Annotated in this window: 53 protein-coding genes (2 of these 53 only partly in view); 28 read left to right on the top strand and 25 right to left on the bottom strand. The window is 71.4% G+C overall.

Annotation, left to right across the window (positions count from 1 at the left end; translation table 11 throughout):
• Positions 1-567 carry the 5' portion of a hypothetical protein gene (locus ABT112_RS05375; protein WP_351505790.1) on the bottom strand. 189 nt of this gene lie to the left of the window's left edge, so the window shows 567 of its 756 coding nt (coding positions 1-567); it begins with the start codon at positions 565-567; its stop codon lies off the left edge, out of view.
• 256 nt (positions 568-823) lie between these two features.
• Between ABT112_RS05375 and ggt the strand changes: the two genes are divergently transcribed.
• Positions 824-2701, top strand: coding sequence for a gamma-glutamyltransferase (gene ggt / locus ABT112_RS05370; protein ID WP_502975244.1), 1878 nt, complete (start codon positions 824-826; stop codon positions 2699-2701).
• A 149-nt stretch (positions 2702-2850) separates the two neighbouring features.
• Here the strand turns inward: ggt and ABT112_RS05365 are convergent, their stop codons facing one another.
• From ABT112_RS05365 to ABT112_RS05345, 5 genes are all read right to left on the bottom strand, one after another.
• Entirely contained in the window at positions 2851-3537 is a 687-nt protein-coding gene (locus tag ABT112_RS05365; RefSeq protein WP_351505788.1) for a hypothetical protein, read from the bottom strand.
• Positions 3538-3715: 178 nt separating this feature from the next.
• Entirely contained in the window at positions 3716-4612 is an 897-nt protein-coding gene (locus tag ABT112_RS05360; protein WP_351505785.1) for an aldo/keto reductase, read from the bottom strand.
• Complete coding sequence (locus tag ABT112_RS05355; RefSeq protein ID WP_351505783.1) at positions 4609-5793, bottom strand: cupin domain-containing protein; 1185 nt, start codon at positions 5791-5793, stop codon at positions 4609-4611. The genes ABT112_RS05360 and ABT112_RS05355 overlap by 4 nt, the downstream gene beginning before the upstream one ends.
• Before the next feature lie 14 nt (positions 5794-5807).
• Complete coding sequence (locus ABT112_RS05350; protein WP_351505780.1) at positions 5808-5951, bottom strand: hypothetical protein; 144 nt, start codon at positions 5949-5951, stop codon at positions 5808-5810.
• Between the two features lie 133 nt (positions 5952-6084).
• Positions 6085-6618 (bottom strand): ATP-binding protein, encoded by a 534-nt coding sequence (locus ABT112_RS05345; RefSeq protein WP_351505779.1) that lies wholly within the window; start codon positions 6616-6618, stop codon positions 6085-6087.
• Positions 6619-6796: 178 nt separating this feature from the next.
• On the opposite strand from ABT112_RS05345, the gene ABT112_RS05340 reads away from it, so the two are divergent.
• On the top strand, positions 6797-7963 hold the full coding sequence (locus ABT112_RS05340) for an NsdA family TPR-like regulatory protein (RefSeq protein WP_351505777.1): 1167 nt from the start codon (positions 6797-6799) through the stop codon (positions 7961-7963).
• An 18-nt stretch (positions 7964-7981) separates the two neighbouring features.
• Entirely contained in the window at positions 7982-8710 is a 729-nt protein-coding gene (locus tag ABT112_RS05335) for a 5-formyltetrahydrofolate cyclo-ligase (RefSeq protein WP_351505775.1), read from the top strand.
• A gap of 24 nt (positions 8711-8734) precedes the next feature.
• Here ABT112_RS05335 and map read toward each other — a convergent pair whose 3' ends face one another.
• Complete coding sequence (map, locus tag ABT112_RS05330) at positions 8735-9502, bottom strand: type I methionyl aminopeptidase (protein WP_351505773.1); 768 nt, start codon at positions 9500-9502, stop codon at positions 8735-8737.
• Between the two features lie 49 nt (positions 9503-9551).
• Here map and ABT112_RS05325 point away from each other — a divergent pair, with 49 nt between their 5' ends.
• The 7 genes from ABT112_RS05325 (at position 9552) to ABT112_RS05295 (ending at position 17036) form a co-directional block, all read left to right on the top strand.
• Positions 9552-9809 carry a helix-turn-helix domain-containing protein gene (locus ABT112_RS05325; protein ID WP_351505770.1) on the top strand — a complete coding sequence of 86 codons (258 nt, stop codon included), beginning with the start codon at positions 9552-9554 and terminating at the stop codon, positions 9807-9809.
• Between the two features lie 28 nt (positions 9810-9837).
• Complete coding sequence (locus ABT112_RS05320) at positions 9838-10218, top strand: PPOX class F420-dependent oxidoreductase (RefSeq protein WP_351505768.1); 381 nt, start codon at positions 9838-9840, stop codon at positions 10216-10218.
• Between the two features lie 286 nt (positions 10219-10504).
• Entirely contained in the window at positions 10505-11944 is a 1440-nt protein-coding gene (locus ABT112_RS05315; RefSeq protein WP_351505765.1) for a hypothetical protein, read from the top strand.
• A 203-nt stretch (positions 11945-12147) separates the two neighbouring features.
• Entirely contained in the window at positions 12148-12990 is an 843-nt protein-coding gene (locus ABT112_RS05310) for a nitrilase-related carbon-nitrogen hydrolase (protein ID WP_351505763.1), read from the top strand.
• 56 nt (positions 12991-13046) lie between these two features.
• Positions 13047-14324: an aspartate aminotransferase family protein gene (locus tag ABT112_RS05305; protein WP_351505866.1), complete on the top strand. Its 1278-nt coding sequence runs from the start codon at positions 13047-13049 to the stop codon at positions 14322-14324.
• Positions 14325-14469: 145 nt separating this feature from the next.
• Complete coding sequence (gene hydA, locus ABT112_RS05300; protein ID WP_351505760.1) at positions 14470-15870, top strand: dihydropyrimidinase; 1401 nt, start codon at positions 14470-14472, stop codon at positions 15868-15870.
• Positions 15871-16034: 164 nt separating this feature from the next.
• Positions 16035-17036, top strand: coding sequence for a TIGR03842 family LLM class F420-dependent oxidoreductase (locus ABT112_RS05295; RefSeq protein ID WP_351505758.1), 1002 nt, complete (start codon positions 16035-16037; stop codon positions 17034-17036).
• A 130-nt stretch (positions 17037-17166) separates the two neighbouring features.
• Here ABT112_RS05295 and ABT112_RS05290 read toward each other — a convergent pair whose 3' ends face one another.
• Positions 17167-17376 carry a DUF397 domain-containing protein gene (locus ABT112_RS05290; RefSeq protein WP_351505756.1) on the bottom strand — a complete coding sequence of 70 codons (210 nt, stop codon included), beginning with the start codon at positions 17374-17376 and terminating at the stop codon, positions 17167-17169.
• The gene (locus tag ABT112_RS05285; RefSeq protein ID WP_351505754.1) at positions 17373-18215 is read right to left on the bottom strand and encodes a DUF5753 domain-containing protein; all 843 of its coding nucleotides are present in this window, start codon (positions 18213-18215) and stop codon (positions 17373-17375) included. Before ABT112_RS05285 ends, ABT112_RS05290 begins: the two co-directional genes overlap by 4 nt.
• 176 nt (positions 18216-18391) lie before the next feature.
• Here ABT112_RS05285 and ABT112_RS05280 point away from each other — a divergent pair, with 176 nt between their 5' ends.
• The 8 genes from ABT112_RS05280 (at position 18392) to ABT112_RS05245 (ending at position 24511) form a co-directional block, all read left to right on the top strand.
• Positions 18392-18643, top strand: a complete 252-nt coding sequence (locus ABT112_RS05280; protein ID WP_351505751.1) for a hypothetical protein — start codon at positions 18392-18394, stop codon at positions 18641-18643.
• Positions 18640-18897 carry a hypothetical protein gene (locus ABT112_RS05275; protein ID WP_351505749.1) on the top strand — a complete coding sequence of 86 codons (258 nt, stop codon included), beginning with the start codon at positions 18640-18642 and terminating at the stop codon, positions 18895-18897. Before ABT112_RS05280 ends, ABT112_RS05275 begins: the two co-directional genes overlap by 4 nt.
• 467 nt (positions 18898-19364) lie before the next feature.
• Positions 19365-20540: a methyltransferase domain-containing protein gene (locus tag ABT112_RS05270; protein WP_351505746.1), complete on the top strand. Its 1176-nt coding sequence runs from the start codon at positions 19365-19367 to the stop codon at positions 20538-20540.
• A gap of 195 nt (positions 20541-20735) precedes the next feature.
• Positions 20736-21116, top strand: coding sequence for a hypothetical protein (locus ABT112_RS05265; RefSeq protein WP_351505744.1), 381 nt, complete (start codon positions 20736-20738; stop codon positions 21114-21116).
• Positions 21117-21474: 358 nt separating this feature from the next.
• Positions 21475-23037 (top strand): DUF8616 domain-containing protein, encoded by a 1563-nt coding sequence (locus tag ABT112_RS05260; protein ID WP_351505742.1) that lies wholly within the window; start codon positions 21475-21477, stop codon positions 23035-23037.
• A gap of 2 nt (positions 23038-23039) precedes the next feature.
• The gene (locus tag ABT112_RS05255) at positions 23040-23420 is read left to right on the top strand and encodes a hypothetical protein (protein WP_351505740.1); all 381 of its coding nucleotides are present in this window, start codon (positions 23040-23042) and stop codon (positions 23418-23420) included.
• A gap of 52 nt (positions 23421-23472) precedes the next feature.
• A complete protein-coding gene (locus tag ABT112_RS05250) occupies positions 23473-24129 on the top strand; it encodes a hypothetical protein (RefSeq protein ID WP_351505738.1) in 657 nt (218 codons plus the stop codon).
• A gap of 46 nt (positions 24130-24175) precedes the next feature.
• Positions 24176-24511, top strand: coding sequence for a hypothetical protein (locus ABT112_RS05245; protein ID WP_351505735.1), 336 nt, complete (start codon positions 24176-24178; stop codon positions 24509-24511).
• A 55-nt stretch (positions 24512-24566) separates the two neighbouring features.
• Here the strand turns inward: ABT112_RS05245 and ABT112_RS05240 are convergent, their stop codons facing one another.
• Positions 24567-25775 (bottom strand): ADP-ribosylglycohydrolase family protein, encoded by a 1209-nt coding sequence (locus tag ABT112_RS05240; RefSeq protein WP_351505733.1) that lies wholly within the window; start codon positions 25773-25775, stop codon positions 24567-24569.
• A gap of 617 nt (positions 25776-26392) precedes the next feature.
• On the opposite strand from ABT112_RS05240, the gene ABT112_RS05235 reads away from it, so the two are divergent.
• Complete coding sequence (locus ABT112_RS05235; RefSeq protein WP_351505731.1) at positions 26393-27241, top strand: inositol monophosphatase family protein; 849 nt, start codon at positions 26393-26395, stop codon at positions 27239-27241.
• A 129-nt stretch (positions 27242-27370) separates the two neighbouring features.
• A complete protein-coding gene (locus ABT112_RS05230) occupies positions 27371-28792 on the top strand; it encodes a phytoene desaturase family protein (protein ID WP_351505729.1) in 1422 nt (473 codons plus the stop codon).
• 183 nt (positions 28793-28975) lie between these two features.
• Here ABT112_RS05230 and ABT112_RS05225 read toward each other — a convergent pair whose 3' ends face one another.
• Both ABT112_RS05225 and ABT112_RS05220 read right to left on the bottom strand, forming a co-directional pair.
• Positions 28976-29602 (bottom strand): Clp protease N-terminal domain-containing protein, encoded by a 627-nt coding sequence (locus ABT112_RS05225; protein WP_351505726.1) that lies wholly within the window; start codon positions 29600-29602, stop codon positions 28976-28978.
• A 2-nt stretch (positions 29603-29604) separates the two neighbouring features.
• Positions 29605-29838: a hypothetical protein gene (locus ABT112_RS05220; RefSeq protein WP_351505724.1), complete on the bottom strand. Its 234-nt coding sequence runs from the start codon at positions 29836-29838 to the stop codon at positions 29605-29607.
• Positions 29839-29973: 135 nt separating this feature from the next.
• On the opposite strand from ABT112_RS05220, the gene ABT112_RS05215 reads away from it, so the two are divergent.
• Together ABT112_RS05215 and ABT112_RS05210 are read left to right on the top strand one after the other, a co-directional pair.
• Positions 29974-31590 carry an AlkA N-terminal domain-containing protein gene (locus tag ABT112_RS05215; protein WP_351505721.1) on the top strand — a complete coding sequence of 539 codons (1617 nt, stop codon included), beginning with the start codon at positions 29974-29976 and terminating at the stop codon, positions 31588-31590.
• A gap of 90 nt (positions 31591-31680) precedes the next feature.
• A complete protein-coding gene (locus ABT112_RS05210; RefSeq protein WP_351505719.1) occupies positions 31681-32253 on the top strand; it encodes a methylated-DNA--[protein]-cysteine S-methyltransferase in 573 nt (190 codons plus the stop codon).
• Positions 32254-32351: 98 nt separating this feature from the next.
• Here the strand turns inward: ABT112_RS05210 and ABT112_RS05205 are convergent, their stop codons facing one another.
• Positions 32352-33095: an SIR2 family NAD-dependent protein deacylase gene (locus ABT112_RS05205; protein ID WP_351505716.1), complete on the bottom strand. Its 744-nt coding sequence runs from the start codon at positions 33093-33095 to the stop codon at positions 32352-32354.
• Between the two features lie 275 nt (positions 33096-33370).
• A complete protein-coding gene (locus ABT112_RS05200; RefSeq protein ID WP_351505713.1) occupies positions 33371-33877 on the bottom strand; it encodes an NUDIX domain-containing protein in 507 nt (168 codons plus the stop codon).
• 142 nt (positions 33878-34019) lie between these two features.
• On the opposite strand from ABT112_RS05200, the gene ABT112_RS05195 reads away from it, so the two are divergent.
• The gene (locus ABT112_RS05195) at positions 34020-35192 is read left to right on the top strand and encodes a glycerate kinase (protein WP_351505711.1); all 1173 of its coding nucleotides are present in this window, start codon (positions 34020-34022) and stop codon (positions 35190-35192) included.
• A gap of 793 nt (positions 35193-35985) precedes the next feature.
• Here the strand turns inward: ABT112_RS05195 and pssA are convergent.
• The 9 genes from pssA to ABT112_RS05150 form a co-directional block, all read right to left on the bottom strand.
• Complete coding sequence (pssA, locus tag ABT112_RS05190; RefSeq protein ID WP_351505708.1) at positions 35986-36837, bottom strand: CDP-diacylglycerol--serine O-phosphatidyltransferase; 852 nt, start codon at positions 36835-36837, stop codon at positions 35986-35988.
• Positions 36824-37471 carry a phosphatidylserine decarboxylase gene (locus ABT112_RS05185; RefSeq protein ID WP_351505706.1) on the bottom strand — a complete coding sequence of 216 codons (648 nt, stop codon included), beginning with the start codon at positions 37469-37471 and terminating at the stop codon, positions 36824-36826. Before ABT112_RS05185 ends, pssA begins: the two co-directional genes overlap by 14 nt.
• Positions 37472-37639: 168 nt before the next feature.
• Positions 37640-38845: an acyl-CoA dehydrogenase family protein gene (locus ABT112_RS05180; protein WP_351505704.1), complete on the bottom strand. Its 1206-nt coding sequence runs from the start codon at positions 38843-38845 to the stop codon at positions 37640-37642.
• Positions 38845-39372 carry a MaoC family dehydratase gene (locus ABT112_RS05175; protein WP_351505702.1) on the bottom strand — a complete coding sequence of 176 codons (528 nt, stop codon included), beginning with the start codon at positions 39370-39372 and terminating at the stop codon, positions 38845-38847. The genes ABT112_RS05180 and ABT112_RS05175 overlap by 1 nt, the downstream gene beginning before the upstream one ends.
• A 5-nt stretch (positions 39373-39377) precedes the next feature.
• Positions 39378-40388 carry an HpcH/HpaI aldolase/citrate lyase family protein gene (locus tag ABT112_RS05170; protein WP_351505699.1) on the bottom strand — a complete coding sequence of 337 codons (1011 nt, stop codon included), beginning with the start codon at positions 40386-40388 and terminating at the stop codon, positions 39378-39380.
• On the bottom strand, positions 40385-42454 hold the full coding sequence (locus tag ABT112_RS05165; RefSeq protein WP_351505697.1) for an ethylmalonyl-CoA mutase: 2070 nt from the start codon (positions 42452-42454) through the stop codon (positions 40385-40387). Before ABT112_RS05165 ends, ABT112_RS05170 begins: the two co-directional genes overlap by 4 nt.
• 10 nt (positions 42455-42464) lie before the next feature.
• Complete coding sequence (ccrA, locus tag ABT112_RS05160) at positions 42465-43802, bottom strand: crotonyl-CoA carboxylase/reductase (RefSeq protein ID WP_351505695.1); 1338 nt, start codon at positions 43800-43802, stop codon at positions 42465-42467.
• A 540-nt stretch (positions 43803-44342) separates the two neighbouring features.
• The gene (locus ABT112_RS05155) at positions 44343-45167 is read right to left on the bottom strand and encodes a TetR family transcriptional regulator (RefSeq protein ID WP_351505692.1); all 825 of its coding nucleotides are present in this window, start codon (positions 45165-45167) and stop codon (positions 44343-44345) included.
• Between the two features lie 85 nt (positions 45168-45252).
• Positions 45253-47070: a 3-hydroxyacyl-CoA dehydrogenase family protein gene (locus ABT112_RS05150; protein WP_351505691.1), complete on the bottom strand. Its 1818-nt coding sequence runs from the start codon at positions 47068-47070 to the stop codon at positions 45253-45255.
• Positions 47071-47441: 371 nt separating this feature from the next.
• Between ABT112_RS05150 and ABT112_RS05145 the strand changes: the two genes are divergently transcribed.
• Complete coding sequence (locus ABT112_RS05145) at positions 47442-48119, top strand: HEAT repeat domain-containing protein (protein WP_351505689.1); 678 nt, start codon at positions 47442-47444, stop codon at positions 48117-48119.
• Between the two features lie 210 nt (positions 48120-48329).
• Here the strand turns inward: ABT112_RS05145 and ABT112_RS05140 are convergent, their stop codons facing one another.
• Entirely contained in the window at positions 48330-48890 is a 561-nt protein-coding gene (locus ABT112_RS05140) for a GNAT family N-acetyltransferase (protein ID WP_351505687.1), read from the bottom strand.
• A 54-nt stretch (positions 48891-48944) separates the two neighbouring features.
• The gene (locus tag ABT112_RS05135) at positions 48945-49988 is read right to left on the bottom strand and encodes an Rv2578c family radical SAM protein (RefSeq protein ID WP_351505685.1); all 1044 of its coding nucleotides are present in this window, start codon (positions 49986-49988) and stop codon (positions 48945-48947) included.
• Between the two features lie 270 nt (positions 49989-50258).
• Here ABT112_RS05135 and ABT112_RS05130 point away from each other — a divergent pair, with 270 nt between their 5' ends.
• The 4 genes from ABT112_RS05130 to ABT112_RS05115 form a co-directional block, all read left to right on the top strand.
• The gene (locus ABT112_RS05130) at positions 50259-50702 is read left to right on the top strand and encodes an SRPBCC family protein (RefSeq protein ID WP_351505683.1); all 444 of its coding nucleotides are present in this window, start codon (positions 50259-50261) and stop codon (positions 50700-50702) included.
• 281 nt (positions 50703-50983) lie between these two features.
• The gene (locus ABT112_RS05125) at positions 50984-53407 is read left to right on the top strand and encodes an MFS transporter (protein ID WP_351505681.1); all 2424 of its coding nucleotides are present in this window, start codon (positions 50984-50986) and stop codon (positions 53405-53407) included.
• A gap of 289 nt (positions 53408-53696) precedes the next feature.
• Entirely contained in the window at positions 53697-54530 is an 834-nt protein-coding gene (locus tag ABT112_RS05120; protein ID WP_351505679.1) for a M55 family metallopeptidase, read from the top strand.
• Positions 54523-56045: the 5' portion of a M20/M25/M40 family metallo-hydrolase gene (locus ABT112_RS05115; protein WP_351505677.1), read on the top strand. Its footprint extends 10 nt past the window's final position; only the first 1523 of its 1533 coding nucleotides appear in the window; its start codon is at positions 54523-54525; the stop codon falls past the right edge of the window. The genes ABT112_RS05120 and ABT112_RS05115 overlap by 8 nt, the downstream gene beginning before the upstream one ends.

Below are 56045 nucleotides of genomic sequence, written 5' to 3'. Positions count from 1 at the left end.
GAGATAGCGGGCGGCGGCATGGTTGGCGTTGGAGTGCTGACCGCAGGCGAGGAAGAGCGGACGCCGGTCCTCTCCGGCGGCCACCCGCGCCAGCAGCACATGCTCGACCGCTCCGGAGACGAGGCGGTACTGCTCGTTCCCGATGGTGAACGCGCCGCGCTCCGGGCCCGGCGCGTCGTCGGTGTTCACCCGCACTCCCGGCAGCAGCGTCCGCAGGTGCGCGGCCATCCGCTGGTTCGACACCGGGCCGCCGATGCAGAATTCGGTGCGCTCCCCGAAGCCCTCCTGCACGGCGTCGTGCGCGACCACCTGCATGTGGGCGCCGCACTCCTTGATGAGGGCGGAGAGTTCCAGCAGGGCGAAGACGTCGCGCCGGGCGACACTCCAGTCCCCGCCCGCCTTGCGGTTCACCACCAGCAGGCATTCCGCGTGGTCCGGAAGCCCGAAGAACCGCTGCTTGCGGCGGAGCGTGCGCCGCCACAGGTAGGTACGGGTGCACCAGCCGATCGCCGCGGCGACGCCGGTGGCTATGACTCCGAGGACGATATTGCGCAGGTCGTCGTTCATGGCGGGGGATCGTAGCGGGGCGGGGGAGCGGTGTCGGGTGTCGGCTTCGAGGGGTCGGCTTCGGGGAGCCGCGGACCACACCCGGTCGCGGATCGGCGACTGCCGCGCACGGTGCGCCGGACGGCCCGTCGGCCCGACGGCTCGCCGTGCCGACGACTCCCGCGCGCGGGCCCCGGTTTCCTGTCCCGGAACGGGCTTCCGGCCTCCCCCCGGCGAAGTTAGGCTGCCGGACACCGTTGCCCCGTGGAGGTTATGGATGCTGCGTCGCTCCCGTCGTACCGGCCCCACCGCGCGCCCCGCACCGGCCGCCGTACGGACCGTGTCCCTGCTCGCCGCCGCCGCGGCCGTCCTCTCCGTCACCGCCGCCGCTCCGCCGGGGCCGCCGGACACCGCCCCCGGGGGCTCCGGGCACCGGGCCGGGCCTGCCGCGGCCCCGCCCAAGTCGCCCGTCGCGGTGGGCCACGGAGGCGCCGTCTCCAGCGTCGACCCGGATGCCTCGGCGGCCGGAATCGAGGTGCTGAGGAAGGGCGGAAACGCGGTCGACGCCGCCGTGGCGACCGCAGCCGCGCTGGGCGTCACCGAGCCCTACTCGGCCGGGGTCGGCGGCGGCGGGTTCTTCGTCCACTACGACGCGAAGCGCCGCACGGTGCAGACCATCGACGGCCGCGAAACCGCCCCCCGCAGCGCGGGGAAGGACCTCTTCCTGGAGGACGGCAAGCCGGTCCCGTTCGCCGAGGCCGTCACCAGCGGCCTCGGCGTCGGCACCCCGGGCACCCCCGCCACCTGGGACGCGGCGCTGAAGGCCTGGGGCAGCAGATCCCTCGGCCAGGTGCTGAAACCGGCGGAACGGCTCGCCCGCGACGGCTTCACGGTCGACCGGACCTTCCGGCAGCAGACCGCGGACAACGAGGCCCGCTTCCGGGACTTCCCGGCCAGCGCCGAACTCTTCCTGCCCGGCGGGAAACTCCCGGAGATCGGCTCGACCTTCACCAACAAGGACTTGGCCCGCACCTACGCCGGCCTGCGCGCAGAGGGAATCGGCCCGTTCTACCGGGGAGCGGCGGCCCGCGACATCGTCCGGACCGTCCGCAAGCCTCCTGTCGCCCCGGGTGCCGGCCGCGTGGTCCGGCCCGGCGGCCTGACGGCCGCCGACCTCCGGTCGTACGCACCCAAGCGCCAGGCGCCCAGCCGCACTGCCTACCGCGGGCTCGACGTCTACGGCATGGCGCCCTCCTCGTCCGGCGGGACCACCGTCGGCGAGGCGCTCAACATGCTGGAGCGCACCGATGTCTCCCGGCTCGGCGAACGGGACTATCTCCACCGCTACATCGAGGCCAGCCGGATCGCGTTCGCCGACCGCGGCCGCTGGGTCGGCGACCCGGCCTTCGAGGACGTGCCGGCCCGGCAGCTGCTCTCCCAGCGCTACGCCGACTCGCGCGCCTGCCTGATCAAGGAGGACGCGGCCCTGACGAGCCCGGTCGCCCCCGGCGACCCGCGCCACCCCGGCCGCGGCTGCGACAGCCGCGGCACCGCCGCCCCGACCACCTACGAAGGGGAGAACACCACGCATCTGACGGTCGCCGACAAGTGGGGCAACGTCGTCGCCTACACCCTCACCATCGAGCAGACCGGCGGCAGCGGCATCACCGTGCCCGGCCGCGGCTTCCTGCTCAACAACGAGCTCACCGACTTCTCGTTCGCGCCCGCGAACCCGGCAGTCCACGACCCGAACCTGCCCGGCCCGGGCAAGCGGCCCCGCTCCTCGATGTCCCCGACGATCCTGCTCGACCACGGCAGGCCGGTGCTGGCCCTCGGCTCCCCGGGCGGCGCGACGATCATCACCACCGTGCTCCAGACGCTGACCAACCACCTGGACCGCGGCATGCCCCTCGTGGACGCCATCGCCGCACCCCGGGCCAGCCAGCGCAATGCGGAGACCACCGAACTCGAACCGGGCCTCTGGACCAGCCCGGTGCGCGGCCGGCTCGAAGCACTGGGCCACCGGTTCAAGCAGAACCCGGAGATCGGCGCCGCCACCGGCGTCCAGCGCCTGCCCGACGGCCGCTGGCTCGCGGCAGCGGAGAGGGAACGCCGCGGCGGGGGAGCCGCGATGGTGGTGCGTCCGGCGGGGTAGGCGTTCGCGGTCGCAGGGGTCGGCGGGCGTGGTGGTGCTCGCGGTCGATGCCCGGACTGCCGCCCGCGCAGGGCAGCGCGCGTAGGCGCGCGGCACCTCATTGGTGACAGCATTGCGTGTCCCACAAGGTCGGCGTCCACGAACCGCATTCAGGAGGGAGTTGCCCTTTTTGCCGACATCCGGTGGACGATCTCCCCAGCACGCTGTCGCAGCGCCGGAACCAGTAGGAGGTTGTCCCCACGCTCTGCACTCTGGAGGAGTTCGGTGATGACCACGAGTTCCGCGAAGCGCCCCGCATCGGTGTCCAGAGTCTCCGCCAACTCCTGCCGTACGCGGGCGGCGGTCTCGGGGGCTGCGAGGCTGTACGCGTGCAGGAGCGCGGCGTCGTATCCGGTTGGCGCGAGGCCCCACCCCTCCCAGTCGAGGATGCTGAGGCACGGGCCGGTGAGGTTGGCCCAGTGGAGGTCGCCGTGTGCGGTGGACCAGGCGCTTGGCACGGTCGGCACGTCCAGGCCGACGAAGGAGAGATACTTCGGCATGGCTCGGTCCAGGTACGCCTGACGCACGGCTACGCGCTCGGTCCGTACGGAGGAGAGTTCGCCAAGCGCCGTGCGCAGGTCCGCCCACCATGTAGTGGTGAGCTGCGGCGCCGTCGCGAGCGCTGTGGCGGAGGCGATCGTTTTGCTGGCGGCGCGTCCGTACAGCTCGGCTCGGTATGCGTTGTCCGCCTCCACCCACTCCCGTACGAGATGCAGTGGGGGGCGGGGGATGGCTCGTGGCAGGGCCCGTTCGGCGTCCTCGGGACCGGTCCACAGCTTCCCACCGACGTTCTTCACCGGACCATGGACGACACGCAGCCATCCTGGCCCGTAGGGTCCGGTGACGGGCTTTCCCAGAGTCCGTCCTTGCCATCCCCATGCCTCGCCCGGCTGGCCAGTGATGTCAGTTGCCGTCGCTAGGACTCTGCTTGCCATGGCGTGTGCCGTGCGCATACGGGCTACCAACTCGGGATCGTCAGGTTCCGAGAACATCGATCACCTTTCGCAAGTGGCTGGGGGAGAGGGGCGCCCGGGCAGCGGCGCTCACGGCGTCGGCCCAATGTGCCGGGCTGCTCGCTGAAACTAGAACGCGTGACACATGAGGTGCTGACAGAGCGACCATCAGCGCGGCTTGGGCCGCAGATGCCGAGGGGGCGATCAGCCTCACCAACTCCGTAGTCATCAGTTCGATCAGTGCGCCGCCACCGAATGGCGCGGATGCGAAGACGTCGAGTCCTGCCTCCTGTGCCTCACACAGAGAACCACGACCGTCGAGTGCCTCCGCCACCACACTGAGATGGACGAGAGAGAGCGGAAACTGCACAGCTCGCAAGCGGTGTTGCGGACCTCCTACTTTCACTGCCACTTCGGTGAGTTCGGAGACAGTGAACAGCCCGCTCGACAGCCCCGACCAGGTGGCTACTCCATAGCCAGCGACCAGACCGGAGTCTGCCGCGCTCTCCAATTCCTCGAACACGTCGGACAGCACCCATAGCAGGGACTTCCGGTCCCTGGCTCCGTGTTCCGGGTTGTGTACGAAGACCAATTGCGGCGCGCGGCCGAGGCGGGCGACGCTGCGAGCAAGCTGCCAGGCGGCATATGAGCGGTTGAGGCAGTGGCGCTCATTCCCGCCACTCGGCAGGACGCCGGCGGCGTATGCTGCCTGCCGATCCGAAGGCGGTACGAAGCCGACCTTGGTCGACACACCGACCTGTGGATGCGCGTCAAGCACTAGCTGCAGGTGCGCTTCGGCCGCACCTTGAGCGTAGTTCGGTGCCGTGTCGATCCACCCCACTCCCGCGGCCAGGGCAGCAGACACAGAACTGCCCACGCTACGGCAACGGTATGTTCCAGCCCCCAGCTTCGCGATCATCCGGTCCGCTCCACGACTGCCACGTTGCCGTCCACCAGTTCACTCACGAGGAGCGCCGCCTGACCGATACGGAGGCCGGCATCTTCGGCGAGGGAGTCCAAGCGATGACGCTCACCGTCGAGGAGACGGGTCAGAAGCGGCCTTGCCTGGGCGGAGACCGTCCACTCCTCACCGCCCGCAGTCAGGACCGTATTGCCCTCCTCGTCGCTGCCGATAAGAGCCCGAGCGGTCACCAGGCGCACAGTGAGGCTGGGGTCGGGCGGGATGCCCTCCACGTAGGGCAGAGAGGGGACGAGGCGGGCCCGCTCGGTGGCGTCTCGTACGGCGAAGAAGCGGTCCAAGAGGTCGCTGTCGCCGAACTCCTTCATGACGAGATCACGCAGCGACCGCATGAGGTCGGCCTTCTCCTCCTCGGTCCCGAAGCGGGGCAGGTCGCTGCGCACACAAAGCTCTCGACGTAAGTCCTCGGAGAGCCAACGGAGGAGATCGGCGCCGGTCGCGGTCTGCATGCCGCAGGTGAGGTGGAGAGAATGGACCCCTTCCGATGCTGCCACCGCGTGCCACCAACCGCGCGGAAGGTACAGCATGTCCCCCGCGTTCAGTACCAGTTCGATGATCGGCTCGTTCGGCGGTGGTTCAGGAACGTCCGTGTCGCGGTGGAGTGGGGCCTGCCGGGTGGGTCCGTAGATGCGCCATCGCTTGGCGCCGTCGATCTGGAGAACGAGTACGTCGTGATCGTCCCAGTGCACCCCGAACCCCTCCTTGGGAGTCCAGGAGGCGTAGGCGTTGACTTGGATGCCGGTGTGCAGGTGTCGCTCCAGCGCCTGGGCGAGGCGGCCGATGCCCGGGTGCAGTTCATCGACGGCGTCGAGGACAAGGGTGGCGCCCTCTGCGAGGTGCCGGTGCAGTTCAGCGGGCTTGAGCTGCTGCCACACGGTGTTTCGACGGGTGGTGACAGGCACGGTGTAGGCGTGTTGGGGCAGAGCCTCGCCGTCTACAGACAGGCGTAGGCGCGGTGGTTCGAGGCGGTGATGGGTGAGCAGGGTGTTCAGGTCGCTCCAGTCGAGCAGGCCGCCGAAGCGGCCGGGCTCGCCAGGGAAGTGGCGGTACGCGCGGCCGTACACCTGGGCGAGGAAGTCCTCGCCCAGGTGCGCGACCACCGGAGGTACAACGGTGGTCATCGGTGGCGCCTTTCTCAGTCGTTGCCGTCGGAGCGGCCGGTTGAACCGCCGTCCGAGGGCTGCTCGGCCCGCGAACGCGCGGCAGCGATCCGGCGACGAGCGACCAGCAGGCCGTCACCCTCCTGACTGCTGGTGGCGGTCAAGTTTTGCTGGGACATATCTGTTCTCCTTCTTTATCTGCGAGAGCGCGCAGGTTGCCCGCCCTCGGGACTGGGGTGTTCCCCGCGTAGAAGGCCTGTTGCGGCCCGGCAAGGAGCACCATTACCTGACTCCGGAATGCGTTCTCCGGGGTCAGGCAGTCTGTCGGGGAAAGCCGACTAGCGGACTATCTCTTGGACTCGAAGCGAACAAGCGTTGGAATGCCGGTCCGAATGAGTACTCGTTCTCATCCGGAGCGGGCGACGCCTGATCCTGTGGAGGTGAACAGGTGCCGATCTCGAACCAGACGGAGTTGCCATTCAAGGTCGACCGCCAGCCCCACGCTTGCGCAAGCATGGCAACCAACTGCAACCCGCGCCCGCTCTCTGCCTCCAGGTCGGACGACACTGGCAATGGGATATGGCTCCGTCCGGGGTCGTCGACCTCCACCCTCAAACGGGCACCGTCCCAGTTCACCGTTACCTGGCAGCCCTCCCGAACGTGAACGACGGAGTTCGCGATTACCTCACCGGCCAACAGTTCGACCGTCTCTACGATGTCTTGCGTAAGCGGGAGGCGCCAGCTGCGGACAATTGAGACCACCCGACGACGGGCAGCGGGCACGGCAGCTATGTCCGAGAGGACATGGACGGTCGATGTCTTCGAAGCGTGTGTTCGGTACGACATGGAGGGCGAACCTTCCTAGCTGCGTGCGTCGGAGTTCCACACAACCGCCCACAGCCGACGCCGCCCAGAGCACAATGGATGCAACAGTGCGGCAACCATGCGTCATCCCCCTTCCTGACTTGGGGAGTCGCGCAGCCGCAAGTCCCCTGCAAAGCAGGCGAACCGGGGAGATCGCGCTATGGCGCACCACCGCAACGGCTTGGCAGCGCGTCGCCGAACCGTGGGTCTCACTCAGGAGGCTCTCGCAGAGCACATGGGGGTGGACCGCTCCACCGTCACCCGCTGGGAGTCCGGTCGAACCACCCCGCAACCTTGGCTACGGCCTCGCCTCGCCCGCCTCCTCCGCGTGAACGCAGATGGTCTGAACGATCTGCTCACCGTGCACTCGTCGGGTGAGCCTCAGGGACAGGACGCTCTCGACTACGCGATGCTTCACCCGAGCCGTGTCGATCTCCCCGCCGTTGCGACACTCCGCGCCCGCTTCGGCGAGTGCGCCGAGCGCTACGACCGATTTCCCTCCGCCGGCCTCATCGCAGAAGCCGCGGGGCACCTGAACCGCATCGCCCACCTTGCCGCCGATGCCACACGCGGGCGTGTTCAACGAGAACTCCATGCCTTGCGCGCCGACGCCTGCACCCTCATGGGCCAACTCGTCTGGGACGCATCCCAGCGGCGCGACCACACCACGGCGAAGTCGTACTACGAACAGAGCGCCGACCTCGCTCGATATCTGCGCGACACGACTCTTGAGGCTCACGCCTTGCTACGCACCTGCTACGTCGCCCTGTACGGCGCCCGTGACACACGCGCCGGACTCGCGCTCGCCGAGTCTGCAGCTGAGAAGGCCGCGCCGACGAGCCCCGCACTGTCCGGACTGGCGCTCCTGCACGTCGCCGAGGCCCACGCGATGCTCCGGTCCAGTGCCGACTGCGAGAGGGCCTTGTCCAGAGCGGAACGTCAGCTGGCCCGAGCGGACGGAAGTGATGCTGCCGCCGACCTGGTGTCCCCGACACAGTTCGGTCGCATTGCCGGTTCCTGCTATCTGTCCCTTGGGGACCATCAGCGTGCACAGACCCTGCTGACTGGTACGGCGGAGAAACTCCGAGACAGGCGAAAGTCGCGCGCGATCGTGCTGGGGAACCTTACGCTCGCCCGAATCCGTCAACGCGAAGTCGAAGCAGCGGTGGTCAGCCTCGCTGAGGCCATCACCGAGTTGGAGGCCACACGCGGGGGTGGAGGCATGAATGTCGTCTTCGGAGCCGCACGCGAACTGCTTCCCTGGCGGCAGGAACCCTTCGTCGTCGAGGTGCACGACCGCTTACTGGCTCTGATGACAGTGGCGTAGAAAGAGAAGGAGACGCCGGTGGCAGCAACCTCGCTGAACCAGACAAAACAAGCCGCACGCACCCGGGTATGGGACGTTCTCACCGCCGCCGATGCGGTCCACGATGCCTCCGTGCACGGCCGCATCCCGAACTTCAAGGGTGCCGAGGAGGCCGCTGCCCGTCTGGCAGCGCTGCCCGCTTGGCAGCGCGCCGGCACCATCAAGGCCGTCCCGGACAAGGCCCAGCTTCCGGTGCGTGCGCGGGCACTGGAGGAGGGGAGGACCGTCTACATGGCCGTGCCGAAACTCGCCACCCGCGAACCCTTCTACCTTCTCGACCCGGCCGTGCTCACCGTCCCGCCCCAAGAGGCTGCCGTCAGCCGGACCGCCGCCGTCATCGCCCCCACCGTCGAGGTCAATGCCCTCCGGCCGCTGGACCTGATCGTCCTCGGCAGCGTCGCCGTCGACCGGGACGGCGCCCGTATCGGCAAGGGCGCCGGGTACTCGGACATCGAATTCGCCCTGCTCACCGAGGCCGGTCTGGTCACCCCGGCGACCGTGGTCGTCACCACGGTCCATGGGCTCCAGGTGACCGAGGACCCGATCCCCACCAGCGAGCACGATGTGGGCGTCGACCTCATCGTCACCCCGGACGAGACCATCGTCTGCCCGAACCCGCACCGTCCGTCCGGTATCCATTGGGCGGACCTCACGCCGGAGCGGATCGCCGCGATTCCCGCGCTCGCGGCACGGCACCTCGGTCGATGAGGGCGCAGGCTCCGGAACGTCGGCTCACAGCGCAGTGAGCACCCGCGGCCCGTCGTCCGTGATGGCGACCGTGTGTTCCGCGTGGGCCGCTCGTGAGCCGTCCGTGGTCAGCAGGGTCCAGCCGTCGGCGCCGGTGCGGTAGTCGTCGAGGCCGCCGGCCAGGAGCATCGGTTCGATCGCCAGCACCATGCCGTGCCGCAGCGGCATTCCGCGGCCGGGGCGGCCCTCGTTGGGGACGGGCGGGTCCTCGTGCATCCGGCGCCCGATGCCGTGGCCGCCGTAGTCGGCCATGATGCCGTAGCCCGCGTCACGGCAGACCCGGCCGACGGCATGGGAGATGTCGCCGATCCGGGCGCCGGGGACGGCCGCCGCGATGCCGGCCTCCAGGGCCGCCTCCGCCGTGGCGATCAGCCGCAGGTCGTCCGGGCGCGGGGTGCCGACGGTGAAGCTGACCGCCGCGTCGCCCGCCCAGCCGTCCACGACCGCCCCGCAGTCCACGCTCACCAGGTCGCCGTCGCGCAACCGCTGGTCGGACGGGATGCCGTGCACGATCGCGTCGTTGACGGAGATGCACACGACGGCGGGAAAGGGCGTCGGGGCGAAGTGCGGGCGGTAGCCGAGGAACGGGGAGCTCGCACCCGCGTCGCGCAGCACCCCGCGGGCGACCTCGTCCAGTTCCCGGGGGGACACCCCGACCTCCGCGGCGCCCCGCACCGCGTCCAGCGCCTCCGCCACCACGCGCCCGGTCGCGCGCATGGCGTCCAGCGCCGTGTCCGTCTTGATCTCCACCATGGGTCGGCCTCCTTGCTCCAATTCTTATACCGGTATTAGTATCACGGTCATGGTCCGTACCCCTCTCACTCCCGAAGAGCGCGAACGCGGTGAACGGCTCGGCGCGTTGCTGCGCGAGGCCCGCGGCGAGCGCAGCATGGTGCAGGTCGCCGCGGCGGCCGGGCTCTCCGCGGAGACCCTCCGCAAGATCGAGACGGGGCGGGCTCCGACCCCCGCGTTCTTCACCGTCGCCGCGCTGGCCGGCGCCCTCGGCCTCTCCCTGGACGAGCTGATGGGGCGGTGTGTGCCGGTGGCCGCCCCCGGGTGACGGGGGAGCGATGGGGGAGAGTGGTCCCATGACCCCGGAAGAACTGGGCCGCAGCCCCTACGTCAGCCTCGTCACCCACCGGCGGAACGGCACTCCCGTCCCCGCCCCCGTCTGGGCGGTGGCGGACGGCGGTGAGCTCTTCGTCTGGACCCGCAGCGATTCCGGAAAGGTGAAGCGCATCCGCAACAGCGGGCGGGTGCGGGTCACCGTCTGCGATGTGCGCGGCCGGGTCCCGGAGGGCGCGCCGTATGCGGAGGGCGAGGCGAGGCTCCTCGACGCCGCGGGCCTGCGCCGGGTCCGCAAGCTGCTCGCGCGCAAGTACGGCTGGCGCTTCCGGTTCGTCGACGGCGGAGGGGCGCTCGTCCGTCTCGGCAAGCGGCCGCACACGGCCATCGCCATCACGTTCTGAGGCCGGCCCTCCGGGCGTCGCGCCGTCACCTCCCGGAGGCCGCTCCGCACGGCGATCGCCGTCGTGCTCCGAGGGGCCTGCGGCCGGTGTCCCGCCGCGCCCGGCGCCGCCCGCACCTCAGCCCCCACGGCCATCGCCCGTACGTTCCGACGTCACGGGTTCTGCGGACCCCCGTGCGCTGCACGAAAACTGTCCGTAGCATGCCTGTCACTCTCGCCTGACGTGGCGGGTGTCGAATGCCGGCAGACCTCGTGGCCGTCGTCGGCCCGGGGAGGAGGGGCAGGCAATGCGGGACAGACAACTCCCCGACCCCGTGGCCGAGTTCGCGGACTATCTGCGCCGACTCCTGGACGCGCTGGATCCGGAAACCGGCTGGTACGGAGTCTTCGCCCAGCGCGACCCCGAGGGGGTGCGGGCCTGTCTGGCCGGCTCCGAGGTGCTGCCCTGGGACGTGGTCGACGCCCTCCTCCAGGACCTCGCCGTCCGGCACGGCGAGATGTCCGCCGAGCAGCAGCGCCCGCTGGCCGAGCGGCTGCACCGCGCGTCGGTCGCCGCGCACGACCGCCGGGAGGGCGGCCGGGACGCGCTGCTCGACCGGTTGGACGTGATGAGCCGGGAGCAGCAGTACGCCGGGGCCCGCGAGCGGGAGTTGGCCGACGAGCTCACGGCGCGCGGCGGCTCCCCGTCCGACGGCGACGGGCTGGCCACGGATCTCGCCTGGGCCCGGGACGACCACGAACGGGCCGCCGCCCGCTGCGCGGAGCTGCGCAGCCGGCTCGCGGTGCTGGACGAGGCCATCCATCCGCCGGGCGAGGGGCCGCTGGGCTTCGGGACGGGCCATGAGGACGCCGGGTACCCCGGGTTCCTGGAGCACCACGGGTTCGGCGGGCCGGAAGGGACGGGCCCCGGTCCCGCGGCAGCCGGCCCGGCTGGGGCCGGTGGGCCGGAGCGCGGCGCGGACCCGGCCCGGGACCCGGGCCGCGTCGAGAGACCGGGTGCGGTGGAGAGACCGGGTGCGGGCGCGAGCGCGGGCGGGCCCTTGCGGGGCGCGCGGTTCGCGGGGCTGGTCGAGCCGGCCGTGCCCGCGGAGGGGCCGGAACCCGCCGCACGCGCCCCGGAGCCCGCCGCGGACAGCGGCCCCGAGGCTGCCGGAGCCTCCCGTTCCCCCCTGGACGCCGCCACGGCAGCCGCGCGTTCCACCAGCGAGACCGTGGTCCGGCTCGCCGCCCTCCGTGCCGCGGGCAGCGGCGGCGCGGCGTACGTCGTCCTGTGCGAGGCCGCGGCCGGGCCTCCCGAGCAGTTGCCGTCGCTGTTCGCCGCGCTGGAGGGCGCCGGGCTCGCCGCCGACGTCGCCACCCTCCTCTGGGAGGCGGCCTGTCTGCCGCCGTCCGCCCTCGCCGCCGCGGCCGGAGCGCTCTCCGGCGCGGGCCGCACCGCGGACTGCGGCGCCCTGCTGCGGCAGGCCGTGGCCCGCCCGCCGGCCGAGGTCGCGGAGATCGCCCTCGCGCTGCTCGCCGCCGACCGCTCGACCGAGTCCGACGTCCTGCTCACCGCGCTGCTGCGGACCCGGACCCCCGAGGAGGCGGTGCGCGTGGCGGAGAGCGAGCCGGGGAAGCTCGTCCCCCTGCTGCTCGGTACCGCCCGCCGGATCTCCCGGCACTGCCGCCGGGACCTCGCCCACGCGCTCCGGATCGCGGGGGCGCCCGGCGCTCCGAAAACCGTCTGACGGGGCGTCGCGGTACGTCCGATGTGGCCCGTTGCGGTACGAAACTTGATCGACTGCGCTGGTGGACGGCGATGGTCTTGCCACGGTGCGTGACGGGGCTTACGTTCTCCATCTACGTTCGTGTCTACGTGCGTAGAGGCTCTCTGACGTCCGCGGGGGAGCGGGGCGACGCCGCCCCGTACAGCGCAGTGAAGGAGCAGCTCATGGCCCATGTCGTCCGCGCCGCACTGGTACAGGCCTCCTGGACCGGCGATACCGAGTCCATGATCGCGAAGCATGAGGAGCATGCCCGCGAGGCCGCCCGGCAGGGCGCCCAGGTGATCGGCTTCCAAGAGGTCTTCAACGCCCCGTACTTCTGCCAGGTGCAGGAACCCGAGCACTACCGCTGGGCGGAACCGGTGCCCGACGGCCCCACCGTCCGCCGGATGCAGACCCTCGCCCGCGAGACGGGCATGGTGATCGTCGTGCCCGTCTTCGAGGTCGAGCAGTCCGGCTTCTACTACAACACCGCCGCCGTCATCGACGCCGACGGCAGCGTCCTCGGCACCTACCGCAAGCACCACATCCCCCAGGTCAAGGGCTTCTGGGAGAAGTACTACTTCAAGCCCGGCAACCAGGGCTGGCCCGTCTTCGACACCGCCGTCGGCAAGGTCGGCGTCTACATCTGCTACGACCGCCACTTCCCCGAGGGCTGGCGGCAGCTCGGCCTGAACGGCGCCCAGCTCGTCTACAACCCGTCCGCCACCTCCCGCGGTCTCTCCGCCTACCTCTGGCAGCTCGAACAGCCCGCCGCCGCCGTCGCCAACGAGTACTTCATCGCCGCGATCAACCGGGTCGGGCAGGAGGAGTACGGCGACAACGACTTCTACGGCACGAGCTACTTCGTCGACCCGCGCGGCCAGTTCGTCGGCGACACCGCCAGCGACAAGGAGGAGGAACTCGTCGTCCGGGACCTCGACTTCGGCCTGATCGACGAGGTCCGGCAGCAGTGGGCCTTCTACCGCGACCGCCGCCCCGACGCGTACGAGGGGCTGGTGCAGCCGTGACCGCCGGACCTCCCTCCTCCCCGCACCAGGCGCTGCTGGGCCGCCACCGGTCCGTCATGCCCGACTGGCTCGCCCTCTACTACCGCGACCCCCTGGAGATCACCCACGGCGAGGGCCGCCACGTCTGGGACGCCGACGGCAACCGCTACCTCGACTTCTTCGGCGGCATCCTCACCACCATGACCGCCCACGCCCTGCCCGAGGTCACCAAGGCCGTCAGCGAGCAGGCCGGGCGCATCATCCACAGCTCCACCCTCTACCTCAACCGCCCCATGGTGGACCTGGCCGAACGCATCGCCGCGCTCTCCGGAATCCCGGACGCCCGGGTCTTCTTCACCACCTCCGGCACCGAGGCGAACGACGCCGCGCTGCTGCTCGCCACCGCGTACCGCCGGTCGAACCAGATCCTGGCGATGCGCAACAGCTACCACGGGCGCTCCTTCTCCACCGTCGGCATCACCGGCAACTCCAGCTGGTCGCCCACCACCCTGTCCCCGCTCCAGACGCTCTACCTGCACGGCGGCATCCGCACCCGGGGCCCGTTCGCGGAGCTGTCGGACGCGGAGTTCATCGCGGCGTGCGTCGCCGACCTGGAGGACATGCTCGCGCAGGTCCAGCACGGCTCGGTGGCCGCGCTGATCGCCGAACCGGTGCAGGGCGTCGGCGGGTTCACCGCACCGCCCGACGGCCTGTTCGCGGCCTTCCGCGACGTCCTCCAGCGGCAGGGCATCCTCTGGATCTCCGACGAGGTGCAGACCGGCTGGGGCCGGACCGGCGAGCACTTCTGGGGCTGGCAGGCCCACGGCGCCTCGGGACCGCCCGACATGCTGACCTTCGCCAAGGGCATCGGCAACGGCATGTCCATCGGCGGCGTCGTCGCCCGTGCCGAGGTGATGAACAGCCTGGACGCCAACTCCATCTCCACCTTCGGCGGCAGCCCCGTCACCATGGCCGCGGGCCTCGCCAACCTCACCTACCTGCTGGAACACGACCTCCAGGGCAACGCCCGGCGCGTCGGCGGACTCCTCATCGAGCGGCTGCGGGCCGTCGCGGCGGGGCTCCCCGTCGTACGGGAGGTCCGCGGCCGGGGCCTGATGATCGGCCTCGAACTGACCGACATCGACGGCGCGCCGTCGGCCCACGCCGCCGGGCTCGCCCTCGAATACGCCCGGGAGAACGGCCTGCTCATCGGCAAGGGCGGCCGTGAGGGCCACAGCTTGCGCGTCGCCCCGCCGCTCAGCCTGAGCGTCGCCGAGGCCGAGGAGGGCGCCGCCCTGCTCGAGGACGCGCTGCGCCGGGTGCAGGCCGACATGGAGAAGGAGCGCCGGCCATGACGGGCGCGGACGCCCGGCGTGCGGCGGGCGATGGCCGGGCCCGGACGCTCCCTCCGGCCCGGACACTCGCTCCTGCCCGGACACTTCCTCCGGCCGGGGCGCACCACCCGGCCGATCCGATCCCGGAAGCGAAAGGACGGCAGCCATGACGCGCACCGTCATCCGCAACGGCCTCGTCATCACCGCGGCCGAGGAAATCCACGCCGACCTCCTCGTCGAGGACGGCCGCATCGCCGCCCTCGCCGCCCAAGGCAACGAGTTCGCCCAGGGCTGGACCGCCGACCGGACGATCGACGCCACCGGCAAGTACGTCATCCCGGGCGGCGTGGACGCCCACACCCACATGGAGCTGCCCTTCGGCGGCACCTTCGCCTCCGACACCTTCGAGACCGGCACCCGGGCAGCGGCCTGGGGCGGCACCACGACCATCGTCGACTTCGCGGTGCAGACCAAGGGCCACAGCCTGCGGGAAGGGCTCGACGCCTGGTACGCGAAGGCCGACGCGAACTGCGCGATCGACTACGGCTTCCACATGATCCTCTCCGACGTCAACGACGGCACGTTGAAGGAGATGGACCTGCTGGTCGCCGAGGGGATCACCTCGTTCAAGCTCTTCATGGCTTATCCCGGGGTGTTCTACAGCGACGACGGGCAGATCCTGCGGGCGATGCAGCGCGCGGAGTCCAACAGCGGGCTGATCATGATGCACGCCGAGAACGGCATCGCGATCGACGTCCTCGTCGAACAGGCCCTCGCGGCGGGACGCACCGACCCGCGGTACCACGGCGAGGTGCGCAAGGTGCTGCTGGAGGCGGAGGCCACGCACCGGGCCATCCAGCTGGCCCGGGTGGCGGGGGCGCCGCTGTACGTGGTGCACGTCTCCGCCGAGGAGGCGGTCGCGGAGCTGGCGCGCGCCCGGGACATGGGGCTGCCCGTCTTCGGCGAGACCTGTCCGCAGTACCTCTTCCTGTCCACCGACAACCTCGCCGAGCCGGACTTCGGGGGCGCCAAGTACGTGTGCAGCACGCCCCTGCGGCCCCGGGAACACCAGGCCGCCCTCTGGCGGGGCCTGCGGACCGACGACCTCCAGGTGGTCTCCACCGACCACTGCCCGTTCTGCTTCTCGGGCCAGAAGGAGCTGGGCCGCGGCGACTTCTCCAAGATCCCGAACGGGCTGCCCGGCGTCGAGAACCGCATGGACCTGCTGCACCAGGCCGTCGTCGACGGGCACATCTCCCGCCGCCGCTGGATCGAGATCGCCTGCGCCGCCCCGGCCCGGATGTTCGGGCTCCACGGGCGCAAGGGCACGCTCGCCCCGGGCGCCGACGCCGATGTGGTCGTCTACGACCCGCACGCCGAGCAGACCATCTCCGCCGAGACCCACCACATGAACGTCGACTACTCGGCGTACGAGGGCAAGCGGATCACCGGCCGGGTGGAGACCGTGCTCTCCCGCGGCGAACCGGTCATCACCGAGCGGGAGTTCACCGGCCGTGCCGGACACGGCCAGTACGTACCGCGCGGCACCTGCCAGTACGTGGACTAGCGGCCCCCGCACGAAACCGTCCGGACCCGACCGGGCGGCCCCCCCGCCGGGGCCGAACCTCGGGACCGGGCCGTACCCCGAACAGGGCAACACCGATCAAGGGCAACACCGATCAGGGCAAGACACCGATCAGGGCAGTACCCCGAACAGGAGCAGCTGTGCCCATGGACTTCGGACTCGTTCTGCAGACCGACCCGCCCGCCTCGTCCGTCGTCAGCCTGATGCGCCGCGCCGAGCGCAACGGCTTCAGCCACGGCTGGACCTTCGACTCGGCGGTGCTGTGGCAGGAACCCTTCGTCATCTACAGCCAGATCCTCGAACACACCGAGCGGATGACCGTCGGCCCGATGGTCACCAACCCGGGAACCCGCACCTGGGAGGTGACCGCGTCGACGTTCGCCACCCTCAACGACATGTTCGGCAACCGCACCGTCTGCGGCATCGGCCGCGGGGACTCCGCCATGCGGGTGGCCGGCCGGCCCCCCAACACCCTCGCCCGGCTGGGGGAGTCCATGTCCGTCATCCGCGACCTCGCCGAGGGGCGGGAAGCGGTCGTCGGCGGAACACCGCTGCGCATCCCCTGGGTGAAGGACGGGAAGCTGCCGGTCTGGATGGCGGCCTACGGCCCCAAGGCCCTCGCCCTCGCCGGGCAGCAGGCGGACGGCTTCATCCTGCAGCTCGCCGATCCGTTCCTGACGGAGTGGATGATCCGGGCCGTGCGCACCGCGGCCGAGGAGGCCGGACGCGACCCGGACTCCCTGACCATGTGCGTGGCCGCGCCCGCCTACGTGGGTAACGACCTGGCCCACGCCCGGGAGCAGTGCCGCTGGTTCGGCGGCATGGTCGGCAACCACGTGGCCGACCTGGTCTCCCGCTACGGCGAGCACTCCGGCCTGGTGCCCGAGGCCCTCACCGAGTACATCAAGGCCCGCGAGGGCTACGACTACAGCCACCACGGCCGGACCGGGAACCCGGACACCGCCTTCGTCCCCGACGAGATCGTGGACCGCTTCTGTCTGCTCGGCCCGCCACAGGCGCACATCGAGCAGCTCCGGGCCCTGCGGGATCTGGGCGTCGACCAGTTCGCGCTGTACGCCATGCACGACGCCAAGGAGGCCACCATCGACGCCTACGGCGAGCAGGTGATCCCGGCCCTCAACGGCTGAGCGCGGCGTCGCCCGCGAGACGGGTGCCCGCAGCGCCGTGGAGGTCCCGGCGGGGGCACGGCAGCCGGGCGCCCACAGGCCCCCTCCTGGACATACGGGAGGGGGCCTGCGGCGTTTCGGCGTATGCGCGCTACGCGGGGAATTCCCCGGCCTGCACACCGGTAACGAACGCGGACCACGCGGCGGGCTCGAACATCAGGGCCGGGCCTTCCGGGTCCTTGCTGTCCCGGACGGGAACGGTGCCGTGGGCGCTGACGTGCGCCGGGGACCACTCCACACAGTCGCCGCCGTCTTGGCTGCTGTAGCTGGACTTGACCCAAGGGTGAGTCAGGGGAATCACGATGCCTCCATAAGCTTTCGGATCATGTGGGCCGACGCGTCACGCGAGAGTGCTGAAGCGGTGAGTACATCGTAAGACCGTGAGAGGTGACGCACCGTGGAGGGATCTTCGATGATCGTTCCTGATCTGATGCCCTCGGTGTAGATCACGGGCGGGCCGTCTGCGGTGGTCAGAATGGACATGGAGCCGTCCATGAGACCGTGCGTCTCAGCACATAGTGGCATCACCTGTAGCACGGTGGTTCGCCGGGAACCGTGGGCGAGCAATGCGGAGAGCTGTTCCCGCATCACATCGGGGCTCCCGACATTCCGCAGAAGTACGGACTCGCAGATGACTACGGAGAAGTCCGGCGGGGAATTGCCCTTGAGTACTTCTTGTCGCGCCATTCGTGCCCGGACCAGTGTCGCCACTTCGTCATCACTGGCACGCGGGTCACCTTCCCGGAGAAGTGCCCGCGCGTATGGCGCTGTCTGAAGGAGGCCAGGCACCACCGTGGGCGACCATGCCGAAATGCTGACGGCCTTTGGCTCCAGCTCAATCCGTCGGCGGGAGTGCACCGGGAACGACTGGGCGGTGATCTCCTCATATAGGCGTTTGAACAGTCCGTCCGTCGAAAAGACCTGGTCCAGCCGGGCGGGAAGGCCGGACGGGATGGGGCCCATGCACGTTTCAACGCGGCTGATTGCGCTCTTTGATGTGCTGGCCAGCTTGGCCAGTTGAGTCTGATTCAGGGGCCCTGGTGGGTACAGCTCCCGGTGGCTCCGGCACTCTTCCGCGAACTGTCGACGCGGGTCGTATGCGCCCTCGGCGCCCCCTGTTGCTTCTCCGTTAGAGTTCATAACTCCCCCTGACCATTGACCTGGTCACGTGCGGTCGTTGCGTCATTTAGGCCGGTCAACGGCGTACGCATATGTCGGCCTGACCAACACCCAGGTTGGGCGCTGAATCTCTCCTCACAGTACCGATTCCTACCCCACTCTTGTCACCAATCAGCTGCACACAGTGAGGGATTCGGATGACTGATCGAAAAGCTGCAGCGTCCGCCGACGTCGTGATCCCGGAGGCGCCCGGAGCCGAAGACGGCCCCGGACAGCCGATTCCGGACACCGTGAGGAAGCTGGAGCCCGTCCCCGTCCAGGGGTGCGACGTGTGCGAATCCTGCGGCCGGGAGCGGGAGGAGGCCCGCCGGGCGGGCCGTTCACTGGAGGTCCGGAGCCTCAACGGCGTGATCGCGGGCCATCCCCACGGAAGGGAGGTGCGGGCGTGACCAGGAGAGCGGCACCATCCGAGTTCTCCATGTCGCCCGAACGGATCACGATCGGGTCCGTCGTCTTCGACAAGGACGCCGACATGGTGGCCGTGGTGCGCACGGTGAAGGGCCTCATGATCGGACTGGAGCGGCCCACGGGACTCACCTGGGAAGTGGCCTGCGGCCGTCTGCGACCGGGCACCGAGCGCGAAGCGCGACAGCTCCAGGCCCTGGCGAAGCTCCAGCGGGCCCGGATGCGAGGCATGTCGTGAGCTGCACCCGGTGTGCTGAGCTGCAACGCGATCTACAGGCGGCCGAAAGGGCCGGCGACCGGACGAAGGCGGTGGACTGTCGGGTGCTGCTCCGACGTCACCCGCGGCATGACGGGACGGCCGTGAGCATCAGTGCCCCACCGCAGACGAGAGGCGACGAGGAGTGAGCCGGCCGCCGGTTGGCCCCGGACTCCGCCCCCTTGCCGGACAACCGTTCCGGCGTCCCCCGCGTTGTTGAGCGATCGTGGCAGAGGGGCGGGCAAGACCCCGGGCGACTGTCCAACGGACAGCGGCAGTCGGACGGGTGCACCATCACCGAGAGATACCTGGAGGAGCAGTGATCATGATTCTTGCGACCGACGGTGGCGGCGACGGCCTCCCGGGCGAGCCGTACCCGGGCCCGCATCAGCCCCCGTCACCCGACGGTGGCCCGGGTCAGCCGAACCCGCCCAAGGGTGCCTGACCCCGTGACCACTGACGCACCACGGGAGCGCCCCAGCCATGACGGGCTGGGGCGTGTCCTCCTGTCCTCAGGGGCCCTTTCCTCCGACTGGGCACCCTCGTACGCGGCCGTTCCCCGCTCCACCGTGTTGCCGGACCTCATGTGGCCGTTCGACATGGCGGCCGGCCGGAGCGTGGCCGTGTCCAAGGCGGACGACCCCGCCAGGTGGCAGGAGTTCGCGGATTCCGACGTACCGATCGTGACGCAATGGGACGACGGGAAGCACACCGGCACCGAACCGGGGCAGGTGCCGACCAGCTCCGCGTCCATGCCCTCCGTGGTGTTCCGGATGCTCCAGGCGCTGGATCTCCGGCCTGGCCACCAGGCCCTGGAGATCGGCACCGCCACCACCTGGAACGCCTTGCTCATGGCCCACCGGACGGGGCCGGGGTGCGTGACCACGGTGGAGGTGGACCGGGCGGTGGCCACGAGCGCCATGGCCACGGTGGAGCGGCTGGGAATCCCGGTCCACATCGTCCACGGCGACGGGGTCGAGGGCTACCCGGAGGGGGCGCCGTACGACCGGGTCATCGCTACGTGCGGCCTCCGTTCCGTCCCGTTCGCGTGGGTGGAGCAGTGCCGGCCCGGTGGGGTCATCGTGGCCCCGTGGGGCACGAACTACAGCCACGCCGACGCGGTGGCCCGCCTGGTGGTGGCGCCCGACGGCCACAGCGCTTCGGGCGCCTTCACGGGGCCCGTGGAGTTCATGAAGCTGCGGTCCCAACGGTTCGTCCCCCGGGCGCACTCCGAGTACGTGGAGCGGAGCGTGGCGGATGGCGACGAGTCATCCACCACGATCAGCGAAGCGGAGTTCGTCGGGGAGCAATTCGGTCCGGAGCGCTTCGCCATGGGACTCCGCGTCCCTCAGTGCTCGTTTGTCGAGGCGGAGAAGCGCGACGGCGCGCGGCCGGTCTGGTTCTACAGCCTGAGCGACCGGTCCTGGGCCTGTTGCATGTTCCGCGACGGGAAGGCGGCGCGCGTCTGGCAATCCGGCCCCCGCCGGTTGTGGGACGACGTGGAGGCCGCGTTCCAGTGGTGGGACGGCCATGGCCGCCCGGAACCATCGCGGTTCGGTCTGACCGTGACCGCGGAGGGCGAAAGGGTGTGGCTGGACGACCCGGCCAACTCCTGGACCCTTTGAGACCGGCCCCGTCCGTGCGTGACCCCGTGGCGCATGGGCGGGGCCGACGGGGCGGGGGATCTGCGGGGTCGGTCGGCGAGGAGAACGTCTGAGGGGGCATGCCCGACGGGGCCTGGATCCCGTTGTGAGCGGGCCGGCGCCGAAGAGCCCGGGCCCCGGCGGAGAAGCGCCGATGCCGAGTGGAGAATTGGTGCCATGGCGAACGTCCCTGCACCGTTCCGTATCAGTGAGCCCGAGGCCGGATTCGACGCTGTCGTCGGCTCGCTCTCGGGCTCCGACGAGTTCGTCGCCCGACTGTCCAGGTACCTGGGCAGCGCCCAGGGCTTGATTCTCGCGCCGGGTACCGGGCAGAGCCCGTTCTCCGACAGCGAGAAGATGCGGGTGCGCATCGGCATGGTGACCGACGGCGTATGGGTGTGGCACGTAGCGTGGTCGGACTACGTCGCCTACCACAGGGTGACGCCGCCGGCCGAATTCCTTCAGCACATCGAGTCGGTCGACTTCACCGTTCCTGACATATCGGTGGATCGCGCCTTGGAGATCTGCGAGGAGATCGGACTTCCGATGCCCGACTGAGGGCCGCCCCGTAATCCCTGGCGCGCGCCCGGTGCCGGCTACGGCTCTCCCGCGGCCGACGCTGAAAGTACTCCCGGGCCGCGTTGTCGGGACGTTCGGATACGCCCGGTATCCGGACGTCCCTCCGTATTGCGGCGCCCCGCATCCGACGCCGTGCGCTGATCCGCCAGGACTACCGGACAGCGCATGGAGGGAAGTCCGATCTGTTCCGCCTTGTCTCGGTGCCCCGTAAATGTCGAGTCGGAGTCCGGTCCGAAGTCCGGCCGCTGAGTGGCGTGCCATGCCCCCAACATCCGTTGTCTGCAGGGTGGTTTACGATCATTCGACAGCAACTCAGCATGTGCTGACGGGGGGAAAGATGTCGCACAGGCCCACGGACTGGCACATACTCGATTTGGAGGGCGATCCGACTCCGGGAGACCCGGACCGGGTGAAAAAGCTCGCCCGGAACCTGCACGCATTTGCCGACGATGTCTCTGACGTCCTGCGGGACATCAAGGGCATGGCGGGCGAGGAGGCCATTCTCTCATGGGCGGGAAAGACTGCTGATGCGTTCATCGAGGAGTTCGAGGACGCCCCCGGCAAGCTGAAGAAACTCAAGAAGAGTTACAACCTCGCCGGTGACGCCCTGGCCTCGTACTGGCCCGACCTCGAGGAAGCCCAGACCAAGGCGGACAAGGCGCTGCGCGAGGGGCGCAAGGCCCGTGATGAGCTCAGTACCGCTCAGTCCGCTCTGACCGGGGCGAACGGCTGGGTGAAGACGGCCACCTCGAAGGCGGATGCCTACGACTCGGACAAGACCGCCGGGAAAGATGTCCCGAAGCCCGATGAGGCCGACGTCCGGCAGGCCACGCGCAACGCCACTCGTGCCAAGGAGCACCAGGCGTCCGTCCAACGGGACGTCGACAGCGCTCAGAATGCCCTGGAAGCCGCGAAGAAGCTGGCCGGTCAGGCCAAGGGGCTACGCGAAGAGGCCGCCCGCCGCACGGTCAAGAAGCTCAACGAGGCATCCGACGCGGGCATCCCCAACCGGCACTGGTGGGAAGAGGCTGCCGACTGGGTGGTCGACAACTGGGACACCATCGTCACGGTCTGCAAGTGGATTGTGGCGATCGTCGGCATCATCGTCATGATTGTCGGTGGGCCGCTCGGCTGGCTCGTCTTCGCCGCCGCGCTCGTCGTGCTCGCCGACACGATACGAAAAATGGCCAACGGTACGGCGGGCTGGGGCGATCTGGCCTGGGCGGTCCTCGACTGCATACCCGCCACCAAGGGGTTCACCAGCCTGGCCAAGCTGGGAAAACTCTGGAAGGCGGGCGGTCTCCGAGCCCTCGGCAGCGGTGCCATGAAGGGCATCGGCGGCGGTCTCAAGGACCTGTCCAACGGCATCCGCAACGGATCCGTAAGGGTTGCCACCGCTGTCAAGGGGCTCGCCGGCCGGGGCGGTAAGCCGCTGAACCTGAATGTCCAGGCGTTCAAGGACGGCAGGGCGGGAATGTTGGCCTTCCGTCCGGACGATCAGCTGCTCAAAAGCATGCAGAAGATCAAGAACAAGGGGACATTCGACGTGGGTATGCACGGCGCGCCGGGCAGCGTCGGCTATCAGATCAAGGACGGTGCCGCGCACCTTCCCGAGAACTGGCACAACTTCAATCACCGAGAGGTTGCCTCGCTGATGAAGGCTCATGGTTGGAATGGTCAGCCTGTTAGACTCCTGTCCTGCCAGACCGGCATGAAAGCCGATGGATTCGCGCAGAATCTGGCAAACCACCTCGGCACGTCGGTGGAGGCGCCGAACGACTTCCTCTGGGTCTGGTCCAACGGACGGACAGCGGTGGCGCCGTTCAACGACGCCGGCACGGGAATCCATCCTTCGCTGCGCGGAAAATTTGAAACCTTTTTCCCTAAGGGAGAGTCGTAGCCATGGTGAACGTACCCGCACCCCGACGGATCGGTGAGCCCGAGAGTGAGTGCGAAGGTGTCGCCGACTCCCTCGCCGGTTCCGATGAGTTCGCCGACAGGTTGTCGACATTCCTGGAGACCGCCGAGCCTCTGATCCTTTCCCCGGGCACGGTGCCCGACCCGTTCTCCGACAACGAGAACATGCGGGTGCGCATCGGCGTGATGACCGACGGTGTATGGGTATGGGATCTCGCCTGGGCTGATTACGTCCATTACCACAAGGTGGCGCCGCCCGCCGAGTTTCTTCAGCACATCGAGTCGGTGGACTTCACCTCCCCTGAAATCCCGGAGGACCGCGCGATGGAGATCGGCGAGGCCATCGGAATTCCTATGCCCGACTAGAGATCGTCCGTGCAATGAACACCGGTGCAGAACACAGAGCAGAGCGAGGAAAATGACTGGCGCGGTGCACTCCGAACCGGAAGCGGTACATCCGGGTGAGCCCCTCCAGGGGGTTGCCCTGTCGGTTCCGGAGTCGTGGTGGGAATTCGACATCCGTCCCGAGGGCCGCACGGCGACGATCCGGCGGCTCGTCGACGAGCGGGTGCGCGAGGTTCCTGAACTCGCTCCCCATCGCGCCGATTTGACGGCGGTGCTCGGCAGGATGGCCAAGGATGCCCACGACTCCGGAGCCTTGTACCTGGGCTGCATGGCAGAGAACTTCGACGGGGTGCCGCTCACCGCAACGATCACCGTCTCGCTCGTCGGTGCCCGAAACAAGGAGGGCACGGCTCTCTCGACCGACCCTCGCGTCATCGCCGAGAGCCTCCGCCCAATCACACCGTGCCGGGAGGGCGACGCCTGGCGCACCGTGACGACGGTCGAGATTCCCGACGTCGGTACCGTGGCCCGCACCCATGGTGTGGAGGACGTTCCCGTCGCCGAGGGCGACCGCCGCACGCTTCGGATGGCGCTGACCCAGACGTACATCCCCGTGCCGGGTGGGGCCGGGCAGGTCGTACTCGTTTCCGGAGCCAGCCCGGTACTGGACCTGGCCGAGGCGTTCCACGACATCTTCGACGCGGTGACCAGCACATTCCGCTTTGTCTGACGACAGCGGGTCCGAAAGAAGAGACGACATTCCGAGGGGGACGGGCATGAGTGACGGCAAGAGCGACCTCGCTTTGCCGCTCAGCGAACTGGAGGACTACGGAAGTCGGCTGCGGTCCGTCAAGGACCGCCTGAACCGTACCAAGAAGCTGTTCGACTCCTACCAGGAGGACCTCGGCGACAACAGCGTGTACGACGCGCTGGAGGACTTCGAATCCAACTGGGAGGACGGCCGCGAGGACATCACCCAGCAACTCACGGCCCTCGCCGAGATGTCCGACGCCGTCGTACGCGAATTCAAGAAGCTCGACCACAAGCTCGCGCAGAGCCTGTCGGTCAAGGAGAAGAAGGAGAAGCGGGGGAAGGACAAGGGCGACACCTGACGGAGGCGACCCGGACCGACGCGGCATGCGCACGCTGATTCGGCCCGCACACCTCTCAGCCGTCGGCATGCCGCCCCGCCAACCGGCAGGTGCGCTCCGCCAGTTCGCTGATCCGGACCCCGTCGAAGCCGAAGACGGCGCTGCGCGCCCGGTCCTCCAGAGGTTCCGTCCACTGGGCGGGGATCGCCGAGGCCCCGCACAGGACGCCCGCGACCGAACCGGCCGTGGCGCCGGCCGAGTCGGTGTCCAGGCCGCCTCGGACCGTGAGTGCGATGGTGGTGCTGAAGTCGCCCTCGCCGTAGAGGAGTCCGGCGGTGAGCACGGCGGCGTTGGGCAGGGTGTGGATCCAGTGCAGTCGGCCGACCTCGCGGTCCAGCTCGTCGAGGGTCTCCTCCCACGGCGTGCCCGCGTCGTACAGGGCGGCGGTGTGCCGGACGGTGCGGGCGAGTCGGCATCCCGGCGGGATCTGTTCCAGTCCGGCTTCCAGGGCCGCCCGCGGCGTGGCCGCGGTGAAGGCGGCGGCGACGAGCGCGGCGGCCCACATCGCGCCGTACACGCCGTTCCCGGTGTGCGACAGCACGGCGTCGCGCCGGGCGAGGGCGGCGGCGCGCTGCGGATCCCCGGGGGAGACGAAGCCGTGGATGTCGGCGCGGATCAGGGCCCCGATCCACTCCTGGCAGGGGTTGTCGACGGTCGCGGTGGCCGGGGGCCGCAGGCCGTTCACCAGGTTGCGGTAGGCGGCGCGTTCGGCGGTGAACGTCTGCAGATAGGGGAGACGGAGCAGCCACAGCTCGCCGACCTGCTCGGTGGTGAAGCCGAAGCCGTGGGTCTCCAGCAGGTGCAGCCCGAGGATCGTGTAGTCGATGTCGTCGTCGCGGACGCTGCCCCGGATGTTGCCGCGGGTGCACTGCGGCCACTCCGGGCGCAGTTCGAACTCGCCCGCTGTTCCATCGCTTCCACCCGCTGCCGTATCGCTTCCGCCCGGCGCCGTACCGGTTCCGCCCGGCGTTGTACCGGTTCTGCCCAGTGCGGTATCGGTGCCACCGGGCGCCGTATCGGTTCCGGCCGGCGGGGGCGGGAGGTAGTCGGTGAGGGGGAGGGCGTCCGTGCGGCGCAGATAGCGGTCGATCCGCTCGCGGGTCCAGTGATCGCCGCGCTCGACGGGCTTGCCGAGCATGTTGCCCGCGATCCGGCCGAGCCAGCCGCCGAGGACCCGGTCGTCGAGGCTGCGGCTGTCGAGAACGGCGGTGCGTTGCGCAGTCATGTCTCCGGTGTACTACCGGTGCGGGCCGTGCGCCGTAACGCGGCGGTCGGTGGAGGCCACGTGTCGGCCGGCCACGCAGTCGTTCGGTCGAGTCGCGGATCGGCGCGGAGGAGATCGGCGGGGAGGTGATCGGCGCGGAGGCGATCGGCGAGCTGCGGCCCCGACGGTCACGTCGTGACCGTCGGGCGTATCGGGCGGTGCGGCCCGCCCCGGCGGGGACGGGCACGGGCCACTCCGGCCGGCCCGCGCCGCGGCCACGACGTGACCGTCGGGGGCCCTGGTCGGAGGGGCGGCTGTGCGCGGTGGCCCGGGATCCGGCCACCGGGTGCTGTCGGCGGGGGCCATCCCCGGGGCGCGCAGGGGTACGCGGTCGGCCGCCGGCCGGGGCGGGCCGCGCCACACCCCGCAGGCGCTCCGCTCGTCGGAGGGCGCCGGGGCACGTGCCGCCGCACAGCCCCCGGAGCCGTGCGCCGGGGTCCGAGGCGCCTGCCTCAACCCCACCCCTGTGGCCCCCGTCACCCCGTCCCGTCGCCTCTTCTCCGCCGTTAACCCGCAGGCCATCGCCCTGTCCCCCGCACGACGGCCGGGGTGTCGGCGGTGCGTGGTTCGATGGGTGAATGATCGATGACTTCGTCTTCGGGGCCGACGCGGCCCGCAACCTGTCCGCCGTAGAGGAAGCGGTCCGCAAAGCGGCCGCGGCCGAGATCCTGCCCAGGTTCCGGCAGCTCGCCGAGCACGAGATCGTCGAGAAGAACGGACCGCACGACCTGGTGACCGTCGCCGACCGGCTCGCCGAGGAGCACCTCACCGCCGCGCTCGCCGAGCTGCTGCCGGGGTCGGTGGTGGTCGGCGAGGAGGCGGTGCACGCCGATCCGGACATCGTCCAGGCGCTGAGCGGGGACGCGCCGGTGTGGATCGTGGACCCGGTCGACGGCACCCGGCAGTTCGTGCACGGCGACCCGGGCTTCGCCACGCTCGTCGCGCTCGCGCACCGGGGCGAGCTGTACGCGTCGTGGACGTACGCCCCGGCGTCCGACCGGATGGCGGTCGCGGTGCGGGGCGCCGGAGCCTGGCTGAACGGCGCGGCGCTGCGCTGCGGCACCCCGGATCCGGACGCCGCCCTCACCGTCGCCACCTCGCACCCCGACTTCACCTCGCCGGAGGAGACCGCGGCGTTCCGGCGGCTGGAGGTCCCGGGGCTGGCGCCGCGGCCGTGCGGTTCGGCGGGGCTGGAGTATCTCGCCGTCGCGGAAGGGAGCCTCGGCGCCGTCGCCTTCGGCTGGGAGAACGCGTGGGACCACGCCGCGGGGCTGCTGCTGGTCGCCGAGGCGGGCGGGGCGAGTGCCACGGTCGCGGGCGAGCGGTTCCGGCTGGCCGGCGGGAACGCCCTGCCGTTCACGGCGGCCCGGGACGCGGCGTCGGCCCGGCGGATCCTCGACCTGATACGGGGCGCGGCCGACAGCTGAGCCCCGCCGGGTCCGGACGGGCCACTCCGGACGGGCCGGCTCCGGCGGGTGGCCACCTATCCTGGGCGGAGCCCGAACGGCCGAGCGAGGAGGCCGTGGGGTCCGGCCGTCCGACGAAGGGGTCCTGCGGTGGCGTCGATGCTCGATGTGGTCGTGGTGGGGGCCGGGCCGAACGGGCTCACCGCCGCCGTCGAACTCGCCCGGCGGGGCATGGCGGTGGCGCTGTTCGAGGCCGAGCCCACGGTGGGCGGCGGGGCGCGCACCGAGGAGCTCACCCTGCCCGGGTTCCGGCACGACCCCTGCTCCGCCGTCCATCCGTTCGGCGCGGGGTCGCCCGCCTTCAACGCGATGCCCCTGGACCGCTTCGGGCTGGAGTGGCTGCACCCGGAGCTGCCGATGGCGCACCCGTTTCCCGACGGCACGGCCGCGGTGCTGGCGCACACGGTCGGTGAGACGGCGGCCTCGCTCGGCAGCCGCGACGCGGGCGCTTACCGGCGTCTGGTCGCCCCGTTCCTCGGGCACTGGGACTCCCTGGCCGCGGACTTCCTCCGTCCGCCGTGGCTGGGAGTGCCGCGCGACCCGGTGCGCTTCGCCCGGTTCGCGGCGCTCGGTCCGCAGCCGGCCACCCTGCTGAACCGGCGCTTCCGCGATCCGAAGGCCCGTGCGCTGTTCGCCGGACTGGCCGCACACGCCATCGCGCCGCTCGGCGGCATGAGCACGGGCGGTCTGGCCGTGCTGTTCGCGCTCGCCGCGCACGCGCACGGCTGGCCGGTGGCGCGGGGCGGCTCGCAGGCCGTCTCCGATGCCCTCGCCGGCTATCTGCGGGCCCTGGGCGGCACCGTCCACACCGGTACGACCGTCAAGCGGCTCGACGACCTCCCGCCGGCCCGTGCCTATGTCTTCGACACCTCGCCCACCGCGCTGGCCCGGATCGCCGGACTCGGCAACACCTACCGGTCCTTCCGCTACGGCCCCGGAGCCTTCAAGATCGACTACGCGCTGGCCGGACCGGTGCCCTGGGCCGCGGCGGAGGCCCGGCGGGCCGGAACGGTCCATCTGGGGGCGTCGGTCCGGGAGATCGGCGACGCCCTGGACCGTGCCGTGCACGGCCGGCCGCCCCGGACCCCCTTCCTGATCACCTCCCAGCCCACCGTCGTCGACCCGAGCCGGGCCCCCGAGGGCCGGCACATCCTCTGGGCGTACGGACACGTCCCCAACGGCTGGCGCGGGGACGCCACCGAGGCCGTCGAGCGGCAGATCGAGCGGTTCGCTCCCGGCTTCCGCGACCTCGTCCTGGCCCGCGCCGTCTCCGGGCCCCCGGAGATGGCCGCCCGCAACGCCAACTACGTCGGGGGCGACATCGGGTGCGGTGCCTTCGACGGCCTTCAGTCGGTGCTCCGCCCCAAGGCGGCCCGGGTCCCCTACGCCACCGCCCGGCCGGCGGTGTTCCTCTGTTCATCGGCGACGCCGCCGGGCGGGGGAGTGCACGGCATGTGCGGTCACCACGCCGCCCGCGCGGTCTGGCGGAGGCTGCGCGCACCGCACCGCTGACCGCGGCACGGCCTCCGCCCCGTAGCCGCCGAGGACTTCATCAGTGCTGGGCAGCGTGTCAGGGGCCCGTGACCCGGCACGCCACCCGGCTCGGTCAGGCCGCCCATGTCCCCAATGGCCGCGCGACGGTTCAGACGATCCGCGCCCGCTCAGGTGCCCATGTCCCAGGCGACGCTTGCCCCGTCACGCCGCCCGTGCGAGGTCGGCCAGCACATCGGCCCGTACCGTCCCGGGCTCGGTGCCCAGCCGTCGCAGCACCTCCGACGTCAGCTTGTCCGCGGGGTCGAGCAGGCCCAACAACAGGTGCTCCACGCCGATGTGACGGGACTTCATGTCCACCGCCTCACGCAGGGACCGCTGCAGCGCCCGCCGGGCCCGCGGGGCGAACGGGATGTGGCCCCCGCGGCCGCCGTCCCGGTTCCGCCTGCGGCCCAGGGGGAACGGCAGCAGCCTCCGCGACCGCGGGACCGGCTCTGCCGCGGGCGCGTCGAGTGCGCCGGGCCCGAAGGTCCGCTCCGCGCGGCTGCGCACCTCGTCCAGATCGATGCCGAGCGCCTGCAACACCTCCGCGTCGTCGGCCCCGTCGGCGGCCGGAGCGTTCCCCCGGCCGAGCACCGTTTCGACGGCGCTTCGGCAGGCCGGGGCCGTGATGCCCCGACGGCGCAGGGTGTCCGCCACCGGGGGACCGTCCTGGGCGAGCACGCCGAGGAGCAGGTGCTCCGTGCCGATGTCGGTGTGCCCCAGGCTCCTGGCCTCCTGCTGGGCCTGTACCACGACCGTGCGCGCCTGCCGGGTGAAGCGTTCGAACATCTCTACCTCCTGGCGTGCTTCTTGTGGACTGCCTGCCGGCTCACGCCCAGCGCTGCCCCGATCTCCTCCCAGGACCAGCCGTGCCGCCGGGCGCTGTCGACCTGGAGCGCCTCCAGCCGTTCGACGAGCCGGCGCAGCGCGGCCACGGCGCGCAGGCCGACGGCGGGGTCGCCGTTCAGGGCGGCCTCCGCGGTGTCCACGGCCTCTCTCGCTTCCGTTCCAGCTGCTTCCGTCATACGTGTCAACCTAGGGTGACAGGATTCTCTTGTCAACCGTCATTGACGAACGAGGTGCGGGGCCGGGTGCGCGCCTCGACATCGATGTCGGATTCTCGCCAGCCGCCGCGCCTCCCGTGCTCAATGCTGGAACCCATGCACACCGAGACCGAGAGGTGCGTACGCGCCGTCCGCTCGAAGGACGCCCGTTTCGACGGCTGGTTCTTCACCGCGGTCCTGACCACGCGCATCTACTGCCGGCCGAGCTGCCCGGTGGTGCCGCCGAAGGCCGAGAACATGCAGTTCTACCCGAGCGCCGCCGCCGCTCAGCAGGCCGGATTCCGCGCCTGCAAGCGCTGCCGCCCCGACGCCAGCCCCGGATCGCCGCAGTGGAACGAGCGGGCCGACCTCGTCGCGCGGGCGATGCGCCTGATCGCCGACGGCTGCGTCGACCGTGAAGGCGTCTCCGGGCTCGCCGTCCGCCTCGGCTACAGCACGCGCCAGGTGGAGCGGCAGCTGCTCGCCGAACTGGGCGCCGGGCCGCTCGCCCTCGCACGGGCCCAGCGGGCCCAGACCGCCCGGCTGCTCATCGAGACCAGCGCCCTGCCGATGGCGGACGTCGCCTTCGCGGCCGGATTCGCCAGTATCCGCACGTTCAACGACACGGTGCGCGAGGTGTTCGCCCTCTCCCCGTCGGAGCTGCGTAACCGGGCCGCGGGCAACGGACGAGCCCCCGGCACCGGGCGAGCTCCCGGCACCGTACGAGCTTCCGTCCCTGGACAAGCCCCCAGCACCGGACGAGCCTCCGTCAACACCGGCGCACCCGCCGGCCCCGCCCCCTCCGCCACCACCGGAACCCCCGCCCCCGAACCGGGCGCCGTCACCGGCACGCTCTCCCTCCGGCTCCCGTACCGGGCACCCCTCTGCCCGGACAACCTGTTCGGGCACCTGGCCGCCACCGCCGTCCCGGGCGTCGAGGAGTGGCGCGACGGTGCCTACCGCCGCACCCTCCGCCTGCCCTACGGCCACGGAGTCGTCGCGCTGCGCCCCGAGTCCGGGCACGTCGCCTGCACCCTCGCCCTCACCGACCTGCGCGACCTCACCCTCGCCATCAGCCGCTGCCGCCGGCTGCTCGACCTCGACGCCGACCCGGTCGCCGTGGACGGCCTCCTGGGGACCGACCCCGTCCTCGCCCCGCTGGTCGCCCGGCACCCCGGCCGCCGGGTCCCGCGGACGGTCGACGCGGCCGAGTTCGCCGTACGGGCCGTCCTCGGACAGCAGGTGTCCACCGCAGCGGCCCGCACCCACGCGGCCCGGCTCGTCCGGGACTGCGGCGACCCGGTCGACGACCCCGCGGGCGGGCTCACCCACCTCTTCCCGGAACCGGACACCCTGGCCGCCCTCGACCCCGAGCGGCTCGCCCTGCCCCGCACCCGCCGCACCACGCTTACCACCCTGGCCGCCGAACTCGCCGCCGGCCGGATCGTCCTCGGCGCCGGCAGCGACTGGGGCGCGGCACGGGAACGGCTCGCGGCGCTGCCGGGCATCGGCCCCTGGACCGTCGAGACCGTCGCGATGCGCGCCCTCGGCGACCCCGACGCCTTCCTCCCCACCGACCTCGGACTGCGGCGCGCAGCGCGGGCCTCAGGCCTGCCCGGCACCCCCGCGGCCCTCACCGCCCGCGCGGAGGCCTGGCGGCCCTGGCGGGCGTACGCCGTCCAGTACCTCTGGGCGACCGACGACCACCCCATCAACCACCTACCGACCGGCTGACCCCGGCCGCACCCACAACAGGCCGGCTGACCCCGGCCGCACCAACCGCAGGCCGGCCGCCGCGACGGCACCCGAGCCAGGAGCAACCGCATGTCACAGCGCACGCACACCGTGATCGACAGCCCCCTCGGGGCGCTGACCCTGGTGGCCACCGACGGCACCCTCTCCGGCCTCTACATGACCGAGCAGCGGCACCGCCCCCCGGAGGACACCTTCGGCACGCCGGACGACACACCGTTCACCGCGGCCGTGGAGCAGCTCAACGCCTACTTCGCCGGTGAACTCACCGCCTTCGACCTGCCCCTGCGGCTGGACGGCACGCCCTTCCAGCGCCGCGTCTGGACCGCCCTGCGGGACATCCCGTACGGCGGGACCGTCTCCTACGGGCAGTTGGCCGGCCGCCTCGGACTCCCTTCCGCGGCCCGGGCGGTGGGCCTGGCCAACGGCCGGAACCCCATCGGCATCATCGTCCCCTGCCACCGGGTCGTGGGCGCGGGCGGCAGCCTCACCGGCTACGGCGGCGGCATCGACCGCAAACGCCGTCTCCTGGACCACGAGTCGGGCGACGCCGCACACACCCTCTTCCCGCAGGCGCAGGCGCAGGCGCAGGCACACGCGCTCCTCCCACGGACGGGGCAGGGCGCGACGCGAACCGTTGGGTGACGAGGACCGCCGGATGACGAGGACCGCCGGGTGACGCGCCCGACGACCGGGGGAGGGGCGAAGCGGTACGACAGGGCAGTTCGGAGGTACCCGCCCGTTCAGCCCGTCTCGTCGGCCAGTTGCCGCAGCAGGGCCGGCAGCGCCGTACCGATGGGCTCGCGCACCAGCTCGTCGGCGTGCTCGTCGTACGGGGTCGGCTCGGCGTTCATGATGATCAGCCGCGCGCCGTGCTGCGCCGCGGTGCCCGCCAGCGAAGCGGCGGGCTGCACCTGCAGGCTGGTGCCGACGGCGATGAAGACGTCGCACGCCTTCGCGACGGTCAGAGCCGAGCCGAGCACCTCGGGGTCCAGCCGCTCACCGAACATCACCGTCGCCGACTTGAGGATGCCCCCGCACACCCGGCACGGCGGGTCCTCCTCGCCCGCCGCGACCCGCTCCAGCGCCGCGGACATCGACGAGCGCTCCCGGCAGCCGGTGCACTCCACGGCCCGTGCGGTGCCGTGGAGTTCGAACACCTTGCGGTCCGGCATCCCGGCCAGCTGGTGCAGACCGTCCACGTTCTGGGTGATCACCCGCACCGGCACGCCCGACCGCTCCAGTTCGGCCACGGCGAGATGCGCGGCGTTGGGCTGTGCGCGCAGCGTGGCGCTGTCCTGCCGCATCCGCCAGGAGCGGCGCCGGATCGCGGGATCGGCCATGTAGTACGCGTAGGTGACGAGCTTCTCGGCCTCGGGGTCCTTCCGCCACAGCCCGTTCGGGCCGCGGTAGTCGGGGATACCGGAATCGGTGGAGATCCCGGCACCGCTCAGAACCGCCACGAGGGGCCGCGTACCGTTGCTCATGCCGCGAGGGTACGCACGGCGCCGCCGCTCCGGCGACCGCGTTTCGCCGGGGAGCGCTCCGCCGCGAACCACCCCGCGTCCGATGGCTGCCGGACCGACGGCTGCCGCGCCGATGAACGCGGGGCCGATGAACGCCGAACCGACGGGCGCCGATCCGATGGGCGCCGATCCGATGGGCGCCGAACCGAAGGGCGCCGATCCGGTGGGCGCCCGGCCGGCGGGGGCAGGCGCTCCCTCCGGCCGCTGGCCGCATCGCTGCGCCTCCCGGACCGCCGTCAGTGCCCGGGGGCCGGAACCGGATGTCCGCCTTCCAGCTCCACCGTCCCGGTGCCCGAGGCCAGGGCCCCCAGCGCGGCCCGGACCCGGCGGGTCATGCCGGCCTCGAAGTAGCGCTGGATCTCGTCCTGCGGCACCAGCCGCCAGTCCGTCAGCTCGGCCTCCTGCAGCCGGACCGCCGTCAGCAGCGCCTCGTCCAGCACCCCGCCGTCGTACAGGTACGACACCAGCGGGGGCCGGCCGGCGCCCGGCACCCAGTCGATCGCGAGTAGCCGCCCCGGCTCGATGTCCAGGCCGATCTCCTCCGCCGCCTCGCGCCGCGCCGCCTGCCGGGGCGTCTCGCCCCGGTCCGACTCGACGGTGCCGCCCGGCAGGATCCAGGCGCCGTCGTCGCGGTAGTTCGGCTCCACCAGCAGCAGGCGCTCGTGCGCGTCCCGGAAGATGACGCCCGCGCCGGCCAGAACCCGTGGGAGCCCGGCGATGTACGTCGCATAGTCCATCGTCATTCCCCCGAGGGTAGCCGCTGCCCTCCAACGCGCTCGCGGACGCGTTTCCGCACCTCAAAGTCCGTTTTCGGCCCGTCCGCGGAGACTGACAGCGCGCCCCTCCGGCGGATAGGGTCGCAGCGGCGCGACTGCCTGTTCGAAAATGCAAGGGGTTGGCAAGGTGGCGGACGCAGCAGTGTCTGAGACGGGGCGTGTTCTCATCGCCGCGGACAAGTTCAAGGGGTCCCTCACGGCCGTACAGGTCGCCGAGCACCTCACCGCCGGACTGCGCAGCGCGGCTCCGGGACTGCGGGTCGAGTCCCTGCCGGTGGCCGACGGCGGCGACGGCACGGTCGAGGCCGCGGTCGCCGCCGGCTTCGAGCGGCACGAGGTGGAGGTCACCGGGCCGCTCGGTGCCCCGCGCACCGCGGCGTTCGCGGTGCACGGCGACACCGCCGTGGTGGAGATGGCGGAGGCCTCGGGCCTGCGCCGGCTGCCCGACGGGGTGTTCGCGCCGTTGACGGCGACCACGTACGGCACGGGCGAGTTGCTCCGGGCCGCCCTGGACACCGGTGCCCGCACCATCGTGTTCGGGGTCGGCGGCAGCGCGACGACCGACGGCGGCGCGGGCATGCTGGCCGCCCTCGGCGCCCGGCTCCTGGACGTCGACGGCGACCCGGTCGCCCACGGCGGCGCGCCGCTCCGCGAGCTGGTCACGGCCGATCTGACGGGGCTCGACCCGCGGATCGCCGACACCGACATCGTGCTGGCCGGCGACGTCGACAACCCGCTGACCGGCCCGGAGGGCGCCGCGGCGGTCTACGGCCCGCAGAAGGGAGCCGGCGAGGAGGACGTGGCGACGCTCGACGCCGCCCTCGCCCACTACGCGACGGTCCTTCAGGAGGCGGTCGGCCCGTCCGCCGCGCAGCACGCCCTCGCCCCCGGAGCGGGGGCGGCCGGCGGCCTCGGGTACGGGGCCCTGGTCGGTCTCGGCGCCCGCTTCCGGCCCGGCATCGACATCATGCTCGACGTCCTGGGCTTCGCGGCGGCCCTCGGCCGCGCCGATCTGGTCATCACCGGCGAGGGGTCGCTCGACGAGCAGACGCTGCACGGCAAGGCCCCGGCCGGTGTCGCGGCCGCGGCCCGTGAACGGGGCGTGGGCGTCGTCGCCGTCTGCGGCCGGCTGCAACTCCCGGAGAAGGCCCTGCGCACCGCCGGGATCCGCCGTGCCTACGCCCTCACCGACCTCGAACCGGACGCCGCCCGCTGCATCGCCGAGGCGGGCCCGCTCCTGGAACGCCTGGCGCAGCACCTCGTGCGCGACCTCGTCCGCTGACCCGCTCCGGACCGCACGCGGTCCGGAGCGCACGCGGGGCAGGGGAGACGACGACGGACGGCCCGCGGACGGGCCGGACCGGGGACGGACGAGACCGCGGGCGGCCGGGTACGGGGAGACCGATAAAGCGACAAGGCAGGGCATGACCGTTTCGCGGGAGATGGCGGGCGGAATCCGCTCGACGGGTACCGAAAGGGACTTCGGCGCGGAACGACGTGAAAAAGCTTCACGTTCCACTCCACGGTAAAAGAAAAGACAAAATCCGGCGGACGGGGGAACCGTCCGCCGGAATCTCCGTGTATTTCGATTCGAAGGCCCGGACGGCAATTCCGCCCACCGATCCGTGCCCCGGAGTGCATTTCCGCCGAAATTCCTGCGTGACCGAATGCACCCGCGCCGGAATCCGCCGCTCCAGGGCCCCAGGCCGCCTCAGCCCAGCGCACCCGGCGCCGGCACACCCCGGCCCAGCGCACCCGGCGCCGGCACACCCGGAGCCGGCCCCGTGGCGATGGCAGGCGCCCCCTCACCTGGCCCTGGCCCGCCACGCCGCAGCCGGCCCAGGGCCGGCCCCACAGGCCCCGACCGGCTCCCACGGCCCTCCACCGCCCCGCAAGCACCCCAGGGCGGGTCCGGAGCCCCCGAGGCCGTCCGGAGCACGGGGACGCCCCCGCGCGGGAACGGCCCCCGTACGGGCCAGGCGCCCCGCACACGACGAGGGCCCCCGAGCAGTTCGCTCGGGGGCCCTCGAGGCCGTCCCTCTGCCGCCGTCCCCGGCGGCTCGGCATGCGTCGCGCTACGGCAGCTGTGCCGCCCGCGCCTCGCGCCGGTTGTCCCGGAAGGTGTTCACCCGCCGCGCCGTGGCGAAGAGCGGGATCACCGCGCCCAGCACCACCTGGAGCGCGCAGCCGGTCTGGAGCAGCAGCTGTCCGCCGGGCGCGTCGAACGCCCAGGCAGCCAGCAGGCCCATGCTCAGCACGATCCAGCCGAGCATCGCCACCGCGAGCCGTCCCCGCGGCTTCGGGTACTCGACCCGGCTCACCATCAGCCAGGCCACGCCGATGATCGCGAGCAGCGTCGGGATGAACGGCAGCTCCAGCAGGACGATCGAGACGACCGTCAGCGCGCCGAACGGACTCGGCATGCCCTGGAAGATGCCGTCACGCAGGGTGACGCAGGAGAATCTGGCAAGCCGGAGCACCACCGCCAGCAGCACCACGATCGCGGCCACCGCCGAGACCCGCTGGTGCGCGTCGGGTACGACCATGCCCCAGACCACGACGAAGTACGCCGGGGCCAGTCCGAAGCTGATCAGGTCCGACAGGTTGTCGAGCTCGGCCCCCATCGCCGAACTGCGCAGCTTGCGCGCCACGAGCCCGTCGAAGAGGTCGAAGACCGACGCCAGGAGCATGAGGATCACCGCGGTCGCGGCGCTGTGCCGCGCCATGCCGCCGTCCTCGCTGCCCGTCAGGTGCGGGATGAGGACGCCGGTGGTGGTGAAGTACACCGCCATGAAGCCGCACGTCGCGTTACCGAGCGTGAGCGTGTCCGCTATCGACAGCCGCGTGGACAGCGGCATGTCGTCGTCCTCGACCTCTTCGACGGCCTCGGGGACCCAGGTCTGAGGTTCCGGATCAACCACGGTCAAGGCGAGTCACCCCCGCGATAGTGGGCTGGCCGACCTCGACGGCCGTCTCGACACCCTCGGGCAGATAGAGGTCCACCCGGGAGCCGAAACGGATCAGGCCGATGCGCTCGCCCTGCTCCACCTTGGTGCCCTGCGGCACGTACGGCACGATGCGCCGGGCCACCGCGCCCGCGATCTGCACCATCTCGATGTCACCGAGCTCGGTGTCGAAGTGCCAGACGACCCGCTCGTTGTTCTCGCTCTCCTTGTTGAACGCCGGAACGAAGCCGCCGGGCACGTGCTCGACGGACGTCACCGTGCCCGCCAGGGGCGCGCGGTTGACGTGGACGTTCAGCGGGCTCATGAAGATCGCGACGCGGGTGCGCCCGTCCTTCCACGGCATGATGCTCTGCACCACACCGTCGGCCGGCGAGATCACCCGGCCCTGGGTGATCTCGCGCTCGGGGTCGCGGAAGAACCACAGCATGCCCGCCGCCAGTGCGGTGGCGGGCACAGCGGCCGCCGCCCAGCGCCCGGAGCGCCGGGCGCGGCTGAGGCTGACGGCCGCAGTGGCCACGGTCGGGAGGAGCCACGGCGATGCTCCGCGCGCGAGGCGGACCCGGCCGCGAGGTGCAGAGGTTTGGCTGTGGGGCATGGATGACCTTCGTAGCGGATGAATGCCGCGCAGTAATGGGGGACGGCGGCTTTCCGGGATGCTATCGGTTTCGTGCGGCAACTGGGCAAGCCAGGAGCCGAGTCGGTGTCCGAAGACCGATGGCAGGGTGTGATCTTCTTCTCGAAGAAGTTGCCCCAAAGCGGACAATTACCCCTGGAATCGATACTCCTCGAGCAGCCGACGACCAATGATCATTTTCTGGATCTCGGCGGTACCTTCACCGATCAGCAGCATCGGCGCCTCGCGGTACAGGCGCTCGATCTCGTACTCCTTGGAGAAGCCGTAGCCGCCGTGGATGCGGAAGGCGTCCTCGACGACCTCTTTGCAGTACTCGGAGGCGAGGTACTTCGCCATCCCTGCCTCGAGGTCATTGCGCTCCCCGGAGTCCTTTTTACGTGCTGCATTCACCATCATCGCATGGGCGGCCTCGACCTTGGTAGCCATCTCGGCCAACTTGAACTGGATGGCCTGGTGCTGAGCGATCTGCTTGCCGAAGGTGTGCCGCTGCTGCGCGTAGGAAACGCCCAGCTCAAAGGCGCGCTGCGCGACTCCGCAGCCACGGGCGGCGACATTGACGCGACCGACCTCGACACCGTCCATCATGTGGTAGAAACCACGTCCGGTTTGTCCACCGAGAACCCGGTTTGCCGGGATTCGTAGACCATCCATGATGAGCTCGGTGGTGTCAACCCCCTTGTAGCCCATCTTCTCGATCTTGCCGGGGATGGTGAGACCGGGCCGGACCTCGCCGAAACCCGGCTCCTTCTCGACCAGGAAGGTGGTCATCGACTTGTGCGGGGCGGTGCCCTCGGGGTGCCCCTCGTCCGTCTTGGCCAGCACCGCGACCAGCGTCGACGAGCCGCCGTTGGTCAGCCACATCTTCTGGCCGTTGAGGACGTACTCCTCGCCGTCCCGGACGCCCTTCGAGGTGATGGCGGACACATCGGAGCCGAGCGCCGGCTCCGACATCGAGAACGCGCCGCGCACCTCGCCCAGCGCCATCCTCGGGAGGAAGTGGTCCTTCTGCTCCTGGGTGCCGTGCTGCTTGAGCATGTACGCCACGATGAAGTGCGTGTTGATGATGCCTGACACGCTCATCCAGCCGCGGGCGATCTCCTCGACACACAGCGCGTACGTCAGCAGCGACTCGCCGAGGCCGCCGTACTCCTCGGGGATCATCAGCCCGAAGAGGCCGAGCTCCTTGAGGCCCTCGACGATGTGCGTCGGGTACTCGTCACGGTGCTCCAGCTCGGTCGCGACCGGCAGGATCTCCTTGTCGACGAAGTCCCGGACGGTGGACAGGATCTCCTGCTGGATGTCCGTCAGACCGTGCGTCTGCGCGAGGCGGCTCATCACTTCACCTGCTTCTTCTCGGCCGGGGCCTGCAGCTCCGGGCGGCCGGGCTGCTCGCCGCCGCGCTCCTTGATGTAGCTCTCGGTCGGCACCATGACCTTGCGCCGGAAGACGCAGACCAGCGTGCCGTCCTGCTTGTAGCCCTTGGTCTCGACGTGGACGATGCCGCGGTCCGACTTGGACCGCGACGGCGTCTTGTCGAGCACGGTCGTCTCGCCGTAGATGGTGTCGCCGTGGAAGGTCGGCGCCACGTGCTTGAGCGACTCGATCTCCAGGTTGGCGATGGCCTTGCCGGAGACGTCCGGCACGGACATGCCGAGCAGCAGCGAGTAGATGTAGTTGCCCACCACGACGTTCCTGCCGAAGTCCGTGGTCTTCTCGGCGTAGTTCGTGTCCATGTGGAGCGGGTGGTGGTTCATGGTGAGCAGACAGAAGAGGTGGTCGTCGTACTCGGTGACCGTCTTTCCGGGCCAGTGCTTGTAGACCGCCCCGACCTCGAACTCTTCGTAGGTGCGTCCGAACTGCATGGTGCTCAGGCCTCCGGGGCTTCGAACGTGGACGTGCGGGTCATGCCGGCGGCGCGGCCCTTGCCGGCGATGACCAGGGCCATCTTGCGGCTGGCCTCGTCGATCATCTCGTCGCCGAGCATGGCCGAGCCCTTCTTGCCGCCGGCCTCGGAGGTGCAGTAGTCGTACGCGTCCAGGATGAGCTCGGCGTGGTCGTAGTCCTCCTGGGAGGGGGAGAAGACCTCGTTGGCGGCCTCGACCTGGCCCGGGTGCAGCACCCACTTGCCGTCGAAGCCCAGCGCGGCGGCGCGGCCGGCGACCTCGCGGTAGCCGTCCACGTTCTTGATCTGCAGGTACGGGCCGTCGATGGCCTGCAGGTCGTGGGTGCGGGCCGCCATGAGGATCCGCATGAGGATGTAGTGGTAGGCGTCAGCCGGGTAGCCGGGCGGCTGCTCACCGACGACCAGGGACTTCATGTTGATGGAGGCCATGAAGTCGGCGGGGCCGAAGATGATGGTCTCCAGACGCGGCGAGGACGCGGCGATCTCGTCGACGTTCACCAGGCCCTTGGCGTTCTCGATCTGCGCCTCGATGCCGATCCGCCCGACCTCGAAGCCCATGGTCTTCTCGATCTGGGTGAGCAGCAGGTCCAGTGCCTGCACCTGGGTGGCGTCCTGCACCTTCGGCAGCATGATGCAGTCGAGGTTGGGGCCCGCGCCCTCCACGACGGTCACCACGTCGCGGTAGGTCCAGTGGGTGGTCCAGTCGTTGACCCGCACGACCCTGGTCTTGCCCGTCCAGTCGCCCTTGTTGAGCGCGTCGACGATGGTGTGCCGGGCGCCCTCCTTGGCGAGCGGCGCGCACGCGTCCTCCAGGTCGAGGAAGACCTGGTCGGCCGGGAGGCCCTGCGCCTTCTCCAGGAAGCGCGGGTTGCTGCCCGGCACGGCGAGGCAGGAGCGGCGCGGACGCAGGCGGTTCACCGAGGAGGCGGCCGGTGCCCCTCCGTCGAGGCCGGTGATGGGAGACAGGCGGGTCATGCGGGGACCTCCAGGGGGTCGAGCTTGTTCGCTTTCCGGATCTCGTCGACGATACGGCCGATGATCTCCGTGATGCCGAAGTCCTTCGGGGTGAAGACGGCCGCCACTCCGGCCGCGCGGAGCTTCTCGGCGTCCGCGGAGGGGATGATCCCGCCGACGACCACCGGGATATCGTCCGAACCGGTCCGGCGCAGCCGGTCCAGGACGTCCGGGACCAGCTCGGCGTGCGAGCCGGAGAGGATCGACAGGCCGACGCAGTGCACGTCCTCGGCCACCGCCGCGCTGACGATCTGTTCGGGGGTCAGCCGGATGCCCTGGTAGACCACTTCGAATCCGGCGTCCCGGGCGCGGACGGCGATCTGCTCCGCGCCGTTGCTGTGCCCGTCCAGGCCGGGCTTGCCGACCAGCAGCCGCAGCCGGCCGCTGCCCAGGTCCTCCGCCGTCCGGGAGACCTTCGCGCGGACCTCGGCGAGCGGGGTCCCGGCCTCGGCGGCGACCGCGACCGGTGCGCTGCTGACCCCGGTCGGGGCGCGGAACTCGCCGAAGACGTCCCGCAGGGCCCAGGCCCACTCGCCGGTGGTCACGCCGGCGCGGGCGCAGGCGAGGGTGGCGGCGAAGAGGTTGGTGTCCCCGGCGGCGGCCCCCTTGAGGCCGGACAGCGCGTCCTGGGCGGCACCTTCGTCGCGGTTGTCGCGCCACTCGTGCAGCGCGGCGACGACACGGGCCTCGTTGGCGGGGTCCACGGTCATGATCGCGGTGTCGAGGTCGGCGGTGAGCGGGTTGGGCTCGGTGCCCTCGTAGCAGTTGACGCCGATGATCTTCTCGTCGCCGGCCTCGATGCGGGCCCGCCGCTCGGCGTGCGAGGAGACCAGCTGGGCCTTGAGGTAGCCGGACTCGACGGCCGCCATGGCGCCGCCCATCTCCTGGATCCGCTCGATCTCGGCCAGGCACTCCTCGACGAGGGAGTCGACCTTGGCCTCGATCACATGCGAGCCGGCGAAGATGTCGTCGTACTCGAGCAGGTCGCTCTCATGGGCGAGGACCTGCTGGATCCGCAGGGACCACTGCTGGTCCCAGGGGCGCGGGAGGCCCAGCGCCTCGTTCCAGGCGGGGAGCTGGACGGCCCGCGCGCGGGCGTCCTTGGAGAGCGTGACGGCGAGCATCTCCAGCACGATCCGCTGGACGTTGTTCTCCGGCTGGGCCTCGGTCAGGCCCAGGGAGTTGACCTGCACGCCGTAGCGGAACCGCCGCTGCTTGGGGTTCTCGATCCCGTACCGCTCACGGGTGATGCGGTCCCAGATGCGGCCGAAGGCGCGCATCTTGCACATCTCCTCGACGAAGCGGACGCCCGCGTTCACGAAGAACGAGATGCGGGCGACCACGTCGCCGAACTTGTCGGCCGGGACCTGGCCGGAGTCCCGCACCGCGTCGAGGACGGCGATGGCCGTGCTCATCGCGTACGAGATCTCCTGGACCGGGGTGGCCCCGGCCTCCTGCAGGTGGTAGCTGCAGATGTTGATCGGGTTCCACTTGGGGATGTTGGCCACCGTGTACGTGATCATGTCGGTGGTCAGCCGCAGGGAGGGCCCCGGCGGGAACACATGGGTTCCGCGCGAGAGGTACTCCTTGACGATGTCGTTCTGCGTCGTCCCCTGGAGCTTGGAGATGTCGGCGCCGTGCTCCTCGGCGACCACCTGGTACAGCGCCAGCAGCCACATGGCGGTGGCGTTGATGGTCATCGAGGTGTTCATCTGCTCCAGGGGGATGTCCTGGAACAGACGCCGCATGTCTCCGATGTGGGAGACCGGGACCCCGACCCGGCCGACCTCGCCGCGGGCGAGGATGTGGTCGGGGTCGTAGCCCGTCTGCGTCGGCAGGTCGAACGCGACGGACAGTCCGGTCTGCCCCTTGGCGAGATTGCGCCGGTACAGCTCGTTGGACGCCTCCGCCGTGGAGTGCCCGGCGTACGTCCGCATGAGCCAGGGACGGTCCTTCTTGGGGCGCTCGCTCGCCTCCGGGCGCTGGGATCCGCCCCCCGGCTCGCTCGCTGTCTGGCGCTCAGTCATCGAGGGTCTCTCAGACGTTCCGGAAGCGGTTGATCGCGTCGATGTGCTGGGCGCGCTTCTCCGCGTCGCGCACGCCCATGCCCTCCTCGGGGGCGAGGGCCAGCACGCCGACCTTGCCCTGGTGCAGGTTGCGGTGCACGTCGTAGGCGGCCTGGCCGGTCTCCTCCAGGCTGTACGTCTTCGACAGCGTGGGGTGGATCTTGCCCTTGGCGATCAGGCGGTTGGCCTCCCACGCCTCGCGGTAGTTGGCGAAGTGCGAGCCCACGATGGACTTGAGCGACATCCACAGGTAGCGGTTGTCGTACTCGTGCGTGTAGCCGGAGGTCGAGGCGCAGGTGACGATGGTGCCGCCCTTGCGGGTGACGTACACCGACGCGCCGAAGGTCTCACGGCCCGGGTGCTCGAAGACGATGTCGACGTCCTCGCCGCCGGTGAGCTCGCGGATCCGCTTGCCGAAGCGCTTCCACTCCCGCGGGTCCTGGGTCTGCTCGTCCTTCCAGAACTTGTAGCCCTCGGCGTTGCGGTCGATGATCGCCTCGGCGCCCATCGCGCGGCAGATGTCCGCCTTCTGGTCGCTGGAGACGACACAGATCGGGTTGGCGCCGCCGGCCAGCGCGAACTGGGTGGCGTAGGAGCCGAGGCCGCCGCTGGCGCCCCAGATCAGCACGTTGTCGCCCTGCTTCATGCCGGCGCCGTTGCGGGAGACCAGCTGGCGGTAGGCGGTGGAGTTGACCAGGCCCGGGGACGCCGACTCCTCCCAGCTCAGGTGCTTGGGCTTGGGCATCAGCTGGTTGGACTTGACCAGCGCGATCTCGGCGAGGCCGCCGAAGTTGGTCTCGAAGCCCCAGATGCGCTGCTCCGGGTCGAGCATGGTGTCGTTGTGGCCGTCGGCCGACTCCAGCTCCACGGACAGGCAGTGGGCGACGACCTCGTCACCGGGCTTCCAGGAGTTCACGCCCGGGCCGGTGCGCAGCACGACGCCCGAGAGGTCGGAGCCGATGATGTGGTACGGCAGGTCGTGCCGCTTGGTCAGCGGCGACAGCTTTCCGTACCGCTCCAGGAAGCTGAAGGTGGAGACCGGCTCGAAGATCGAGGTCCACACCGAGTTGTAGTTGACGGAGCTGGCCATGACGGCGACGAGGGCCTCGCCGGGGCCGAGCTCGGGCACCGGGACATCGTCCAGGTGCAGCGACTTGCGCGGGTCCTTGTCGCGGCTCTCCAGGCCGGCGAACATCTCCGCGTCCTCCTTGTGGACGGTGACCGCCCGGTAGGACTCGGGGAGCGGCAGCGCGGCGAAGTCGTCCGCGGTGCTGTCGGGAGAGACGATTGCGTCCAGGATTTCGTTCACTTGGGGCCTCCGGCGAAGCGTCGAAAAACGCTTGAGGGAACGCTGGGGTCTTGATGCGTGGATGTGATGCGCGGTGCCGTCGGTTCGGCGCGATGTGGTGCTGGCAGCGCGGGTCGCGCAGGAGGTGCCTGTGACGCAGGCGTCCGGGCGCGCATGGATTGCGGGGACAGCCGACGCACGAGGGTGTCTCTGCGCGCCGGCCGCCCGGACACCCTCAACGTATGGCACCGCGTGCCACTCGGCAAGACACTGCGTGCCAAGAATTTCTCTCAGATGTCATCCGGGGGGTACGTATGAGCAACAACGGCCGCCTCTATGGAGGCGGCCGTTGCCAAAAGTGCTCGAAAATGTACGGAAAGTTACGCTTCTCATGTCTTCCGGCGTACCCGCCCGGAGGCCCGCAGGCGCCGTCCGGAAGCTCCCGGAAGCCTTCGGGGTGACGACGGTCGGCCGCTTGGCCGGATCGCGGCCGACCGGACGGGGCTGTGGGGCGGCGTGGCCCCGTGCGTACCCGGTGCGGCGCGGGGCCCCGGCCGGGTCTCAGCGGTCCTTCAGGGCCCGCTCGATCGTGCGCATCACTTCGCTGAGCGGCGCGTCCGTGCGGGCCACCGTGACCAGCACCTCCCCGGTCGTGGACACCGAGGCCGCCGGTTCCCGGTCGGCGGTGGAGCGGCCCGCGCCGATCCCGCTGCCGAAGGTGTCCCGGACGATGGCGAAGGCGTGGTCGAGCTGCGCCTCCACGTCCCCCTTGCCGCCGCCGCGCAGCCAGCGCCGCAGCACGTGGTTGTGGGCCGTCACCACCGCGGAGGCGGCGACCTCGGCGAGCAGCGGGTCGTCGTTGCCGACGTGGTGCGCGCGCTCGTCGAAGTGGCCCAGCAGATAGCGGGTGAACAGCCGCTCGTACCGGGCGACCGAGGCGATCTCCCGCTCCCGCAGCGTGGGCACCTCCCGGGTCAGCCGGTAGCGCTCCACCGAGACGGCGGGGGACGACGCGTACATCCGCATGACTTCCTTGATGCCCCGGCACACGGTGTCGAGCGGGTGCTCGTGAGCGGGCGCCGCGTCGAGCACCGCCTCCGCCCGCACCAGTGTGTCGTCGTGGTCCGGGAAGATCGCCTCTTCCTTCGACCGGAAGTGCCGGAAGAAGGTCCGGCGGGCGACCCCCGCGGCGGCGGCGATCTCGTCGACCGTCGTCGCCTCGTAGCCCTTCGTCGCGAACAGCTCCATCGCCGCGGACGCCAGCTCGCGGCGCATCTTGAGGCGCTGGGCGGCCGCCCGCCGGCTGCCCGCGCTCTCCGGGGCTCCCTCGGACGCCCCCTTCTCGGACGATCGCAGGGTACGAGCGGACTTCACGGGCTGGGACATGTGGGGAACGTAACACGGTGCACTGTCCGTGTGCGGGGGCGGACTCCCTGAAGGCTCCAGGAGCCCGCCCCACCCCGGAGACCGGTCAGCGCCGGGCATACTCGCGGAAGCCGCGCCCCGTCTTACGGCCCAGGCAGCCCGCCGCCACCAGGTGCTCCAGCAGGGGAGCGGGAGCGAGGCCCGGATCGCGGAACTCCCGGTGCAGCACCCGCTCGATGGCGAGCGAGACGTCCAGCCCCACCACGTCCAGGAGCTCGAACGGGCCCATCGGGTAGCCGCCGCCCAGCTTCATCGCGGCGTCGATGTCGTCGAGGGTGGCGTAGTGCTCCTCGACCATCTTCACCGCGTTGTTGAGGTAGGGGAACAGCAGGGCGTTCACGATGAATCCGGCCCGGTCGCCGCAGTCCACCGGGTGCTTGCGGACCGCTGTGCAGACCTCGCGGACCGTCGCGTGCACCTCGTCGGAGGTCAGCACCGTGCGCACGATCTCGACCAGCTTCATCGCCGGGGCCGGGTTGAAGAAGTGCATCCCGATGACGTCCTGCGGCCGCGAGGTGGCGCGGGCACAGGCGACGACCGGCAGCGAGGAGGTGGTGGTGGCGAGCACCGCACCCGGCTTGCAGACCTTGTCCAGCGTCGCGAACAGCTGCTGCTTGACCTCCAGGTCCTCGGCCACCGCCTCGACCGCGAGGTCGACGTCCGCGAACGCGTCGAGGGAACCGGCCGGGGTGACCCGGGCCAGCGTCGCGTCCCGCTGCTCGGCCGTCATCCGGCCCTTGTCGACGGAGCGGGCGAGGGACTTGGCGATCCGGACCTTGGCGGTGTCCGCCTTGTCCTGGCTGCGGGCGGCCAGCACGACGTCGTAGCCCGCCTTGGCGAACACCTCGGCGATCCCGCTCGCCATGGTCCCGGAGCCGGCCACGCCGACGCTGGCGACCGTGCGGCCGGACCCGGCGGCCGCACCCGCCGGGTCCGGCGTCTCGGCGTCGGGCACCACCGTGGCGCTGCCCGGGGCCTCGTACGTGTAGAAGCCGCGGCCCGCCTTGCGGCCCGTCAGTCCGGCCTCGGCGAGCTGCCCCAGGATCGGCGCGGGGGCGTGCAGCCGGTCGCCGGAGGAGGCGTACATCGCGTCCAGGACCCGGCGGGCGGTGTCGATGCCGACCAGGTCCAGCAGGGCGAGCGGCCCCATCGGCAGGCCGCAGCCGAGCCGCATGGCGGCGTCGATGTCCTCGCGGGTGGCGTACTTCGCCTCGAACATCGCGGCGGCCTGGTTGAGGTAGCCGAAGAGCAGGCCGTCGGCGACGAAGCCGGGCCGGTCGCCGACCGCCACCGGCTCCTTGCCCAGCTCGTGGGCGAGGGAGGTCACCGCGGCGACGGCGGCGGGCGCCGTGAGCACCGAGGAGACGATCTCGACCAGCTTCATCGCGGGCGCCGGGTTGAAGAAGTGCAGGCCCAGCACGCGCTCCGGACGGGCGGAGTCGGCGGCGAGCCGGGTCACCGAGAGGGCGTTGGTGCCGGTCGCCAGGATGGTGTCCGGCCGCACGACGGCGTCGAGGGCCGAGAACACCTCGTGCTTGGTCTCGTAATGCTCCGGCACGACCTCGATGACCAGGTCGGCGTCGGCCGCCGCCTGCAGGTCGGAGAAGGTGCGGAAGCGGGCGAGGACGTCCCGCCGCTCCTGCTCGGTCAGCCGCTCGCGCTCCACGGCGCGGGCGGTGGAGGCTTCCAGGGCGGACACGGCCTGCCGGGCGGCGGCTTCGCTGATGTCGATCCCGATGACCTCGCGGCCGGCGCGGGTCAGCACCTCGGCGATACCGGCACCCATGGTGCCGAGGCCGACGACGGCGATCGTGCCGAGGGCGGTGGGGACAGGGGCGGGATCAGGAGTGGACGAACGGTCCATCGCGAGACTCCAGAGGGTGTTCCCCGGGCCGAGGGCGCGGGGAGAGTGACGACTGAGGGTTTCCGGGGTCGCCAAAGGGCGTACCGCGGGAGGGAGTTGCGTGATGTGATGCACGACGGGCAGCACTGCCCGGAGAGAAAGGCGGCAGGCCCTGTCCCGGGGCCGTGCCGTACTGCGTGCTGTGCAGAACCGACTGCACTGACGGCTGCGTCACCAGGCCGCCCGAGCGGGTGTGCTCGTACCCAGAGCTTAACCCGTCAGTAACCAAGTACGCCAGGGGACGGGGAGCGCCGGGAGATGTGGCGCCGACCACTGCCGATCAGCTGCCGATCGGATGCCGAGCAACTGCCGATCACTGGGGAGGACGGCCGATGGAAGAGGACTTCCGCGAACTGGCGGAACGGGTGCGGACCGAAGCGGCGGGAGCGGAGGGGCGGGCGGAGTACGTCCGGCTGGTCGCGCTCACCGCGGAGCTCACCGGGGAGCGCGCCGGGGAGCTCACCGGGGAGCGCGCCGGGGAGCCCGCTGCGGTCGCGCCGGCCGGTGCGGGCGGGGCGGTCGTGGAGCTGGCGGGGGTGCTGGCCGAGTCCGGCCGGCCGCTGTGGGCCCGGGAGATCGCGGCGTTCGGCCTGGCGTGCGCCGGTGACCGGCGCGCCTTCGAACCGCTGGTGCTGCTGCTCAACCACCGGGACCCGGAGCGGTGCGCCACCGCGGCCGCCGCCCTGGCCCGGCTCGGGGACCCCCGGACGGCCCGGGCCGCGGCGGCGCTGGCCACCAACCCACTGCGCACGGCGTACGCCCTGCACCCCGTCCGGCTGCTCACCGTGCTGCGCGCACCGGAGTCGGCGCCGGCGCTGACCGCGACCCTGCGGCGGCTGCTGGCCCCGCACGACCCGTTCTGGCGGATCGCGCTGGCGTGCGTCGAGGGGCTGGGAGCGCTGGGCGACGACCGGGCCGTACCGGTACTGCAAGCGGCCCGGGACCACCCCCGGCTCGCCGCGGCCGCGGCGGCGTCCCTGGCGCGGCTGGGCGCGGGGGCGACGGGCTGAGGAGAGTGGGGGCGGTGGTCTCGGAGGAGGCGGGTCGCAGGAGGCGGTGACGGTGGGGCGGAAGGGGGAGACGCCGGGCCGGGGAGGGGGCGGAGGCGGCCGAGGGGAAGGGGCGGAGACGGCCGGCCGGGAAGAGAGGGAGACGGCCGGCCGGCACGGGAGCGGAGGCGGTCGGCTGGAAGGGATGGAGACGGCGGGCCGGGAAGGGGCCTACGGGCCGAGCGGGGCGGGTCCGGCAGGCGCCGCGCCGGACAGCCGGAGCGTGTAGCGGACCTCCGGGGCCGGTGCGCCGTCCACGACGTTCGGATCCCGCCCGCCGTCCGGGGCGAAGCCCGCGATCGCGTAGAAGCGGCGGGCGCGGGCGTTGCCTTCGAGCACCCAGAGGCGCAGCGCCGTGAATCCGCGGTCGGCGGCGCGCGCGAGTGAGGCGGTCAGCAGGGCCCGCCCGGTGCCGGTGGAGAGGTGTTCGGGGAGCACGTAGAGGGCGTAGAGCTCACCGTCGCCGGGGTCGGCGTCCGCGTCGCGGCAGGGGCCGGTGCAGGCCCAGCCGATGACCTCGCCGTCGCGCTCGGCCACCAGATCGGTGGGGCCGTCGGCGGTGCCGCGGGCGTGCGCGAAGATCTCCCGGCGCCGGGCCAGATCCTCCTCGACGCTCATCGCGTCGAGCGTGGCCTGCGGCAGCAGCCCGGTGTACGCGAATTGCCAGCCGCGCACCCGCACGGCCGACACGGCCCGCAGATCCCGCTCCGTCATGTCCCTGATGAGCAGCATGCGTTCAGGCTAGGCGGGGGATCCGACCGGCGCACCGCGGTTTTCCCGGGGCGCTCACAACAGCGTGAGCTGCGTCGGTTCCGGTTCTGGTTCCGGCGCCGCTGACGGGGCCGTGGCCGGTGGTTCGGCGACGCGGCGCGCCGCGCCCGCGCGGAAGGGGGCCATGCCGAACTCCCGGGCGTACTCGTGGACCTGGCGGGTGATCCGGCGCTGGTACCAGGTCGGCGCGTACGACCCGCCCGCGTACATCGTCTCGTAGCGCCGCACCAGGTGCGGGTGGTGGTGCCCCAGCCACTCCATGAACCACTCCCGGGCGCCCGGCCGCAGATGCAGCACCAGTGGGGTCACCGAGGTCGCCCCGGCGGCCGCGATGGCCCGCACCGTCGCGCGGAGCTGCTCGGGCGTATCGCTGAGGAAGGGGATGACCGGGGCCATGAGGACGGCGCACGGGATGTCGTTGGCCATCAGGGTGCGGCAGACCTCCAGGCGGCGCTCCGGCGCCGGGGTGCCCGGCTCGACGGTGCGCCACAGCTCGTGGTCGAGGAAGCCCACCGAGACGGAGGTGCCGACCTCGGTCACCGCGGCCGCCTGCCGCAGCAGTTCGAGGTCGCGCAGGATGAGCGTGCCCTTGGTGAGGATGGAGAAGGGGTTCGCGTAGTCGCGCAGCGCGGCGAGGATGCCGGGCATCAGCCGGTAGCGGCCCTCGGCCCGCTGGTAGCAGTCGACGTTGGTGCCCATGGCGATGTGCTCGCCCTTCCAGCCCCGGGCGGCGAGCTGCCGGCGCAGCAGTTCGGGCGCGTTGACCTTGACCACGATCTGCGAGTCGAACCCGGCTCCGGTGTCGAGGTCGAGATAGCTGTGCGTCTTGCGGGCGAAGCAGTAGACGCAGGCGTGCGAGCAGCCGCGGTACGGGTTCACCGTCCATTCGAACGGCATCCGGGAGGCCCCCGGCACCCGGTTCACGATCGTGCGGGCCCGGACCTCGTGGAAGGTGATGCCGCGGAATTCAGGGGTGTCGAACGTGCGGGTGACCGCGTCGGTGCCGAAGAGTGCGGGCGCCGCCGTGGTCGCGTCGTCGGTGAGACCGTCCCAGCGCATGGCGCCTCCTTTCCTTGCCCGCTCCACGCTAGAACAGATATTCGATTCGTGCCAGACGGCGGTGCCAGACGGCCGGGGCCGGACAGCCGGTGCCCGGCGGCCGGTACGGGGTGGCTTGTGCGCGGGCGGCCGGTGTGCGGACAGCCGGTGCCCGGACGGCCGGTGCCCCGCGGCGGCCGGATTTGGGCGGGCGCGCCGCCGGTGGTTGGCTGTGCGGCACCAGATCCGGGCCCGGATCCGGACACCGGCAGGTCGACGGAAGGAACAGCGATGGCGCAGGTCGAGGCCACCACGGAGCGGATCGTCCAAGCGGAACCGGAGGCGGTGTTCACGGCACTGGCCGACTACTCCGGCACCCGCGCCGAGCTGCTCCCCGAGCACTTCAGCGAGTACGAGGTGCGCGAGGGTGGCAGCGGGGAGGGCACCCTGGTGCACTGGAGGCTCCAGGCCACCAGCAAGCGGGTCCGCGACTGCCTGCTGGAGGTCTCCGAGCCCAGCGCCGGGCAGCTGGTGGAGAAGGACCGCAACTCCTCCATGGTCACCACCTGGACCGTGACCCCGGCCGGGACCGGCGCGGCCAACGTCGTCGTCACCACCGTCTGGAACGGCGCGGGCGGCATCGGCGGCTTCTTCGAGAAGACCTTCGCCCCCAAGGGTCTCGGCCGGATCTACGACGCGGTGCTCGCCAAGCTCGCCGCCCACGTCGAGAAGTAGCCCCGGAGGTACGTCGTTCGGCGACCGGCCGCGGGTGCTGCCCGGGGCCGTCGCCGCAGCGCACCCGAAGCTCACCGGAACGAGTGGTTTTCCGGTGGCTTCGGGCAGGTGCCGCGGATTCCCCGGCTCGGCCGAAAGACGCTGATGAGCGCCCGATGCCCGTCAGGCGCACGGTGGTTGGGCCCCGATCCGGTCCCTCGTCCCGGTGAATCGTCGCGCTTGCTCCCGGTTGTCGTGCAATGCGACAACTGGCGGCGCAAACGCGACGAGGGGAGCTGTACGTGGGCGGGACCACACTGGTGAAGGACGCGCGGCCGGCCGCCGCGGCCGCCCCCGCCGACCACCCTCCCGCCGGCCCCGTACCGCCCCCGCAGCTCGGCCCGCGCCGGATCCGGGCGGTCTTCCTGGGCCTGATGCTGACCCTGCTCCTCGCGGCGCTCGACCAGACCATCGTCGCCACCGCGCTCCCCGGGATCGTCGGCGAACTGCACGGCCTGGACCGGATGTCCTGGGCCGTGACGGCCTACCTCCTCGCCTCGACCGTCGTGCTGCCCGTCTACGGCAAGTGCGGCGACCTCTTCGGCCGCAAGGGCGTCTTCCAGTTCGCCATCGTGGTGTTCGTCATCGGCTCCGCCCTCGCGGGCCGGTCCGGGACGATGAACGAACTGATCGCTTTCCGCGCGGTCCAGGGCGTCGGCGGCGGAGGCCTGATGATCGGCGTCCAGGCGATCATGGCCGACATCGTCCCGGCCCGGGAACGCGGCCGGTACATGGGCGCCATCGGAGCCGCGTTCGGCCTCGCCTCCGTCGCCGGACCGCTGCTCGGCGGCTTCTTCACCGACCACGCGTCCTGGCGCTGGTGCTTCTACATCAACGTGCCCTTCGGCCTGGTCACCCTGGCCGTCATCGCCGTCGTGCTCAAGCTGCCGAAGCCCGCCGCCCGGCCCCGCCTCGACATCCTCGGCGCGCTCCTCCTCGCCGCCGCCTCCACCTGTCTGGTCCTGCTGACCAGTTGGGGCGGCACCGAGTACGCCTGGACCTCCCGGGTCGTCCTCGGGCTCGCCTGCGGGGCCGTGGGCTCGGTGCTGCTCTTCGTCGTCGTCGAGAACTTCGCCCCCGAACCGATCATTCCGATGCGGCTGTTCCGTGACGGTGTGTTCACCATGACCGGGCTCATCGGCATGGTCATCGGGGTCGCGCTGTTCGGCGCCGCCAGCTATCTGCCGACCTTCCTCCAGATGGTCGACGGGGCGAGCGCCACCGAGTCCGGACTGCTGATGCTGCCCATGATGGGCGGCATCGTGCTCGCCTCCGTGCTCTCCGGACAGATGATCAGCCGCACCGGCCGCTACAAGGTCTACCCGGTGACAGGCTGCGCCGTCTCCATGGTCGGCATGTGGCTCCTGTCCCGGCTCGGCACGGACACGAGCCGGGCCGAGTACAGCGTCTGGATGGCGATCCTCGGCGTCGGCATCGGTCTGGTCATGCCGGTGCTCGTCCTGGCGGTGCAGAACGCGGTGCCGCCCGCCGACCTCGGCGTGGCCACCAGCGCCAACAACTACTTCCGGCAGATGGGCGGTTCGGTCGGCGCGGCGGTCTTCGGCATGCTCTTCGCCGGCCGGCTCACCGACAGCCTGGCGGACGAACTCCCCGCCGGGGTCGCCCTGCCGGAGCCGGACTCGATCACCCCGCGGATGGTGCACGCCATGGAGGCGGCGCTGCGCGACGGATACATCCGGGCGTACGCCGAGGCCATGCCGCGCATCTTCCTCTACCTCGTGCCGGTGCTGCTGCTCGGCTTCCTGCTCGCCTTCCTGTTGACGGAGAAACCCCTGGTGTCCTACCACGCCCCCACCGCCGAGACCACGACCGTCCCGCCCGCACGGTCCTCCACCGGGGCCGCCACCGCCGCCCCCGGCCCGGTGTCCGGCACCGGCGCGGCGCCGGCCGGGGTACCGGTCTGCGGCACGGTCCAGCACCACGACGGGACCACGGTCCCCCGCGCCGCGCTCACCCTCATCGACGTCTCCGGCCGGCAGATCGGACGCGGCGCCTCCGGCGAGGACGGGCGGTACGCGCTGAGCACGCCCGGACCGGGCTCCTATGTGCTCATCGCGGCGGCGGGCGGGCACCAGCCGCAGGCCGTGAGCGTCACCGTCGGCGAGCGCCCGGTCGACCTCGACGTGGTGCTCGGCGGCGCGGGCCGGCTCGCCGGGACGGTGCTGACCGCGGACGGCTCGCCGGTGCGGGACGCCACGGTGACCCTCACCGACGTCCGCGGCGAGGTGGTCGCCACCACCCGCAGCGGGCGGGAGGGCGGTTATGTGATGGGGGAGCTGGTCGCCGGGGAGTACGTTCTCGCCGCCAGCGCCCCGGCCTTCCGCCCGGCCGCCCTCGCCGTCACCGTCCAGGCGGCCCGGGAGACCCGGCAGGACGTCGAGCTCGCGGGCGGCGCGGTGCTCCGCGGCACCGTACGGGCGCACGCCGGCCGCGCCGTCGAGGACGCCCGGGTCACCCTGCTGGACGCGGCGGGCAATGTGGTCGACACCCTGACGACGGGACTGGACGGCACCTTCCGGTTCGTCGACCTGTCGGCGGGCGAGTACACGGTGATCGCCGCCGGGTACCCGCCGGTGGCCACCGTGCTCCAGGTGGCCGGCGGGGGCCGCACCGAACGGGATCTCCAGCTCGGGCACGAGGACTGACGGGCGGTCGGCGGGGGCGGCCGGGTGGTGCGGCCGACGGGGGGTGCGGGGCCGGGTGGTGAGGAACCGGGTGGTGAAGGGCCGTCGGGAGGGGCCCGCGCAGAGGCGGCCCGCCATCCGCGTCGGCTTTGCTCGACGCAGGCTTTCGTCCCGGGGTGCTGGGGCGCTGGGGGTGGCTCTGCCCGTCCGGCCGCTGGTCATGGGCCGTACGGGCTGACTTCCCGCGGCCGGCCCGGTGCGGTTGTCCACAGGCCTGGTTCGGCCCCGCGGCGGCGCGTACCGTCGTGGCATGAAGATCCTCATTTCCGCGGACATGGAGGGCGCGACCGGTGTGACCTGGCCGGGCGATGTGCTCCCGGGCAGTGAGCAGTGGGAGCGCTGCCGCCCCCTGTTCACGTCCGACGTGAATGCGGCGATCGCCGGTTTCTTCGACGGCGGCGCGGACGACGTGGTGGTCAACGAGGCGCACTGGACCATGCGCAACCTGCTCCTGGAGCAGCTCGACGACCGGGCGCAGATGCTCACCGGGCGGCACAAGGCGCTGAGCATGGTCGAGGGCGTGCAGCACGGGGACGTGGACGGGGTGGCGTTCGTCGGCTATCACACCGGTGCGGGCACCGAGGGGGTGCTGGCCCACACCTATCTGGCCAACTCCGTCACCGGGGTCTGGGTCGACGGCACCCGCGCGAGCGAGGGCCTGCTCAACGCCCTGGTGGCCGCGGAGTTCGGGGTCCCGGTGGTGCTGGTCACCGGCGACGACAGAACGTGCGAGGACGCCGCCGGATGGGCTCCGCGGGCGCGCGGCGTGGCCGTCAAGGACTACGTCTCGCGGTACGCGGCGGTCTGCCGCACCCCGGCCCGCACGGCCGCCGACATCCGCGCGGCGGCGAAGGAGGCGGCGGGGCTGGCGATGCGTCACGAACCGGCACGGAAGGGGCCGTTCACCGTGGAGCTGGAGTTCGACGCGGAGCACCTGGCGGGAGCGGCGACGGTGGTTCCGGGGGTGGCGGCCACCGGGGAGCGCCGGGTCGCCTACACGAGCGACACGATGTACGACGGCATCCGCTGCTTCAAGGCCGTCACCACCATCGTGTCGGCGGCGACGGAGGAGCAGTATGGCTGAGCGGACGGCCCCGGACGGGGCGGCGGTGGACGAGACCGCGATGGACGAGGTGGTGCGGTTCACCTCGGACCTGATCCGTATCGACACCACCAACCACGGGGGCGGGGACTGCACCGAGCGGCCCGCCGCCGAGTACGTCGCGGGGCTGCTCACCGAGGCAGGCATGGAACCGGTCCTGCTGGAGCGGGCGCCCGGCCGGACGAATGTGGTGGCCCGGATCGAGGGCACCGACCCGACGGAGACGGCCCTGCTCGTCCACGGCCATCTGGACGTGGTGCCCGCCGAACCGGCCGACTGGACCGTGCACCCCTTCTCCGGCGAGGTCCGGGACGGCGTGGTGTGGGGCCGTGGCGCCATCGACATGAAGAACATGGACGCGATGGTCCTGTCGGTGCTCCGCTCCTGGGCGCGCACGGGGGCCCGGCCCCGGCGGGACATCGTGCTGGCCTTCACCGCCGACGAGGAGGACAACGGCGAGTACGGCTCGGGCTTCCTCGCCGACCGGCACCCGGAGCTGTTCGAGGGGTGTACGGAGGGCATCTCCGAGTCCGGCGCGTTCACCTTCCACGCCAACGGGCGGCGGTTCTACCCGATCGGGGCGGGGGAGCGGGGCACGGCGTGGCTGCGGCTGACGGCCGACGGCCGCGCGGGGCACGGCTCCAAGGTCAACCGGGAGAACGCCGTGAGCAGACTGGCCGGCGCGGTCTCCCGGATCGGGGACCACCGGTGGCCGGTCCGGATCACCCCGACGGTTCGGGCCGCGCTGACCGAACTCGCGGCGGCGCACAGCATCGCGGCGGAGCTGCCCGCGGACGACCCGGAGGCCCTGGCCCGCGCCGTCGACGCCCTGATCGCCGAGCTGGGCCCGGCCGGCGCGATCGTCCAGCCGACGGTGCGCAACAGCACGAACCCGACGGTGCTCGAAGCCGGCTACAAGATCAATGTGATTCCGGGCCATGCCACGGGCTTCGTCGACGGCCGGATCCTGCCGGGCGGTGAGGACGAGTTCCGGCAGACCCTCGACCGCCTCACCGGCCCGTACGTGGACTGGGAGTTCCACCACCGCGAGGTCCCGCTGCAGGCCCCGGTCGACTCCCCGTCCTTCCGGGCCATGCGGGAGGCCGTGGAGCACTTCGACCCGGGCGCCACCGCGGTGCCCTACTGCATGTCCGGGGGGACGGACGCCAAGCAGTTCTCCCGGCTGGGCATCGTCGGGTACGGCTTCTCCCCGCTGAAGCTGCCCGAAGGCTTCGATTACCAGGCGCTGTTCCACGGTGTCGACGAGCGGGTGCCGGTGGAGGCTCTCCAGTTCGGCGTCCGGGCCCTCGACCGCTTCCTGCGGAACAGCACCACGGCGCGGACCGGGGGCGGCGGACCGGGCAGTACGGAGCTGGGTGGTGCGGCACCGGATGGTACGGCACCGGGTGGTACGGAACCGGGTGGTGCGGAGCCGGGCGGTACGGAGCCGGGCGGTGCGGAACCGGGTGGTGCCGGCGCGGGCGCGGGCGCGGGCGG

This window comes from Streptomyces sp. NPDC002055 (genome assembly GCF_040296705.1).
In the GTDB taxonomy this organism is placed as follows: domain Bacteria; phylum Actinomycetota; class Actinomycetes; order Streptomycetales; family Streptomycetaceae; genus Streptomyces.
Note: the sequence above shows the minus strand (reverse complement) of the source record. Positions and strands in the feature narration are given on the sequence as shown.

What these genes read in the sequence shown, in the direction of transcription:
- ABT112_RS05215 (WP_351505721.1), top strand. Translation starts at nt 29,974, where the DNA reads ATGCACACCGAGACCGAGAGGTGCGTACGCGCCGTCCGCTCGAAGGAC.
- ABT112_RS05295 (WP_351505758.1), top strand. Translation starts at nt 16,035, where the DNA reads ATGGACTTCGGACTCGTTCTGCAGACCGACCCGCCCGCCTCGTCCGTC.
- ABT112_RS05350 (WP_351505780.1), bottom strand. Translation starts at nt 5,951, where the DNA reads ATGTCCCAGCAAAACTTGACCGCCACCAGCAGTCAGGAGGGTGACGGC.
- ABT112_RS05360 (WP_351505785.1), bottom strand. Translation starts at nt 4,612, where the DNA reads ATGATCGCGAAGCTGGGGGCTGGAACATACCGTTGCCGTAGCGTGGGC.
- ABT112_RS05245 (WP_351505735.1), top strand. Translation starts at nt 24,176, where the DNA reads ATGAGTGACGGCAAGAGCGACCTCGCTTTGCCGCTCAGCGAACTGGAG.
- ABT112_RS05240 (WP_351505733.1), bottom strand. Translation starts at nt 25,775, where the DNA reads ATGACTGCGCAACGCACCGCCGTTCTCGACAGCCGCAGCCTCGACGAC.
- ABT112_RS05305 (WP_351505866.1), top strand. Translation starts at nt 13,047, where the DNA reads ATGCCCGACTGGCTCGCCCTCTACTACCGCGACCCCCTGGAGATCACC.
- ABT112_RS05310 (WP_351505763.1), top strand. Translation starts at nt 12,148, where the DNA reads ATGGCCCATGTCGTCCGCGCCGCACTGGTACAGGCCTCCTGGACCGGC.
- ABT112_RS05255 (WP_351505740.1), top strand. Translation starts at nt 23,040, where the DNA reads ATGGTGAACGTACCCGCACCCCGACGGATCGGTGAGCCCGAGAGTGAG.
- ABT112_RS05150 (WP_351505691.1), bottom strand. Translation starts at nt 47,070, where the DNA reads ATGGACCGTTCGTCCACTCCTGATCCCGCCCCTGTCCCCACCGCCCTC.
- ABT112_RS05205 (WP_351505716.1), bottom strand. Translation starts at nt 33,095, where the DNA reads ATGAGCAACGGTACGCGGCCCCTCGTGGCGGTTCTGAGCGGTGCCGGG.
- ABT112_RS05250 (WP_351505738.1), top strand. Translation starts at nt 23,473, where the DNA reads ATGACTGGCGCGGTGCACTCCGAACCGGAAGCGGTACATCCGGGTGAG.
- ABT112_RS05340 (WP_351505777.1), top strand. Translation starts at nt 6,797, where the DNA reads ATGGCGCACCACCGCAACGGCTTGGCAGCGCGTCGCCGAACCGTGGGT.
- ggt (WP_502975244.1), top strand. Translation starts at nt 824, where the DNA reads ATGCTGCGTCGCTCCCGTCGTACCGGCCCCACCGCGCGCCCCGCACCG.
- map (WP_351505773.1), bottom strand. Translation starts at nt 9,502, where the DNA reads ATGGTGGAGATCAAGACGGACACGGCGCTGGACGCCATGCGCGCGACC.
- ABT112_RS05325 (WP_351505770.1), top strand. Translation starts at nt 9,552, where the DNA reads ATGGTCCGTACCCCTCTCACTCCCGAAGAGCGCGAACGCGGTGAACGG.
- ABT112_RS05180 (WP_351505704.1), bottom strand. Translation starts at nt 38,845, where the DNA reads ATGAGCCGCCTCGCGCAGACGCACGGTCTGACGGACATCCAGCAGGAG.
- ABT112_RS05355 (WP_351505783.1), bottom strand. Translation starts at nt 5,793, where the DNA reads ATGACCACCGTTGTACCTCCGGTGGTCGCGCACCTGGGCGAGGACTTC.
- ABT112_RS05145 (WP_351505689.1), top strand. Translation starts at nt 47,442, where the DNA reads ATGGAAGAGGACTTCCGCGAACTGGCGGAACGGGTGCGGACCGAAGCG.
- ABT112_RS05130 (WP_351505683.1), top strand. Translation starts at nt 50,259, where the DNA reads ATGGCGCAGGTCGAGGCCACCACGGAGCGGATCGTCCAAGCGGAACCG.
- ABT112_RS05260 (WP_351505742.1), top strand. Translation starts at nt 21,475, where the DNA reads ATGTCGCACAGGCCCACGGACTGGCACATACTCGATTTGGAGGGCGAT.
- ABT112_RS05140 (WP_351505687.1), bottom strand. Translation starts at nt 48,890, where the DNA reads ATGCTGCTCATCAGGGACATGACGGAGCGGGATCTGCGGGCCGTGTCG.
- ABT112_RS05155 (WP_351505692.1), bottom strand. Translation starts at nt 45,167, where the DNA reads ATGTCCCAGCCCGTGAAGTCCGCTCGTACCCTGCGATCGTCCGAGAAG.
- ABT112_RS05265 (WP_351505744.1), top strand. Translation starts at nt 20,736, where the DNA reads ATGGCGAACGTCCCTGCACCGTTCCGTATCAGTGAGCCCGAGGCCGGA.
- ABT112_RS05225 (WP_351505726.1), bottom strand. Translation starts at nt 29,602, where the DNA reads ATGTTCGAACGCTTCACCCGGCAGGCGCGCACGGTCGTGGTACAGGCC.
- ABT112_RS05235 (WP_351505731.1), top strand. Translation starts at nt 26,393, where the DNA reads ATGATCGATGACTTCGTCTTCGGGGCCGACGCGGCCCGCAACCTGTCC.
- ABT112_RS05285 (WP_351505754.1), bottom strand. Translation starts at nt 18,215, where the DNA reads ATGAACTCTAACGGAGAAGCAACAGGGGGCGCCGAGGGCGCATACGAC.
- ABT112_RS05210 (WP_351505719.1), top strand. Translation starts at nt 31,681, where the DNA reads ATGTCACAGCGCACGCACACCGTGATCGACAGCCCCCTCGGGGCGCTG.
- ABT112_RS05175 (WP_351505702.1), bottom strand. Translation starts at nt 39,372, where the DNA reads ATGCAGTTCGGACGCACCTACGAAGAGTTCGAGGTCGGGGCGGTCTAC.
- ABT112_RS05320 (WP_351505768.1), top strand. Translation starts at nt 9,838, where the DNA reads ATGACCCCGGAAGAACTGGGCCGCAGCCCCTACGTCAGCCTCGTCACC.
- ABT112_RS05200 (WP_351505713.1), bottom strand. Translation starts at nt 33,877, where the DNA reads ATGACGATGGACTATGCGACGTACATCGCCGGGCTCCCACGGGTTCTG.
- ABT112_RS05120 (WP_351505679.1), top strand. Translation starts at nt 53,697, where the DNA reads ATGAAGATCCTCATTTCCGCGGACATGGAGGGCGCGACCGGTGTGACC.
- ABT112_RS05345 (WP_351505779.1), bottom strand. Translation starts at nt 6,618, where the DNA reads ATGTCGTACCGAACACACGCTTCGAAGACATCGACCGTCCATGTCCTC.
- ABT112_RS05185 (WP_351505706.1), bottom strand. Translation starts at nt 37,471, where the DNA reads ATGCCCCACAGCCAAACCTCTGCACCTCGCGGCCGGGTCCGCCTCGCG.
- ABT112_RS05170 (WP_351505699.1), bottom strand. Translation starts at nt 40,388, where the DNA reads ATGACCCGCCTGTCTCCCATCACCGGCCTCGACGGAGGGGCACCGGCC.
- ABT112_RS05135 (WP_351505685.1), bottom strand. Translation starts at nt 49,988, where the DNA reads ATGCGCTGGGACGGTCTCACCGACGACGCGACCACGGCGGCGCCCGCA.
- ABT112_RS05280 (WP_351505751.1), top strand. Translation starts at nt 18,392, where the DNA reads ATGACTGATCGAAAAGCTGCAGCGTCCGCCGACGTCGTGATCCCGGAG.
- ABT112_RS05315 (WP_351505765.1), top strand. Translation starts at nt 10,505, where the DNA reads ATGCGGGACAGACAACTCCCCGACCCCGTGGCCGAGTTCGCGGACTAT.
- hydA (WP_351505760.1), top strand. Translation starts at nt 14,470, where the DNA reads ATGACGCGCACCGTCATCCGCAACGGCCTCGTCATCACCGCGGCCGAG.
- ABT112_RS05220 (WP_351505724.1), bottom strand. Translation starts at nt 29,838, where the DNA reads ATGACGGAAGCAGCTGGAACGGAAGCGAGAGAGGCCGTGGACACCGCG.
- ABT112_RS05165 (WP_351505697.1), bottom strand. Translation starts at nt 42,454, where the DNA reads ATGACTGAGCGCCAGACAGCGAGCGAGCCGGGGGGCGGATCCCAGCGC.
- ABT112_RS05195 (WP_351505711.1), top strand. Translation starts at nt 34,020, where the DNA reads ATGCAAGGGGTTGGCAAGGTGGCGGACGCAGCAGTGTCTGAGACGGGG.